Annotated in this window: 45 protein-coding genes (2 of these 45 cut by a window edge); 30 read left to right on the top strand and 15 right to left on the bottom strand. The window is 59.5% G+C overall.

Annotated features, from left to right (window positions below; genetic code table 11):
- Nucleotides 1-20: the 5' end (the start) of a thermonuclease family protein gene (locus G410_RS18310; RefSeq protein ID WP_022673625.1), read on the bottom strand. It extends 532 nt beyond the left edge of the window; the window shows 20 of its 552 coding nt (coding positions 1-20); its start codon is at nucleotides 18-20; the stop codon falls past the left edge of the window.
- A 64-nt stretch (nucleotides 21-84) separates the two neighbouring features.
- Nucleotides 85-669, bottom strand: a complete 585-nt coding sequence (locus G410_RS0110545; protein ID WP_022673624.1) for a lytic transglycosylase domain-containing protein — start codon at nucleotides 667-669, stop codon at nucleotides 85-87.
- Nucleotides 670-807: 138 nt separating this feature from the next.
- Between G410_RS0110545 and G410_RS0110540 the strand changes: the two genes are divergently transcribed.
- From G410_RS0110540 to G410_RS0110530, 3 genes are all read left to right on the top strand, one after another.
- Nucleotides 808-1716, top strand: a complete 909-nt coding sequence (locus G410_RS0110540; protein ID WP_022673623.1) for a DUF7146 domain-containing protein — start codon at nucleotides 808-810, stop codon at nucleotides 1714-1716.
- A gap of 75 nt (nucleotides 1717-1791) precedes the next feature.
- Complete coding sequence (locus tag G410_RS0110535) at nucleotides 1792-6039, top strand: strawberry notch family protein (RefSeq protein WP_022673622.1); 4248 nt, start codon at nucleotides 1792-1794, stop codon at nucleotides 6037-6039.
- Nucleotides 6040-6143: 104 nt separating this feature from the next.
- Nucleotides 6144-8117: a ParB/RepB/Spo0J family partition protein gene (locus G410_RS0110530; RefSeq protein WP_022673621.1), complete on the top strand. Its 1974-nt coding sequence runs from the start codon at nucleotides 6144-6146 to the stop codon at nucleotides 8115-8117.
- 375 nt (nucleotides 8118-8492) lie between these two features.
- On the opposite strand, the gene G410_RS0110525 is transcribed toward G410_RS0110530, so the two are convergent.
- On the bottom strand, nucleotides 8493-9377 hold the full coding sequence (locus G410_RS0110525) for a BrxR family helix-turn-helix transcriptional regulator (RefSeq protein ID WP_022673620.1): 885 nt from the start codon (nucleotides 9375-9377) through the stop codon (nucleotides 8493-8495).
- Between the two features lie 130 nt (nucleotides 9378-9507).
- Here G410_RS0110525 and G410_RS0110520 point away from each other — a divergent pair, with 130 nt between their 5' ends.
- The 10 genes from G410_RS0110520 to G410_RS0110475 all read left to right on the top strand — a co-directional run bounded on the left by G410_RS0110520 (nucleotide 9508) and on the right by G410_RS0110475 (nucleotide 17463).
- On the top strand, nucleotides 9508-10455 hold the full coding sequence (locus G410_RS0110520; protein ID WP_022673619.1) for a CBASS oligonucleotide cyclase: 948 nt from the start codon (nucleotides 9508-9510) through the stop codon (nucleotides 10453-10455).
- On the top strand, nucleotides 10455-10943 hold the full coding sequence (locus G410_RS0110515; protein ID WP_022673618.1) for an HORMA-1 domain-containing protein: 489 nt from the start codon (nucleotides 10455-10457) through the stop codon (nucleotides 10941-10943). The genes G410_RS0110520 and G410_RS0110515 overlap by 1 nt, the downstream gene beginning before the upstream one ends.
- Nucleotides 10943-11839 carry an AAA family ATPase gene (locus tag G410_RS0110510; protein WP_022673617.1) on the top strand — a complete coding sequence of 299 codons (897 nt, stop codon included), beginning with the start codon at nucleotides 10943-10945 and terminating at the stop codon, nucleotides 11837-11839. The genes G410_RS0110515 and G410_RS0110510 overlap by 1 nt, the downstream gene beginning before the upstream one ends.
- The gene (locus G410_RS0110505; RefSeq protein WP_022673616.1) at nucleotides 11839-13002 is read left to right on the top strand and encodes a hypothetical protein; all 1164 of its coding nucleotides are present in this window, start codon (nucleotides 11839-11841) and stop codon (nucleotides 13000-13002) included. Before G410_RS0110510 ends, G410_RS0110505 begins: the two co-directional genes overlap by 1 nt.
- Nucleotides 12999-13550, top strand: coding sequence for a 3'-5' exonuclease (locus G410_RS0110500; RefSeq protein ID WP_022673615.1), 552 nt, complete (start codon nucleotides 12999-13001; stop codon nucleotides 13548-13550). The genes G410_RS0110505 and G410_RS0110500 overlap by 4 nt, the downstream gene beginning before the upstream one ends.
- Before the next feature lie 365 nt (nucleotides 13551-13915).
- On the top strand, nucleotides 13916-14845 hold the full coding sequence (locus tag G410_RS0110495; RefSeq protein WP_022673614.1) for an ArdC family protein: 930 nt from the start codon (nucleotides 13916-13918) through the stop codon (nucleotides 14843-14845).
- 14 nt (nucleotides 14846-14859) lie between these two features.
- Entirely contained in the window at nucleotides 14860-15300 is a 441-nt protein-coding gene (locus G410_RS0110490; RefSeq protein ID WP_022673613.1) for a hypothetical protein, read from the top strand.
- Between the two features lie 219 nt (nucleotides 15301-15519).
- On the top strand, nucleotides 15520-16455 hold the full coding sequence (locus G410_RS0110485) for a DUF2493 domain-containing protein (RefSeq protein ID WP_022673612.1): 936 nt from the start codon (nucleotides 15520-15522) through the stop codon (nucleotides 16453-16455).
- Nucleotides 16456-16525: 70 nt separating this feature from the next.
- Nucleotides 16526-16795: a hypothetical protein gene (locus G410_RS0110480; RefSeq protein ID WP_022673611.1), complete on the top strand. Its 270-nt coding sequence runs from the start codon at nucleotides 16526-16528 to the stop codon at nucleotides 16793-16795.
- A gap of 269 nt (nucleotides 16796-17064) precedes the next feature.
- Entirely contained in the window at nucleotides 17065-17463 is a 399-nt protein-coding gene (locus G410_RS0110475) for a single-stranded DNA-binding protein (protein ID WP_022673610.1), read from the top strand.
- Nucleotides 17464-17529: 66 nt separating this feature from the next.
- Here G410_RS0110475 and G410_RS0110470 read toward each other — a convergent pair whose 3' ends face one another.
- Nucleotides 17530-17796, bottom strand: coding sequence for a DUF6437 family protein (locus tag G410_RS0110470; RefSeq protein ID WP_022673609.1), 267 nt, complete (start codon nucleotides 17794-17796; stop codon nucleotides 17530-17532).
- A gap of 343 nt (nucleotides 17797-18139) precedes the next feature.
- Here G410_RS0110470 and G410_RS0110465 point away from each other — a divergent pair, with 343 nt between their 5' ends.
- The 5 genes from G410_RS0110465 (at nucleotide 18140) to G410_RS0110445 (ending at nucleotide 25691) form a co-directional block, all read left to right on the top strand.
- Entirely contained in the window at nucleotides 18140-18361 is a 222-nt protein-coding gene (locus tag G410_RS0110465; RefSeq protein ID WP_028971350.1) for a hypothetical protein, read from the top strand.
- Nucleotides 18362-19091: 730 nt separating this feature from the next.
- Complete coding sequence (locus G410_RS17745) at nucleotides 19092-19424, top strand: hypothetical protein (protein ID WP_084489130.1); 333 nt, start codon at nucleotides 19092-19094, stop codon at nucleotides 19422-19424.
- Nucleotides 19414-21726 carry a type IV secretion system DNA-binding domain-containing protein gene (locus G410_RS0110455; RefSeq protein WP_022673607.1) on the top strand — a complete coding sequence of 771 codons (2313 nt, stop codon included), beginning with the start codon at nucleotides 19414-19416 and terminating at the stop codon, nucleotides 21724-21726. The genes G410_RS17745 and G410_RS0110455 overlap by 11 nt, the downstream gene beginning before the upstream one ends.
- 59 nt (nucleotides 21727-21785) lie before the next feature.
- On the top strand, nucleotides 21786-24710 hold the full coding sequence (mobF, locus tag G410_RS0110450) for a MobF family relaxase (RefSeq protein ID WP_022673606.1): 2925 nt from the start codon (nucleotides 21786-21788) through the stop codon (nucleotides 24708-24710).
- A 72-nt stretch (nucleotides 24711-24782) separates the two neighbouring features.
- Nucleotides 24783-25691 carry an HNH endonuclease gene (locus G410_RS0110445; RefSeq protein ID WP_028971349.1) on the top strand — a complete coding sequence of 303 codons (909 nt, stop codon included), beginning with the start codon at nucleotides 24783-24785 and terminating at the stop codon, nucleotides 25689-25691.
- Nucleotides 25692-25701: 10 nt separating this feature from the next.
- On the opposite strand, the gene G410_RS0110440 is transcribed toward G410_RS0110445, so the two are convergent.
- Complete coding sequence (locus G410_RS0110440; RefSeq protein ID WP_006832465.1) at nucleotides 25702-26337, bottom strand: S24 family peptidase; 636 nt, start codon at nucleotides 26335-26337, stop codon at nucleotides 25702-25704.
- A 112-nt stretch (nucleotides 26338-26449) separates the two neighbouring features.
- On the opposite strand from G410_RS0110440, the gene G410_RS18200 reads away from it, so the two are divergent.
- The 11 genes from G410_RS18200 to G410_RS0110390 all read left to right on the top strand — a co-directional run bounded on the left by G410_RS18200 (nucleotide 26450) and on the right by G410_RS0110390 (nucleotide 45805).
- Nucleotides 26450-26620 (top strand): hypothetical protein, encoded by a 171-nt coding sequence (locus G410_RS18200; protein ID WP_211215014.1) that lies wholly within the window; start codon nucleotides 26450-26452, stop codon nucleotides 26618-26620.
- A gap of 198 nt (nucleotides 26621-26818) precedes the next feature.
- Entirely contained in the window at nucleotides 26819-27688 is an 870-nt protein-coding gene (locus G410_RS0110435) for a BrxR family helix-turn-helix transcriptional regulator (protein WP_022673604.1), read from the top strand.
- Nucleotides 27688-28311 (top strand): DUF1819 family protein, encoded by a 624-nt coding sequence (locus tag G410_RS0110430; RefSeq protein WP_022673603.1) that lies wholly within the window; start codon nucleotides 27688-27690, stop codon nucleotides 28309-28311. The genes G410_RS0110435 and G410_RS0110430 overlap by 1 nt, the downstream gene beginning before the upstream one ends.
- Nucleotide 28312: 1 nt before the next feature.
- Nucleotides 28313-28924 carry a DUF1788 domain-containing protein gene (locus G410_RS0110425; protein ID WP_022673602.1) on the top strand — a complete coding sequence of 204 codons (612 nt, stop codon included), beginning with the start codon at nucleotides 28313-28315 and terminating at the stop codon, nucleotides 28922-28924.
- Nucleotides 28925-28932: 8 nt separating this feature from the next.
- Nucleotides 28933-32502 (top strand): BREX system P-loop protein BrxC, encoded by a 3570-nt coding sequence (gene brxC, locus G410_RS0110420; RefSeq protein ID WP_022673601.1) that lies wholly within the window; start codon nucleotides 28933-28935, stop codon nucleotides 32500-32502.
- On the top strand, nucleotides 32502-33674 hold the full coding sequence (locus G410_RS0110415) for an AAA family ATPase (protein ID WP_022673600.1): 1173 nt from the start codon (nucleotides 32502-32504) through the stop codon (nucleotides 33672-33674). Before brxC ends, G410_RS0110415 begins: the two co-directional genes overlap by 1 nt.
- Nucleotides 33671-34174: a hypothetical protein gene (locus G410_RS0110410; RefSeq protein ID WP_022673599.1), complete on the top strand. Its 504-nt coding sequence runs from the start codon at nucleotides 33671-33673 to the stop codon at nucleotides 34172-34174. Before G410_RS0110415 ends, G410_RS0110410 begins: the two co-directional genes overlap by 4 nt.
- Nucleotides 34174-37683, top strand: a complete 3510-nt coding sequence (gene pglX / locus G410_RS0110405) for a BREX-1 system adenine-specific DNA-methyltransferase PglX (RefSeq protein ID WP_022673598.1) — start codon at nucleotides 34174-34176, stop codon at nucleotides 37681-37683. The genes G410_RS0110410 and pglX overlap by 1 nt, the downstream gene beginning before the upstream one ends.
- Nucleotides 37684-37685: 2 nt before the next feature.
- Nucleotides 37686-40187 carry a BREX-1 system phosphatase PglZ type A gene (gene pglZ, locus G410_RS0110400; protein WP_022673597.1) on the top strand — a complete coding sequence of 834 codons (2502 nt, stop codon included), beginning with the start codon at nucleotides 37686-37688 and terminating at the stop codon, nucleotides 40185-40187.
- A gap of 11 nt (nucleotides 40188-40198) precedes the next feature.
- Nucleotides 40199-42280: a BREX system Lon protease-like protein BrxL gene (gene brxL, locus G410_RS0110395; protein WP_022673596.1), complete on the top strand. Its 2082-nt coding sequence runs from the start codon at nucleotides 40199-40201 to the stop codon at nucleotides 42278-42280.
- A 129-nt stretch (nucleotides 42281-42409) separates the two neighbouring features.
- On the top strand, nucleotides 42410-45805 hold the full coding sequence (locus G410_RS0110390; RefSeq protein WP_028971347.1) for a TM0106 family RecB-like putative nuclease: 3396 nt from the start codon (nucleotides 42410-42412) through the stop codon (nucleotides 45803-45805).
- A 5-nt stretch (nucleotides 45806-45810) separates the two neighbouring features.
- Here the strand turns inward: G410_RS0110390 and G410_RS17425 are convergent, their stop codons facing one another.
- From G410_RS17425 to G410_RS0110370, 3 genes are all read right to left on the bottom strand, one after another.
- The gene (locus G410_RS17425; RefSeq protein WP_211215013.1) at nucleotides 45811-46845 is read right to left on the bottom strand and encodes a hypothetical protein; all 1035 of its coding nucleotides are present in this window, start codon (nucleotides 46843-46845) and stop codon (nucleotides 45811-45813) included.
- Between the two features lie 156 nt (nucleotides 46846-47001).
- Nucleotides 47002-48297 (bottom strand): type II toxin-antitoxin system HipA family toxin, encoded by a 1296-nt coding sequence (locus tag G410_RS0110375; RefSeq protein ID WP_022673592.1) that lies wholly within the window; start codon nucleotides 48295-48297, stop codon nucleotides 47002-47004.
- Entirely contained in the window at nucleotides 48294-48653 is a 360-nt protein-coding gene (locus G410_RS0110370; protein WP_022673591.1) for a helix-turn-helix domain-containing protein, read from the bottom strand. The genes G410_RS0110375 and G410_RS0110370 overlap by 4 nt, the downstream gene beginning before the upstream one ends.
- Nucleotides 48654-48796: 143 nt before the next feature.
- Between G410_RS0110370 and G410_RS0110365 the strand changes: the two genes are divergently transcribed.
- On the top strand, nucleotides 48797-49006 hold the full coding sequence (locus G410_RS0110365) for a hypothetical protein (protein WP_051137264.1): 210 nt from the start codon (nucleotides 48797-48799) through the stop codon (nucleotides 49004-49006).
- A 3-nt stretch (nucleotides 49007-49009) separates the two neighbouring features.
- Here the strand turns inward: G410_RS0110365 and G410_RS0110360 are convergent, their stop codons facing one another.
- The 7 genes in view from G410_RS0110360 to traW are tightly spaced (at most 23 nt apart) and all read right to left on the bottom strand, a layout consistent with a single transcriptional unit that may run on beyond the window.
- Nucleotides 49010-51712 (bottom strand): conjugal transfer protein TraG N-terminal domain-containing protein, encoded by a 2703-nt coding sequence (locus G410_RS0110360; protein WP_022673589.1) that lies wholly within the window; start codon nucleotides 51710-51712, stop codon nucleotides 49010-49012.
- 12 nt (nucleotides 51713-51724) lie between these two features.
- Nucleotides 51725-53161: a conjugal transfer protein TraH gene (locus G410_RS0110355; protein ID WP_022673588.1), complete on the bottom strand. Its 1437-nt coding sequence runs from the start codon at nucleotides 53159-53161 to the stop codon at nucleotides 51725-51727.
- The gene (locus tag G410_RS0110350; protein ID WP_245559343.1) at nucleotides 53151-53981 is read right to left on the bottom strand and encodes a conjugal transfer protein TraF; all 831 of its coding nucleotides are present in this window, start codon (nucleotides 53979-53981) and stop codon (nucleotides 53151-53153) included. The genes G410_RS0110355 and G410_RS0110350 overlap by 11 nt, the downstream gene beginning before the upstream one ends.
- Entirely contained in the window at nucleotides 53978-55711 is a 1734-nt protein-coding gene (locus tag G410_RS0110345) for a conjugal transfer protein TraN (protein WP_022673586.1), read from the bottom strand. Before G410_RS0110345 ends, G410_RS0110350 begins: the two co-directional genes overlap by 4 nt.
- Complete coding sequence (gene trbC / locus G410_RS0110340) at nucleotides 55708-56439, bottom strand: type-F conjugative transfer system pilin assembly protein TrbC (RefSeq protein ID WP_028971345.1); 732 nt, start codon at nucleotides 56437-56439, stop codon at nucleotides 55708-55710. The genes G410_RS0110345 and trbC overlap by 4 nt, the downstream gene beginning before the upstream one ends.
- A 17-nt stretch (nucleotides 56440-56456) precedes the next feature.
- Entirely contained in the window at nucleotides 56457-57443 is a 987-nt protein-coding gene (gene traU, locus G410_RS0110335; RefSeq protein ID WP_245559342.1) for a conjugal transfer pilus assembly protein TraU, read from the bottom strand.
- Between the two features lie 23 nt (nucleotides 57444-57466).
- Nucleotides 57467-57671, bottom strand: the final stretch of a protein-coding gene (traW, locus tag G410_RS0110330; RefSeq protein WP_022673583.1) for a type-F conjugative transfer system protein TraW. Its footprint extends 434 nt past the window's final position; 205 of the gene's 639 nt are visible here — the last part of the coding sequence; the start codon falls outside the window, past its right edge; it ends in the stop codon at nucleotides 57467-57469.

Below are 57671 nucleotides of genomic sequence, written 5' to 3'. Positions count from 1 at the left end.
TCACCGGGCGTCTCATTCACTAGCGTTGTCCGTCTTCATTCCGGCACATGATCTCAGACAATAGCCAGAAATCAGGCAGTTTCGTCAATTGTACGTACCAATTGCTTGCCAACGTCCCAACACAGACCGGACATATTGCGGCGTTTCACCATTCTTCGGAATGCCGCGTGATCGGGAGACGGCACCTGGGCCCGCATTATAAGCAGCCAAGGCCAGGTGGACAGCGTCGAACCGGTCCAACATATCGCGAAGATACCGGGCACCACCGTCGATCGATGCAAGAGGGTCATGACGGTTACGGACGCCCAGTTCTCGCGCCGTGGCCGGCATAAGCTGAGCCAGCCCGGCAGCACCGGCTGGACTCACAGCCATCGGATTGAAGCGGGATTCAGCCCAGATGAGAGCCCGAAGCAGGTTGGTCGGAAGCCCGTACCGGCGCTCGGCCTCGGCTATTGCCGCCATATACAGACCCTCCCGGTAGGACACGTCCGCTGGCCCGGCTTGGTAGATTGCAGGAAGATATTGCCTTGCCGGCTGCTGGTCCGTCTTCGGTGGAACGATCGCGTGCTCGAACAAGGTGAAATCCTGGGCGCGGACTTGCTGAGAGGAGGTGGCGATCATTCCCAAACAGGCGACCGCTATCGCGGTCTGACGATTGAGGCAGGTCATCTCGAGTGGTGCTCCATTGATTCGAATCGAGATAGAACATAAAGAGAACATATACCTGTAGGAAAGCAGCGAATGCCTGCCTTTGGAAGAGGAGAGGAACGCTGATTAGGGGGGCACTTTGCATGCTGAGGAGCTCGCATGTCCCTGTCTGTCCAAGCTCATCCCAACCGGTCGCTTGCCGAGACCGCCCGTCTTATTTGCGAATCGCGAGGGGGCAAATGGTCCGGCACAAGGGGCATGGCCTGTTGCCCTGCGCATGATGACCGCACGCCGTCACTCGGTGTGTCGCTCGGCCGACAGGCCATCCTCTTCCACTGTTTCGCGGGATGCGATCAGCAGAGCGTGCTGGCTGCTTTGGCGCGTGAAGGCTTCGACGCGATCTCGCTTTTCTCTGGGTCTACGACTGCTGACCTTCCCGAGCCGGCCAGCACGCGCAAACCCTCGGCGGCGGCGCTACGGATCTGGCGCGATGCACAGCCACTGCGTGCCAGTCCGGCAAAGGCATACCTTGAGAGCCGCGGCATCCTCGCTGCATCGCAGGCGCTGCGCTTCCATCCACGAACGCCGCTTGGTCCGAAGGGACGGACCCGCTTTCTGCCTGCCATGATTGCGGCGGTCAGCCTCGACGAGGGGCCGATCGCCATCCATCGCACGTTCCTTTCGGGCAATGCCAAGGCCGATTTCGAAAAGCCGAAGCGCGCGCTAGGCGCGCTCGGTGAAGCCGCTGTCCGCCTCTTCGCTCCGGTTTCCGGCAAGCTTGGCCTTGCCGAAGGGATCGAGAGCGCGATGTCGGCCTATGCTCTCACCGGTATTCCCGTCTGGGCGACCCTGGGCAATGAGCGCTTCGGCCTCGTGAGCGTGCCCGAGAGCGTGACCGAACTCCATCTCTTCGTCGATCATGATGCTGGCGGCGAGCTGGCCGCGTCGCGTGGCCTGGCGGCTTATGCCCGCGATGGGCGGACGATCCAGGTCCGCAAGCCAGCCTCCCACGATACCGATTGGAACGACGAACTCACGGCATGGCTGCGCCGCAAGGCGGCGCCGTAGAGGAGAGAGGGCTTCTCGAATTCCTGATCCAGCAGCGGGCGTGTCCCGATGCCTTCATCAGGAGGACGAATTGCCATGTTTCAATCAGACCTGTTTCCCACCGGCGAGCAGTTGCCGTCCATGCCCTTGGCCTATGCCATTGGCACCCGAGTTTCCGCGCTTCTTGCTTCGGGACGTCATCTTACCCGTACCGACATTTCCGGGCTGTTCGCCGAAGAGACCGGTGTTCTGGACTGGGGAGGTGCCTGGACGATCGACGACTACAACAGCGCGGTCGAGATCGGGGCGCTGCTCTGGCTTCGCGAGTCTTCGCGCATAGATCTGGCGACCAGCGTGCACGAAGCCAAAGCGCGCTTGGACTGGCTCGAAGCAGCCTTGCCGCCGCGGCATGTGCGCAGCGAAGCACAGGTTGAGCTCCAGCAGTTCTCGACCCCGCCAATGCTGGCCTGGCTTATGGCGAAGGCCGCAGCTGTCTCTGCGCAAGACACGCTTCTCGAACCGTCCGCAGGCAATGGCGCCCTTGCGCTCTGGGGCAGCGTCCAGAACGCCTCGTTGGTCCTCAACGAGATCGATCCGGCAAGACGAGACGGGCTGGGCCATATCGTCCCCACAGCCACGATCACTGCGCAAGACGGGGAACTGATCGCCGACCTGCATCGCGGCCCTGTTCCGTCGGTCGTGTTGATGAACCCGCCATTCGCCCGAAGCCAGGAACGCGGCAAGGACGGCGAGACGGCGCAGCGCCACCTTCGTAGTGCAATCCGGGCCGCTGCCAATAGGGCGAGGATTGTTGCGATCATGCCCGAAGGATTCGATGCTTCCACGTTCGCCAAAGCACAGGACGAAGCGTCGCTCCTGCTCAATGTCCGCTTGGAGCAGATGTTTCGCCGGACAGGGACGGGGATTGCCGTTCGCCTGGTCGTGTTCGACAAGACGCAGACTGCGTCCGCGCCAGTTATCACCGGAGATACAGGCGACCTGATCGCGCTCCACGAGCTGCTCACCGCGCTTCCGCCGCGCGTACAGACCTCCACCAACATCCATCGCCTGCCAGTCGGTAGGCCAGTGTCCCTCGGGGCGAAGACCTCAATGTATCGAGCGCCAGTCCGCCCGGTAGCACCATTCGCGGGGACTCCTGCACTCAGAGCAACTGCGATCGAGCTGACCTATTCGGTCCTTGCCGAACCTGCGCCGGTGTCTGAACAAACAGGCATCTACCTGCCCTACCGGCCCAGCCGCATCGCGTTCGAGGATGCGCTGGTACATCCCACCCCGCTCGTGGAATCGGTCGCGATGGGCTCGGTCGCGGCGCCGCAGCCGGAAGTGCGGCCACGTCTCCCCACCAACTGGCAGGCCGATGGCCTTTTATCCGAGGCTCAGTGCGAGACACTGGTCTACGCTGCCCAGGCATTTGCGCGCGATCTTCCGGGTCAATTCAAGGTGAGCCAGGAAGGCACCTCGCTGGAACTCTCCGAGGACGGACACTCCTACCGCCAAGGCTTCTTCCTCGGCGACGGAACCGGAGCGGGCAAGGGACGGCAGATCGCAGCAGTCATTATGGATCGCTGGCTCTCAGGCGAGCGACGTCATGTTTGGATCACCAAGAACGAGGCGCTGCTCGAAGATGCACGCCGCGACTGGGAAGCGCTCGGTGGGTTGCCGCTCGACATCCAGCCACTCTCACGCTGGAAACTCGGCCAACTTGTAACGATGTTCGAAGGCATCCTCTTCGTCACCTACCCGACGCTGCGCTCGGGGCGCGCCGAGGATACGCGGCTCGACCAGATCCTTGCCTGGGCGGGCGAGGATTTCGACGGCGTGATCGCTTTCGACGAAGCCCACGCCATGGCTAATGCGCTTGGGGGCTCTTCAACCCGGGGCAAGGTCAAGGGCTCCGAACAAGGCATGGCGGGCCTCAGGCTGCAGAACCATCTCTCGCGCGCCCGCGTGCTCTATGCTTCGGCCACCGGCGCTTCGGATATTGCCAACCTCGGTTACACCTCACGGCTTGGCCTGTGGGGACCCGAGACCGCCTTTCCGACCCACGAGGCGTTCATGACCGAGATCCGCGCCGGGGGCGTCGCGGCGATGGAGCTCGTTGCCCGGGACCTCAAGGCCCAGGGTCTCTATCTCGCCCGTGCGCTGTCCTTCGCCGGGGTCGAGTACGAGATCCTCGAACACAAGCTGACCAAAGCGCAGGTCAAAATCTATGATGCCTATGCCGAGGCCTGGGCAATCATTCACCGCAACCTCGAGGCTGCGCTCGAAGCAACCCGCGTGGTCGACGAGGACAGCGGCGATACGCTCAATCGCAACGCCAAAGCGGCAGCGCTGTCGATCTTCGAAGGCACCAAGCAGCGCTTCTTTGCCCAGCTCCTGCTTTCGATGAAACTGCCGAGCCTGATCCCCGCGATGGAAGCGGCGCTTAGTGAAAACCATTCGGTTGTCGTGCAGCTGGTCTCGACCGCCGAGGCTATGCTCGACCGGCGTCTCGCCGACCTCTCCGACGAAGAACGCGAAGCGCTCGATATCGATCTGTCCCCGCGTGAATACGTCATCGACTACCTCGCCAAGAGCTTCCCGGTGCGATTGATGCAGGTCTTCGCCGACGAGGATGGCAATCTTCGCTCCGAGGCGATGAGCGACGAGGACGGCAATCCCGTTTTGTGTCCTCGCGCGGAGGCCGCGCGCGATGCGCTGATCGAACAGCTCTGCGCGTTACCGCCCATCGCAACAGCGCTCGATGCGATCATCGAGCACTTCGGAACCGAAGCCGTGGCCGAGGTCACAGGCCGAACCCGCAGGCTGGTCCTGGGGCGCGACGGTCAACAACGCCTCGAACGGCGAAGCCCCAGTGCCAATATCGCCGAAGCGCAAAGCTTTTTGGAAGGAACCAAGCGCATCCTGGTCTTTTCCGACGCAGGCGGCACGGGGCGTTCCTACCATGCCGACCTTCATGCGAAGAACCAGCAGCGCCGGGTCCATTTCCTGCTCGAGCCGGGCTGGCGCGCCGACAACGCCATCCAGGGTCTCGGTCGTACGAACCGCACCAACCAAGCCTCGGCCCCGCTGTTCCGCCCGGTAACCACCGACGTGAAGGGAGAACGCCGCTTCATATCGACCATCGCGAGAAGGCTCGACGCATTGGGCGCGCTGACGCGCGGCCAGCGCCAGACCGGCGGGCAGAACCTGTTCGACCCGGCAGATAATCTCGAAGGCGACTACGCACGCGATGCGCTCAGCCGCTGGTTCCAGCTGCTCTATGACGGCAATCTCGAGGCCACCACATTCGGTACCTTCGTCGAGCGCACAGGCCTCCGGCTCGAAAACCCCGACGGCGGATTGACCGACAATCTCCCCACGATCCAGCGCTGGCTCAACCGCATTCTCGCGCTGCCGATCGCGCTCCAGAATGCGATCTTCGATGAATACCTTGGTCTCGTCGAAGCGCGGATCGAAGCCGCGCGCGAAGCCGGAACGCTTGACCGGGGACTGGAAACCGTCAGGGTCGATCGCTTCAGGGTTCTCGCCGATGAACTCCTGCGCACCGACCCCGTGACCGGAGCGGAGACCCGCCTCGTCTCGCTCGAAGTGACCAGGCACCTTCGGCCTCTGCGATTGCAGCGCCTGGTGCGGATGCACGAGATCGGCAGCCCGCACGCGATCCCGATGCACAATGCGCGCTCGGGCAAGGTCGCGCTGTCGGTTCCGGCCCGGCGGCTCATTGCCGACGACGGGGCTGTGATCGAACGACGACGCCTGCTGCGCCCGCTCAAGTCCGCGAACTGGACGCTTGAGGCACTCGGTGAAAGCCATTGGGAAGAAATTGGCGTCAGCGCGTTCACCGGCGCCTGGCGGGCCGAGGAAGAGGAGGCTGCTGTTTCACCGGTGACCGAGCGCGTCCATCTCGCCACCGGGCTGCTGCTTCCGGTCTGGAAGCGCCTGCCCGGTGATCATGTCCGCGTCACCCGGCTCGTTGCCGAGGACGGCCAGTCGATCATCGGACGCGAAGTGCTCGATATCGATCTCGCCGCGATCGCCGATACCTTTTGCCTCTCCGGAGTTACTGCACCATCGGCTGAGCAGATCGGCGACCTGGTCCTCTCAAGCGGAAAGCCGCTGGTCCTCGCAAGCCACGATGCCTTGACCATCAAGCGATCGCTGGTCGGCGGCGAACAGCGCCTTGAACTGACCGGTTTCTCGCCGGATCGCCTCGACTGGTACAAGAACAAGGGCTGCTTCACCGAGATCATCCGCTACCGCACGCGGCTGTTCGTCCCGGTGTCGAAAGCCTCGTCGGTCCTCCCCGCGCTTGCCGCCTGATCCCTCGGGCAGACCCCAATCTCAGAATGAGAGTGGAGGGAGCCCTTTGGGCTTGTGCGCCTCGTGATCCTCACCTGCGCCTTCATTCCATCAGGAGAACACCCATGATCCAGTCGATTCCCTTGAAGAAGCTCGTCCCGAGCCCGCGCAACGTTCGCAAGTCGAGCGACGTGCTGGCCGACCTCCAGCTGCGGTCAGACATTGCTGCGCGCGGCCTGCTGCAGAACCTCGTCGTGCGCAAAGGAAAGCGCGGCAAGTTCGAGGTCGAGGCCGGCGGTCGCCGTCTCGCCGCGCTGCAGGCGCTGGCTGAAGAGGGCACATTGCCCGACAACCACGAGGTCACCTGCCTCGTCATCGAAGGCGAAGAAAGCGAAGTGCGCGAGGCCAGTCTTGCCGAGAACTTCCAGCGCCTCGCGATGAATCCGGCCGACGAGGCGCAGGCTTTCGCGGCGATCATCGAGGCAGGCGCTACCACCGAAGACGTGGCGCGCCGCTTCGGCCTCACTGTCCGGTTCGTCGAAGGGCGCCTGCGTTTGGCAAGTCTAGCACCCTGCGTCTTCGAAGCGCTCGCCGAAGGCACGATCACGCTCGACATGGCCAAGGCCTACGGCGCGATTTCCGACGTGGAGCGCCAGGCGCATGTCTATGCCGAACTGCAGGACGCCTGGTACCAGATCACGCCCGACACGATCCGCCGCATGGTGCTCGACGCCACGGTGCGTGGTTCCGATCCGCGTGCCGTGCTCATCGGACGCGATGCCTACCTCGCCGCAGGCGGCAGGATCGAGCGCGAACTGTTCGACGATGATGCCAGCGAGAGCTGGATCGATGTCGCGCTGCTCGAGGACCTCGCGCACAAGGCCATGGACGAAGCCGCAGAAAAGACCGCCCTCGAATATGGCCTTGCCTGGGTTCGGCTGACCCTTGGCAATTACGTCAGCCCCGACCTTGTTGAAGGTCTCGGTCGCTTGCCCTGCGAGCCTGCGCCAATGACCGAGCAGGAAGCGCAGGAGCTCGGCGAACTCGAGGCTGACTACGACCGCGTAGCTGCCGTGCTTGAAGATGAAGACAGCGAGGAGGATGAGGTCGCAAAGGCCGAGAAGGAACTGGTGGTGATCGACCGCGCCATGCGCGCGCTCAATGACCGGCCGCCGGTACTCGCTGACGAACTGAAACCGGAGGCCGGCGCCTTCCTCGTCCTCTCGCGCAATGGCGAGCCGACCTTGGTCCCACAGTTCTACACCGAGACCGAGGTCATCGCTGACGAAGGTGTGGTCGAGGCCATTGAAGAGAACGGTCCGGCGAAGCCCAAGGAAAGCTCTTTGTCGCAGCGCCTGCTTGACGAGCTCGCGATGCAACGCCGCGATATCCTGGCCATCCATCTGGCCAACGATCCGGCACTGGCGCTCGACTTCATGGTCTTCACCCTTGCCGATGCCGATGGGCACGACTGGCGCGCCAAGAAGGCGTCGACGCTGGTCGGCTCGGTGGCTTCCGGGCCGGTCACCGGGTTCGAAGCCAAGGACGCACCGGCGAGCGCTGCCCTGGCCGAGTTCGCCGGGTCGCTCGACGAAAGCTGGCTTGCTGGCGAAAGCGACGTGGAGCGGTTTGCCAGGTTTCGGGCGCTGTCCGACGAGGCGCGTTCGGCCTGGCTCGGCCATGTCGTCTCGCGCACGCTTATCGCGAGCCTTGCCTGCGAAGGCGCGCGCTCGGTGCCGCTGCACGAAGCACTCGGCTCACTGCTCGACATTGAGACCGCGCATTGGTGGCGTCCCACGGCGGCAAATTACTTTGACCGGGTGGCCAAGGCCCGCACGCTCGAAGCGCTCGATGCCGCCGGCGGTCCCGAACTGGTCAGTCGCTATGCCGCCTCGAAGAAGGCCGAGCTTGCGAGTGCAGCCGAGCGCATCTTCTCCGGCAACTTCATTGGCGAGCCCGAGGTCAAGGAACGGGCGCAGGCTTGGGTTCCGCGGATCATGCGTTTCGCCGGTTCTGAAGGAGCCGAACTGGCGGACCACGGAGGCAACGAGGCGGTCAACGCCGAAGCAACTGACGAAATTGCCGAGCAGGCTGCCTGACCCCTCCTGACAGGTCCAGGTCACTCGGCGGGCGGTCCGTCCCAATCGGGACGGGCCGCCCTTTCCATGCCAGATACTCGGCAGAAAACGATCAGTCCGCGTATGGATAAAAAGGCAAGAGCAGACCTTGCAATGCTGGTAATCGACTTAGGCTGACGGTGGATGGCTGATCGCTCCAAAGGGAGCGGTCAGGCGCGAGACGTCGTTGCTCTTCATACAGCCGCATAATTCTCCACAGCCCGCTGGGTGGATTCGCCTTCTAACGCCGAAGATGCCCGAGCAGCTGCAACGAAAGGCAGATCCAAAGCTGCCCAGCCGACCAAGGCTTGAAGCAAAGAAGAGTAGGCTGGTAGCTCGGCAAAAGCGCCGACTTGCTTAGAGCGAAAAGTCCGCTCTGCCGAGAGCTGCTTCGGTCGCCTCCCGATTGGCAACAATTATATGCTGACTACGAGCGGGCTTCTCTTCTGGAGAGTCCAGAAGACCGAGCCGCTTGAGTACATAGAAGAGCATCGCAAACCGGACCGGGAGCCGCGCAATGCCATCGACCATGCCATAGTCCCTTTCGACGATCGCACGCTGCGCAGCAGCGAGATTAGGATGGGGAGCGATTTCAACCTCGAACCTCTCCTGCCAGAGGTGATCGTACTCTCCGGTAACTCCGCCTTTCCCCGGATCCCGAGCCTTGAGAATGCGGGGGAGCAGGAAGTCCTTGAACTTGTCGGTTAGGTGACAATAGGCTCGGACGTGCCATCGGAAGCCGTCATAACCGAAGGCGTGCGGAGTGATCCGGCGCCATATCGGCTTTGGGCGCTCCGCGCTCATCGACTGGTACAACACCTCCAAAGAGCCACCTACACGATGTGTATCGAGAACGGCCTTCAGGCAGCCTTCGTCGACCTGTCGTGCTGGCGTGAGCACGATATCAACTTCCGGGTGACTTCCGATCCAAGATTCACCTGGAGCAGTAAGTCCTTCGGCCAAGGACCGTAGGCGCAGTAGATATTCGTCAGGCCCATCCTGCATGAAGACCGGCTCGAAGGACGGCGAAGCCACATACCGCTTCGCGCTCGCATCGTAGATCGCGTTATTTGGCGCGCGCTTCTGGTATTCTGTCAGATCCTTCGAAGCCTGTGGCTCCGACACACCGAAGAGAGATCGGATGTCGCCGCGCCTCACACCTCCTTCCCAGCCTAGCCGAAACTCGATGAATTCCAGTCGCCTCTCCTCGCCCCAACGGAGACTGCGTTCTTCCTTCTGCATGACGATCCTCACATGGGAATAGAAAGTATATGGACAAAGTTAGTATGCTCGTATAGTTACTATCCCCATAACCGAATCATGTCAAACAGACCGGGCATTGGGGTGGCTCGGTTCAGGGAAGGAATGGGTGATGGCTCTTAATGATGCCCAGCTGCGGCGATATGACAGCAACGTGCTGCGTCTGCCGGCTGACACGCGAAAGGAATACCACGAACAGGTCGACCGACTGATCGACAACCTGTGTAAGAACGTGCGCAACAAGACCGAGATCAAGATTACGAAGGTGGTGAAGGCTGGGTCCTTCGCCAAGTTCACCATTCTCCGCCGTACGAGCGAAGACCCGGTTGATGTCGATGTGGTATTCTACATCGAGGGCAAGGATGCAGATGCCGAGAGCCTTGAGAGCCTCAGCTCGCAGATTCACGATCTTCTGGTCGACCAGTATCCAAACAAGTCGGTCGAGGACTTCAAGATCCAGCGCAAGGCGGCGACCGTCCAGTTCGTCGGGAGTGGTCTGGCCGTCGATATCGTGCCCGTCATAGAGGACGATACCCGTGACGGCTATGGCTGGCAGTTCGACCTTTCCGATGGTTCGAAGATGGAGACCTGCGCTCCATGCCAGATCAAGTTTGCCCGCGACCGTAAGAACGCCGACAAAGATTTCCGCACTCTGGTACGGATGGGCAAGCGGTGGCGCAATCGAGCCGAGATCAAGCTCAAGTCCTTCATGATCGAGCTGATCTTTGCATACCTGCTTGATCGCGACGGGCCGGAGGGAGGCATCGAACAGAAGTTCCGCGATTTCCTGCTCTACATTGCACAGAGCGGCTTGAAGGAGACCATTTCCTTTCCCGAGAACAGCGCGTTCTTCAGGCCGCAGTTCGATGATCCCGTGGTGATCCTGGACCCGGTCTGCAGCTCCAACAACGTCGCAAGCCGCGTCACCGAGGACGAGCGGCTCGAGATCGTCGCGGCTGCGCAGGAGGCCTGGGAAGCGGCCTACTTCGCCTCGACCGAAGATGATGATGAAGTCTGGAAGGAGATCTTCGGTCCCAAGTTCAACACGGAGGATGCGTGATGAACACCATCACCAAGACCGCCACCTATACCAAGGTGGACGTCGCGAGCGTTGTGCGCCGCTTCAAGACCGACCTGTTTATGATCGCCGACAGCACCGGTGCGATCACGCAGGACGAAGCTGCCGCCTACGCGCACGACGTCGAGGAACTCGCCCAGAATGGCTACCTTCATAAGGTCGATCTGACCCTCCTCTCCTACGGCGTTGAGCAGCGGGCGCTGTGCTATACAGTCGATACCGATGCGGGTTCTCTGACCTCCAGTCGCCCCGGGGGTGTCCTGTGGCCACGGCTCCCCTCTCCTTACCTCAGGATCGTGCTCTTCTATACGGCCGAGTACGACGATGATGCCCGCGAAGCGATGCGTAGCCGGCTGCATAACAGCTGGAGCCCGACCAGCGCCGACACCAGCCACTCCACGCTCAACAGCTCGGGTGGACGCGACTACAGCAGCAATGCCTACGGATTCCAGCGCAAGGATTGGACCTAGTGACCAAGACGACGATCTTCGATGCCGAGACCCTCGCTCCCGATCCCGGCCTTACCGAACGGGAAACAACTCTGCTCGGCTTTAACTTGCGCTACGAGAGGGTCAGCGACCAGCTGAATCTCCTTCTCAACAAGGGCGAGGTCGACAGTTGGAGCCGAGGAAAGCACGGCGGCGTCCTCCCCATCGCCAAGCTCGTGGCAGACCAGTATCCGTTGGTCGTCTTCCATGGCGACGTCGGGACCGGCAAGACCGCAATCGCGGAATGCATCGCCAATCGTCTTCTCAAGGAATCCCGCACCGAGGACGCTCTCATCTTCCGGCTTTCGAATCGGGTGCGCGGAAGTGGTCTTGTAGGGGAGATGGGCAGTTTGCTGGCGGAGGCCTTCGAGCGTGTTACCAAGGCTGTCGGAAGGAACCGCCGAGCAGTGCTGATCATCGACGAAGGGGACAGTATCGCTGCTTCGCGCTCGCAGGACCAAAGCCATCACGAGGACAAGGTCGCGGTTAACACGCTGATCCAGGGTATCGACGACATGAGGCGGCTGCAGGGCCGTGTGGCGGTCATCCTCTGCACCAATCGCCTTTCGGCTCTCGATCCCGCACTGCTTCGGCGCGCCGCGATCGTCGAAAAGTTCGAGCGACCATCCGAAGAGGCACGCCGCGAACTGCTGGAGATGGATCTCGCAGGTCTTAATCTCGGGGCTTCCGAGATCGAGGAACTCGTCAGTCTGAGCGGCCCGACCGATGATCGCCCCGGCTGGACCTTCTCCGACTTCCGGACGAGGTTCTATCCCAAGGCCGTCGCCAAGGCCTTTCCGAATTCGGCCCTTACGTTCGAGGGACTCAAGGCCGCCGCGCTGGAAACGAGCGCATCGCGAGTGATGGAGGACTGCTAATGCCACGCTCTCCTCTTTTCGGGCGCCGTATTCATATCGCTGGCAGCATCTCCGGAGACCCCGCGATCGCTGCGCCGGACAACGTCGCCGCGGCACAGGATCTGGTGCGCGGCCTGGTACTCTCGCTCATGCGGAAAGGTGCGAATTTCGTCGTCCCCGTTGACGCTGAACCCAAGCGAGATGACGGGCTTCCGCTCTGCTTCGACTGGATCATTTGGCAGGCAATCCTGGATGGGATGGCCAGTCGACCTGCAAACGTGCCGACACCGCTCGCTGTCGGTGTGCTGCACAACAAGACCGAAGAGCAGATCCCGGAAGAGAGGCTCGAACTGTGGGATGAACTGCGCGACGGCCCCAGAGTCCTCATCGAGAGCGCCGCCAAATGGAACATGGCCGCCAAGCGCATGGAAGCGCAGGCCCGGCATGGCGACATTCTGATCACTCTCGGCGGTGGAGAGGGTGTCCTCTATTTAGCTGAACTCTACCATGACAACGGAAGACCGGTGATCCCGCTCAACCTTCCCCTCGTAAAGGCAGATGAAGGGAGCCGGAGGCTCCATGATATCGCCCTGTCGAGCATCAGGAGCTCGGACTTCTTCCAGGTCGCAGAGGGCGGCAGCGCGCATGACTGGATGAACAGGATTCGCTTTCCTGCCCGCGCTCCGACCGATAGGCGGGTCGCGACCCTCGTCGATCTGCTGGAATCGCTCGAGAGGCCACGGGCCTTCGCGGTCAGGCTGCTCAATCCTGATCACGATGATTTCGGCGACGTAGACAGCTTCTTCGAAACAGTGGTTCAGCCCGTGGTTGAAGACGAACTGGGATTTCGGCTCACGGTGATCGATGGGCAGCAGGCCTATGAGCATGCGCGCATTGACCAGGAGATCTTCGAGAAGCTCCACCGGTCCGCACTAACGATCGCGGACCTCACCGGCAGCCGGCCCAATTGCTTCCTGGAACTCGGCTATTCGATGGGGCGCAATCTTCCTACGATCGTTACAGCGAGGGAAGGTTTCAATACGCCGTTCGACATCCAGACCTTCGCCGGACATCACTGGAAAGCGTCCGGGTCGGTAAAGGAGCGAAGGAAGGCTCTGCTCGACCATATTCAGGCCGTGAGGAACCGCCCACCTATGGTTTCGACGGCAGGGTTGATCACATGAGCGCGAACGAGATCTTCATATCGGTCGACATCGAGACCGCCGGACCAGTCCCCGGTGAGTTCAGCATGCTTACCATCGGCGCATGTGAAGCCTATCGCCCAGATCGAACCTTCGAATGCGCGCTCAAGCCTACGAGCCGGAACTTCGACGAAGACGCACTCCGGGTGACAGGACTTTCGCTCGAACGACTGGGGCGCGAAGGGCACGAATCCACAGAGGCGATGTCGATGTTCGCGGAGTGGGTCCACGGCCTCTGCAAAGAGGGCGGCACCCCGGTCTTCGTGGGGTTCAATGCGCCGTTCGACTGGTCGTTCGTGAACTACTATTTCCACCGCTACTGCGGAAGCAATCCGTTCGGTTTCGCCGCGCTCGACATCAAAGCGCTGTATATGGGAGCGACTGGATGCCGCTGGTCCGAAACTAGCTCCAGACAGATCGCGAAGAAGTTGAAGCCGCGATCATCCGGAGACCATAACGCCTTGCACGATGCGCTCTACCAAGCGGAGCTGTTTCGAGCCGTGCGCTCGATCGCGGCAGCCGCAAGATAAGACTAGGCGCCTTCTGGATGATCTAAAGCGGAAAAGTACCTGCAACAGGATCGACCAGCATTTACGTTCTATTGTCGGCGGTCTTGGACCGGCCTGCAAACGGGCCCACGCAGTGGGGTGATTGGCTTCATAAAGGACCCCGCGTTCTGATGTTCTGACGGACTGCCAGTGTGGCAGTAGGTCAATGGTGAATGCCTTCACGCCTGAATCGCAGGACAGCCACCACGACTTCCGCTTTCAAAAGATCGGAAATGAACGTTGATGACCAAGTTTGGGGCGCATGGCCTCGCCCCTAAAGGAGAGAGGAGGGAGCTTTGATCTTCCTGAGCCGGGGCATCTCCGTCCCGGCGATCAGGAGACCTCCCATGACCAAGTCCCGCCGCACTGCATCGACTTCGCCAGCCCAGCGCATCACTGCCGCAATTATTGAGAAGCTCGAGCAGGGAACAAAGCCCTGGGTAAAGCCGTGGCGCGGCGGGCCAGTCTTGCGGCCCTTGCGCTCCTGCGGGACGCCCTATCGCGGCATGAACACGTTCTGGTTGTGGATGGTGGCCGACGGCTGTGGCTACGGCTCGCCCTACTGGATGACCTATCGCCAGTGCCAGAAGCTCGGCGGACAGGTCCGCAAGGGTGAGAAGTCGACCATCGCGATTTTTTACAAGAGCTATACCAAGGAGGTCGAGACCGCCGGCGGCGAAGCTGACACCGAGAACCGGCGCGTGCTCAAGGCCTATTCCGTGTTCAACGCGGATCAGTGCGACGGCCTCCCCGAGTTCTATCATCCCAAGCCACTCATTGCCGCGCTTGAGCCCGAAGGACGCGAAGACCGCCTTGATGCCTTCTTTGCCCATATCGGCGCAGACCTACGTCACCACGGTGCGCAGGCATATTACGAACCGCTGCGCGACCGGGTCACCATGCCGCCAGCCGAACTCTTCGACGCCTACGACCAATACTATGCGACGCTCGCACACGAGCTGTCGCACTGGACGGGGCATTCCTCGCGGCTCGATCGCGATCTCAAGAACCGATTTGGCAGCGATGCCTATGCTGCCGAAGAACTGATCGCCGAGCTTTCCTCGGCCATTCTTGGAGCAGAACTGGGCCTTCCGGTCACCCATCTCGACCATCACGCCAGCTACATCGCATCCTGGCTCAAGATCCTCAAATCGGACGAGCGCGCGATCCTCACCGCTGCGGCCAAGGCCGAGGAAGCGGCCTGCCTGTTACTTGACCTTGGGGGTCACGAATCCCGTGAAAGCGAGAGCGATTTCGATCTCGCTGATGCGGCATGAACAGGGGACCGGATATGGGACGATCTGTCAGCTATCCGACCGGCTCCGTGGTGGCCTTTCGCTCGCTTGATGACGGCGAAGAGGACGATGTCGACTGGGCCTACGAGTGCCTCGTTGACGAGATCATCGATACCACGAAGGCAGCCTTCCCTTCCTTCGAGCGCTTCGATGGATGGCGCGGCCGCGAGGACCGTATCCTCCTGCGAAACGCCTTCGCCGATTGCGGCATATCGATCTATTGCGGCCTTGCCGCGATCTGGCTCGCTGAACGCGCCGATGCCCGGTACTGGGAGCACGACTTCTACAACCCACGAACGGCTAGGGCAGGGCACTGGCTTGGCCAGGTGTCGGGACGGTTCATCGACCTGTTCGGTGAACTGTGCATGGTCGGTCGGTTCTCGAATGGCGAAGCGATCTTCGAGCGCTCCCGATCCGCTTGCGCCACCGGGTCCTGATTCTGCCTCATCCCTGTCCGCCGGGAGAGGCCCTTGGGCCGGTCGGGGCGCGCCGCAACCTGCGGCCCGTCGGCCCGTGTTGCCCGCGCCTGCCTAGGGCCGCAGGTTTCCCGCTGCGCGGTGCGTCTTGCCCCATTTACCGGCCCTGATCGGGCTCCGGCGGACGGGACCGAGGCAATGGTGCCTCCTCTCTTTGTCCCCGCGATCAGGAGACACCCCATGTACGACAGCTTCATCGACCAATTGAACGGCCTCGACCTTTCAGGTCTCAGCATCAGGCCAGCCCCCTTCAACGAGACCGACTTTCCCTGCCAGGACGCGATCGACCAGACGCTTGGCGCCGTATGGTCCGACCTTTTCGCGATGTTTTCCGACACGGCCCTGGAGGCCGATGCTGAGGACATTGCCTGGGGCGTGGTCAATCTCTTTCACCGTGCTGCCAGCCGGAAGTCGGCTCAGCTTGACCGGGCCAGCGACGAGATCCGGGCCCTGCTCGCATCCGCCGATGGATCCGAAGTGCATTCGAGCAATCTCGAAGAGCAGGTCGAACGCGCGCAGGCCGCCGAAGCCAGCATGCTGGCCTTCGAGCAGATGCGCGAGGCTGCGGCAGCATTATACCGCGACGAGACCGGTTCCTCTTGGAAGCCCGTTTCGGGCTCGCGCACGAGTCATTCGCGGAACCTTACCTCGGCGGTGATCGATGCCCGCGATTTCCTTCGTGCACGCGCCGAGAACCGGCGTCACGCCTTTATCCCGGAAGGCACTCCAATCGTCTTTGCCGGTGGTCGCCAGAGCTTCGAGAGCGCCGAGAATGCGCGTGTCTATGCCGACAATATCTGGGCGACGCTCGACAAGGTTCGCGATGTAGTCCCCGATCTCTTCCTGGTCCACGGCGGTGACGGCAAGGGTGCCGACCGCCTGGCCGCGAGCTGGGCCGAACGCCGCGAAGTCCAGCAGCTGACTTACTCGCTCGATCGTCGGCTTGGTGCGCGCGCCGGGTTCAAGCGCAACGAGCAGATGCTTTCGCTCAATCCGCGTTACGTTGTCGCCTTTCCGGGCAATGGCGTGACCGAACGGCTGGTGATCGATGCCAAGGTACGACGGATCACCGTGGTCGATCGTCGCGGCCCCTTGGGCACCTCTCCCGGGTCCTGAGGGACCCTTCGTCATCCATATCCGAAATGCCTGGATGTGCATTCGGCACCGACCCGACTATGGACCGGTCATGCAACTTGACGATCTGCTGCAGCGCTACTTTGCCACCACCGACCTCTCCGGGGTTGCTCCCGACACCTTTGCGGCCGGCATCGAGCACTGCCGGGTCGATCTCGGTCTTGAGGAGGACCGGGGTAAGCGCTTTGCACTGTGGTCGTTCTTGCAGATGTTCGGGTCCGCCCCCGATCTCGATGTGGCGTTCGAGAACGAAGAAGATCGGGAAGCAGCCCGCAACTTCATGGATCTGCTGGCGGCATCGGAAGGCGAAGGCGAAGCCTGATTGGAAGTGCCGGTCACGGCACCTTCAGAACCGCACCCGATACCCATCCGGCTTTCTTCGCGAACAGTCCTGAACCAGGTCAGCTGAGGACAGCAACCCGTTCCTTTCCGGCCGTGTTGGCAGCTGCGCTGCCTGCCCGCACCACCCGTCATGAACAGGTTTCCCTTCGGCCTTTCAGGCCTCCGGTGCAGTCCTCCCATGCCCTGCTTCTTCTGGATGTTCGCAAGCCGGAGATGGTCTCCGGTTTGAGGAACTGAAGGACTTACATCATGACCAATATCGCAATCCTCACTGGCCGCATCGCCCGCGATCCCGACACCCGCGAAACCAAGGGCGGCACCAATGTCACCGGGATCACCGTCGTCACCGATCGCCCCGCACGCGACAAGGACGGCAAGACCTACAAGGACGAGAACGGCTACACCGCCAAGGAAAGCGAGTTCCACCGGGTGACCTGCTTCAATGGCCTTGCCAAGACCGTCGGCCAGTACTGCTCCAAAGGCCAGCTGGTATCGGTCCAGGGCCGCATCCACTACACCCAGTGGGAAGACAAGGACGGGGTCACGCGCTACGGCACCGAGATCCTCGCAGACAAGGTCGACTTCCTCTCGCGCGGCAACGGCTCGGGCGAGAACGACGACAACAAGGATGCTCCCGAGATCGACTGACATCGATCCCGAACGTCCCCTTACGAAGAGGCCCTGCCGCAAGCGGTAGGGCCTCTTCTTCTGTGGTTACTGGGTTCCCGGCGCTGCATTCGAAGCACGGGTTGAACCGCGCGCCGTCAGTTTCTCGATCGCGGCATCCTCGCCGAGTTTCCCGAGTTCTTCGGCAACCTTCCTCAGGCCCTTCTTCGAGAAGCTTTCGAGGCCGCTTCCCAGGATGATTTCGCCGAGTTCTCTGGCCGCTTGCACTTCAAGTTCGCGTTGTTTGGCGTCGAGCGCCTCGCGGTCCGCTTCGAGCTTTTGCAGGGCTGCAATCGCGCTCCTGTTTCGGGGCATGTTTCTTGTCCATTTATCCCCCTCGGATCTGCTCCCCGGTTGTTTCTATGCCCGCGTCTCCGGGGTGTAGGAAAGGCAATTCGCACGCAGCAGATGTTTGATATTGGGCGGAGGTGGTGGGTTCTTGCTCACGGTTCTCCCAGCATGATGGCCTTGCGCCTCCCGCCTCAAGGACGGCGGGGCCCCACCATTTTGCCCGCCACCGAATTGCATCCGGCAGCGAACAAAATCGTTACCCCCACCGCCGCTATCGCGGTCGCCCATTCGGGCGATCCCTGACCCGGGATGCACAAGACCATCGCGCACCTCCTGTCGTCTCACGACAGAAATCAGGAGGATTATCATGGCTTATTCAATGCATTGCGCCGTTGCGTCCCGGAGCTATTTCGAGGCTCTGGAAACAGCCGAGAAGAGAGCACTGCACAGCTTCTTCGATCAGCACGTTATCGAGGATGACGAACTCGGGTACTTCGCCCTCGACGAGGGTGACTACAACATCTTGCCAGCACATCTCGCAGCGCGGGTGGTCCACACGATTCACGGCGGCATGCTCGACGAGTTCTGAGACTATCGACAGGGCGGGAACCGGGAACGGTTCCGGCCCTTTTTTCTTGTTCGCCGGGTAGTCCAATCAAGCACAAGAATCCGGTTCGGTCGCTTGCTCTGACGGTCGCCCACCGCAATGCGGCGGCGCCCGACAAATGGAGCGGGGCTGTGGACGCACTCTGTCCCGCGCATCTTGCGATGCGCTCCTGAGGGTGCGGCGTAATGTGTTCTTGGGCCCCGCGCGCACTTGCGAACCGGCAACGGGTCGGGCGGCGGGAAGCTGGGCACGCGACATGCCCCGTTTGCCTTGCTTCCCACGCGCCCTTGGCCGCTGCCTTTTTCGCAGGTGCTGTCTTTGGCGGGAGGCGTCGAACTGCTTTCTATCTGCACGCGATCAGCTGCCAGGCCTGGTTGCTCGCGCTCCAACGTGGAGGTCGGGAAAGGTCGTCCTTGATCAATCCCCCTCACTGCCTGGACCACCTCGCGCACTTGGGAACAAGGGAGCACACCCTACCCCGCGATTTCGGGATTTATCTCTCTGTTATTGCTGAAGAATGTGGTTTTGGGCGGAATCAACCCGTCTGCGAGTTGAGCGGCTTTGCGCTGATCCGCAGACAACTCACATCTCCCTATCACTCTGAAACATCGTCTGAATCTTTCGATTGACTGCGAGTTGTTCACGATTTATTCTCATCAGCACCTTCCGCAAGGTGAGCCAGGTTCCGTCGGCCCGACAAGGAACCTGTTTCATGACCCGACAAGATCGGCTTCAGACATTCGTATCTCTCTCCGTTGGTAACTGGGTTCGCCAGTGTGCCGCGGACCATGGCGTCAGTGTCAGCGTCTTTATTCGTGACCTCATTGTTGCAGCGTGGCAGCGCGATAACGAGGCGAAAGAACGCCCCGCAGGGCTCGATCCCGCGCGCCAGGCAATCTTCATTTCGGTGGCGCTCGATGCGCTTCTGGCCAGCCATTCTGACGCGAGTTTGCGCGACCGTACTCACGAGGCGTACCGGCGACGCCTCGAGCGTCTTGGCCTCCCCGTCACCGCAAACATGGGAGGCCATTCCCATGAAGCATAATCTCCTAAACTTCACCCGCGGGAGCCAACTGCTCGGCCACTTCGGTTTCATGTTTGCAGCGGGGCTGAAGGGTCCTTTGATTGTCACAGGTCTTGTTGCGGTCGGCACCTGCTATTGGGAAGTGCGGTCGGCTCTGAGTGATCACCAGATCTACCTGGTCTGGATGCACATCTACGCCAGTCTCTATGCCTTCATGGAGTTCGATCCGGCCAAACTGGTCAACCTTGAATTGCTTGACGGCGAAAGGGTCGGCCTGCCGTTTGGCATCGTTCGCGAGTTCCCGCCGATGCGCGAGGCAGTCGAGGCGTTTCGTACGGCAGTTAAGCAGGGATTGCTGGTCTCAGCCGTACTGCTCATCCCGGCCTTCGTGTTCTTCTGGTGGTTCGCCGAGCGCTTTGGCGGGCGGTCGAAAGAGCGCAAGCATGAGCGCGGCGCAATGCTTGTTTCGCTCGACGAACTCGAAGAAGAAATCGAGCGTCACAACAAGGTATTCCGGGCCGAGGAATTGGGACGCAAGTTCGGCTGGAAGTGGCGGCTTGCGAGCTCGTCGGCGCTCGCCGAAGCGGGCCATTATCAACCTGCACATCTCGCTGGCGTGAGCTGGCCGTGGCGGCTCGAGCAAAGCCACACCATGCTCATTGGCACGACCGGAACCGGCAAGACCGTGGCGCTTACCGAACTTGTTGCAGAAGCACGTGAACGCGGCCAGCGCGCGGTCATTTTCGACCTGACAGGGGCCTTTATCGAAGCCTTCTACGATCCCGCGCGCGACATCATTCTCAATCCTGTCGATGTTCGGTGTCCGCTGTGGAGCGTGTTCAACGACTGTACGACGGAAGCTGAGTTTCATGCCGCCGCTGAAGCACTCGTGCCCCATGACGGGGGTGGTTCCGAACAGTTCTGGGTGCTCGCGGCGCGCATGCTGTTCGTCGAGATGTGTCTTCATCTTGCCCGTACCGGCACGGCAACCAACGAGGCCTTGGCACGGCGGCTGATGACCGCTGACCTGTCCGAAGTGCACAAGCTGATGCGCGGCACCATGGCCGATCCGCTGACCGCTCCGGAAGCGGCCCGCATGGCGGAATCGATTCGCGCTGTGTTCAATGCAAATGCGAAAGTGCTCAAGCTTTTGCCCTCATCCGGACCGCGCTTTTCGGTCCGCGACTGGGTCAAAGGCGACTGCCAGGCGGGCTCGATCCTGTTCCTCTCTGCCCGCTATGTCGACATGAGCATCTCCTCGCAATTGCTGACGCTGTGGCTCGACACGGCGATGAATACGCTGATGACGCTCGAGCGCACACAGGACCTGCGGATGTGGTTTCTGATCGACGAACTCGGCGCCCTTCACCGACTACCGGCCCTCGAAAAGGGGCTGCAAACCGCGCGCAACTTCGGCGGTGCGATCGTCACCGGGGTGCATGCGTTTGCCAAGCTCAAAGAAGTCTACGGCGAGAACATGGCTATGACATTGTCCTCGCTTGCGCGCACCAAGCTCATCCTGGCGACGGCCGATCGCGAAACGGCGACCTGGTGCTCCGATTTCATCGGTCACCGGCAGGTGCGCGACATGGAAGAGGGCTACAGCTACGGGTACAACAATGCGCGCGATGCAGTCAGCCTGACGCCCAGGCGGCAGATCGAGCCGTTGCTCCTGCCCGACCAGTTCATGAACCTTCCGCGACTGTCGGCCTACATCAAGTTTCCCGACGGATTCCCCGCTGCGCCGGTATCGCTCATTCCGCGCACGCGTGGTCGTATCACCGAGGGTTTCATCGCCCGCGATAAGCCGCTCACACAGCCTGGCCAGGGTCCTGCGGCGACGACGCTCCAGGCAAAACCGGGTTCGAAACCGAGTGATGGGCATCCTGCGTCGAACGACGACGGTGCCGGTAAGCCTGTCGATTCAAAGCAGCTCAAACTCGACCTGGAAGGACAGCGCCGTGTCGCCGATGAACGGCAGGATCGGCAGGAGCCTGTCCAGCATGAGAAGCTGGACGCAGGGCGCGCTGCTGGTGATTTAGGGGCAATAGCCCGCTCAGATGCTCATCTGGATGCGGGTCCAACGCTACCTCTCGCCGCCGTGCGAACCGGTGAGGATGCACCAGCAACGGGCGCGGAACAGCTTCCGTGCGAACCAGGAACCGCCGGCGATAAGGCAGGTGGAAAGGGCGGTTCGACCCCACGAGGCCGTGCGGCGGATAACGGTCGCCAGCCTCTCACACCGGTCGAAAAAGACCTGCGTGAAGGTGCGGTCGCAGATCCTCCGGAAAAGGATTTCGGCGAGTTCGAGCCCGACATGTGAAAGGCAAATGGGGAGGGATTACCTGGCCGCGAGGGGAGCCGTGACGAGGACCAGACAGGATGCTTTCCGTCGCCAATGTGCGCTCCCCTTCGGCTGCTGCGAGCTATTTCGCGGCAGACAATTACTACACCGGCGCCGATGCCGATCGTTCCGGAACCTGGGTCGGGAAGGGAGCGGAACGACTTGGCCTTGAGGGCCGCATCAGCGCCGAGCAGTTCGATGCCTTGCTGCGGGGAGAACTCCCCGGCGGTATCCAGGTCGGCAATGCGGGCCAGGCCAACAGGCCTGGAACCGACCTCACATTCTCACTCCCGAAGAGCTGGTCTCTTCTCGCGCTGGTGGGCGGCGACCACCGGATTATCGATGCCTATCGCGAGGCCGTCACCGAGACCTTGCGCTGGGCAGAAAAGAACGCGGCGCAGACCCGGATGGGCAGTCTGGCTGGCTACGGGAAGGTCGCGACAGATAATCTGACGATTGGTCTTTTCCAGCACGACACCAACCGCAACCAGGAGCCGAACCTGCATTTTCATGCGGTCGTGGCAAATGTCACGCAAGGCAGCGACGGGAAGTGGCGCGCGCTTCGCAATGACAAGCTTTGGTCGTTCAACACCCTGCTCAACTCGATGACCATGGCGCGCTTTCGTCTGGCGGTCGAGAAGATGGGCTACGAGGCCGGGCCGGTTGGAAAGCATGGCAACTTCGAAGCAGCGGGCATTGCCCGCGAGCAGGTCATGGCCTTTTCAACGCGGCGCGAAGAAGTCCTCGAGACGGTACGCCAGCTGGGTGAGAACACCCCGAAAACCCGCGACATTGCTGTGCTCGATACGAGGAAAAGCAAGGCGCTCGTCAGGGACCGGGAAGGCCTTCTCGATGCTTGGCGGCAGAAAGCCCAGGAAGTCGGGATTGACCTTGCCGGTTTGATCGATGCGTCGCAGATGCGGGCTGCAACGAAGGACATTCCCAGCTCCAAAGAAGGGAGCCTTCTGCAGCGTGGAATTGCGAAGCTGAGAGAGTTCGCGCGGCGGATCAAGGGCGATCCGGCGGATCCCCTGATCCCTGCCCATGTCCTCAAGCAAGATGCACCGACCATTGCGGCAGCGCAGGCCGTTGCTTCCGCGGTGCGTCATCTCTCGCAGCGCGAGGCAGCCTTCCCCCGTGAGGGATTGCTGAAAGCGGCGCTCGATTTTGGGCTTCCGACGACGGTGGACCACGTCGAAACCCGCGTAAACGCACTGGTCAGAAACGGTGCACTCGAGCCCGGTAATGGCGAACACAAAGGCTGGCTCGCGAGCCGGGAGGCGCTGGACCTTGAAAGCACCATTCTCGCGAATGTCGACCAGGGACGTGGCGCGGTGTCGCCCATCCTGGATCGATCGGTCGCCGCAGAACGGGTTCAGGCTGTTGCCGCGCTCAACCACGGAATTTCGCTCAACGAAGGACAGGAGAATGCGGCGAGCCTTGTGCTCTCATCGCGTGACCGGATCGTAGCGATCCAGGGCATAGCCGGGGCGGGCAAGAGCAGCGTAATGACGCCGGTCGCCCAGCTGTTCCGCGAGGAAGGCAAGCAGGTGCTGGGGCTCGCGGTGCAGAACACGCTCGTCCAGATGCTCGAGCGCGACACCGGCATCCGTTCGATGACCATCGCCCGCTTTCTCGCGCAATGGGGCAGGCTTCTGCACGAGCCGGGAAATGCCACGTTGCTGAGTGAGGCTCGGAGCGCGCTCGGAGACCATGTCCTGGTGCTCGACGAGACCTCGATGGTGTCTAACGAGGACAAGGCCAAGCTGGTACGGCTGGCAAACCTAGCCGAAGTCCATCGTCTGGTTCTCGTCGGCGACAAGCGACAGCTGGGCGCCGTCGACGCCGGTAAGCCCTTCGACCTCGTCCAACAGGCCGGGATCGAGCGCGCCAACATGGATGTGAATTTGCGCGGCCGCGATCCCGTCCTGCGGCGAGCCCAGGCCGCCGCGCAGGAGGGACGCATCGACGATGCGCTCCAGGCTCTTGCGCCTTCAACCATCGAGGCTCGCGGGGACAGTGCGATTGTTGCTGCCGAGCAATGGCTTTCGCTCAGCCCGGCGGATCGAGATCGCACGTCGATCTACGCGTCGGGACGGGCCTTACGGTCTGCGGTTAACGAGGCTGTCCAGCGCGGACTCAAGGCCAACGGCGAGCTCGGCCCACGATCGGGCCGGCTGAGCGTTCATTCGCGGGTAAATGTGACACGCGAGGAGTTGCGATACCTTCGCGCATATCAGCCGGGCATGGTCCTCAACTTTCGCTCGCGCGACAGCACTCAGAAGTTCTCCAAGGGCGACTACATCGTCAAAACCATCGACCATGCGCGCAAACAGCTCGTGCTTGAGGACAGGAAGGGGGCGCTTCGCAGGTTCAATCCCGCGCGCTTGCGGCCAGGCGCAGACGATAGTCGGCTGTCGCTCTTCGAACGCAAATCGCTGTCCATCATTGAGGGTGACAAGATCCGTTGGACCGACAACGACCACAAGCGTGGGCTGTTCAACGCCGACCGCGCGAGGATCGTGGCCATCGACACAAAGGGCGTCTTGGTGGAGACATCAGCGGGGAAGGAGCTCCGCATGAGCCGCGGCGACCCCATGCTCAAACGCATGGACCTCGCCTATGCCCTCAATGCGCATATGGCGCAGGGACTGACCTCGGATCGCGGGATCGCAGTGATGGACAGCCGCGAACGCAATCTCGCCAATCGGCAGACCTTCCTGGTCACGGTCACCCGGCTTCGCGACGGCCTTACGCTGATTGCAGATAATGCCGAGAAACTCGGCCGGGCTATCAAGTCCAACAGCGGCGAGAAAGCATCGGCCCTCGAAGTAACGCAAAGGCTCAAAGCCGCAGCTGCCAAAGGCCTTTCGCAAGACAAGGATGTCGGCAGCGCTTCGCCTGCAAGTGACAAACCCGAACTCACAAAGGAAAGGGTAAAGCCTTTCGAAATCGGCATTTGATCACCGACAGCCTGGACGATTTCAGCGTTACCAGGCACGATACGTTTTCGAGAGAAGTGCGGAGCGTTGCCGGTGAAGGGTGTTTTCGAGATCAGCGGCAATTCGCGCTACGACGACCTCATCACCGAGCGGTATCATTTCCCCTCGCAATATCTTCCTCAGGCTCGCCAGCTCGAGAACGACTGGATCCTTTACCGCGAAACCCGCGTATCGGGCGGCCGGATGGCCTACATCGCGACGGCTTTCGTTGAGCGGATCGATCCCGATGAGGCTGATCCAACCCATTACTATGCGCGCGTCAGGGACTATCTACCCTTCGATGATGCGGTCTCCTACCGCGACAACGACGGACGCTTCGCCGAACGCTTCCTGCGCGAGATGGCCCGTCCTGGCGATGCCGGAAGGACGCTGCGCGGCAAATCGGTACGCACACTCGATGGTGATGATTTCGTTGCCATCGTCAATCAGGGCTTGAGCGAGACGCTCGACCCTGACAACCGGATCAGGCTCGAGCTCGACGAGCGGTACATCGACGATGCAACCGCCGCGCTCCTTGCCGATGATTTTGGCGAACGCCGGATCGAGCAGATCCTGGTGAACAAGAAAATCCGGGCCGCCAGTTTCCGCAATCAGGTTCTTGACGCTTATGACAGCACCTGCGCCGTCACGGGATTGCGGATCATCAATGGTGGCGGGAAAGCCGAAGCACAGGCGGCCCATATCTGGTCCGTCGCCGATGGCGGACCCGACGTCGTACCCAACGGCGTGGCACTCTCGGCTACGGCCCATTGGCTGTTCGACCGACATCTCATCACATTCGACGACAACCTGTGCCTGCTCGTATCGCACAACAAGGTGCCGTCCGACCTGTTGAAGCTCTTCCCGCCCTCAGGACAGAAGATCAGGCTTCCGGTCGATCCGAGGGATCACCCACGGCCGGACTTTGTCGCCAAGCATCGCGCGCGCTTCGCCGGTTTCTGAACCGGTGGGATCAGACCGCGCGCCCGAACCAGATGACGCGGCCGACCACCTGGATCTCGGACCGGTCGACATCGTCCCAGCTGGGATAGGCCGAATTATCGCTGCTGATGGTGATCTTGCGGCCACCGGGCTTGAGCGTCACGCGTTTGACCACCAGCGCATCGTCGGCGCGCAGGACGTAGATACCGTCGCGTAGCCGCGAACCCTGGTCCGACGCATCGACGAGCACCTCGTCGCCATCGCTGAGTGTTGGCTCCATGGAGTCGCCCAAGACGTGGATGATCGAGAGACTGGCGCTCTTTGCCCGGGTCAGCCGGGCAAGCCAGCGTTCGTCGAAACCGAAGCGAGTGTGGGCAGTCTCGCTTTCGGCAATCGCTCCAAAGCCTGCCGATGCATCGACATTGAGCACGGGTATTTCGATCAACCCATCACGCATAGGTGCAGGCGGTCCGCCAAGCACTTGCTCGTCGACCCCGAAGAAGCTGGCAAGCGTGCGCCGGTCATCATCGTCCAGCTTGCGCGGCGAGCCGCGCTTGATGAACTGCTGAATGTAGGACGAGTTTCGTCCGATCATCCGCGAGATCGAGGAATATCCGAGTCGTCGCTGCTGGATCAAGCGATCAAGCTCCTCTCTGACATGTTCCATCGTGTCGTTCCTTCTAACGGCCTCAGGAGAGAAGGAAATCTCCTAGACTCGATGGAACCTTCCTAATAAGAACAAAGCAGGAACACAAGTGCTGAGTGAGTCGAGGAAGGCCATGAAATTGCTGGATCGCATTGAGCGTCATTTGAAGGAATCGCACATGTCGGCGACACGGTTCGGTCGTCGCGCGGTTGGCGATCCGCGCTTCGTGCTTGACCTACGCGCTGGTCGCAGGCCGCGTAGAAGGACTATCGAGAAGGTGGAGAACTACTTGAATTTACAATGAGTTTAGGAGGGCCGCGACGGTTCAGAGCTGTTGTGGGGTTATCGCAATCAACCTTTGGGATGCTGCGCAGCTTGCGATAGGGTCACCGAACTGCCTGAGATCGTCACCGCGAATCCCGGCATTGCAACTTCCGCGTACGCCCAGTAGGTGTGCCCATACAGAAACTAGTCATTCTAGAGTCTGTTGGGGATTCCAAGCATGGACAGTGATTTGGGATTACGTCGAGGCGTCGAGAGCAGGCTGGAATTCATTGAATTCCGGTTGTTCTGGGATGGTCACGTAAACCGAAGCGATATCATTGAGACATTCGGTGTTTCGATCAATCAGGCTTCAGCCGATCTCAACAGATATCTGGGTCTGGCCGAGACCAATATGGTCTATGACAAAAGCGCCCGGACCTATGTCCGAAGTTCTTCCTTCAAGCCCATCTTCCACAAGCCTGATGCCACGCGGTATCTTTCCCAGATCCGATCGATAGCTGACGGGATCATTATGCCAAACGAGGCTTGGATCGGCAGCGTGCCAGGTTTTTCTTGCGCGCCAACACCCGCGCGCGGGGTGTCTGCATCGATTCTCAGAGGAGTTGTGACGGCGATCAAGCGCAAAGAGGCTCTCGAGGTCCTATATCAATCTATGTCTTCTCCCGATCCGTCCTGGCGCTGGATCGCGCCGCATGCCCTGGCGTTCGACGGGTTCAGATGGCACGCCAGAGCACATTGCGCCAAAAGCGATAAGTTCAAAGACTTTGTCTTGTCGCGCATCGGAGAAGCGCGCGGCAGTAGGCCTTCCGATACGGAAGCTTCGTTAGATACGGATTGGCATTGTAAAGTTGATCTTATCATCGCACCGCATCCCGACCTGAGCGCTGGTCAACGCAAAGCGATCGAACTCGATTATGCGATGGACCGGGGCAGGACGACGATCTCCGTCAAGCGAGCGCTTCTTTACTACGCTCTCAAACGACTGGGGCTAGATACAGACCCTTCCGCTCGGCGGCCCCAAGATCAACAAATTGTACTTTTGAATGTCGACCACATGGCAGCTCAGAACGCGATAGGCGCCAAGTGATGATTCGAAAGACGAGCGGCACAAAATATCGTATGTCTTTTGGCACTGGCGGTCTCTTCCTTAACGAGAGTATTGCCATCGCGCGCCTCTATCAGGAGCTCGGCGATTGGACAGCGGTCAAGAAAGCTGCGGGCGAGCAAGGCGTCATACCGTTCCGCAAAAAATCCTCGGTAACCCGCTCTGTCCGGGAGATCGCCAACCGCCTCGAGGTCCTCAAGGCAGATGAAATCGATCTGCTTTGTCATGGCGACCATGCGGATCAACTTTCGGTTCTATGGCTAGCATTGTGTAGGGGCTATCGGTTCATCGGGGAATTCGCCGTCGAACTTCTGTCCGAGCGTTTCCTGAGTTTCCGCACCCATATCACCTATGATGATTTCGACGCCTTCTACGCGGCCAAGGCAGAGTGGGAGCCAGAGCTTGAAGCCATCAGCACCTCGACCCGAGAAAAACTCCGCCAGATCCTGTTTAGGCTCATGAGGGAAGCCGGGATCCTCAACCAAGACGATCACATCTGCCGCGTTCTGCTCTCACCGAGCTTCTCAGGCCTCGTCACACAATCTGATCCGTATGAACTGCGATATTTTCCGGGCACCGAGCTCGACAGGCCAAGGGAGGCCTGAAATGACAAGAGACACTAACACCATGACGCCTCGGGAGCGTCAGGATCATTTGCTGGGAGTAGTTTCGAGCCAGCGCTTTCTTAGGAAGCTCGGCTTGGGGAACGAAGTAGCCTTCTTCATTTGTCCATTCCCGGCCAGCGACGCGGTGGACATGGAGCAAGTTCGGGCTCAGCTCGTAAGGCAGCTCGCTAATCGCGGTGTCACGGTGCTGGACGTCAATCTCTATGATCTAGCAGTGGAAATGTTGCGCGCGCGCGGGATTTGGGATGAGCTGATCGCTGCAGAACAAAGTGTCACGAAAGATGAGCTCAAGGAGCTCCTGCAAAACGTCTTGGATCCAGAGACTCACCTCATTCCTGAGATCGGCAAAAAGCTGGCTAGCCAATCGTTTGATGTTCTCTTTCTATCCGGTGTCGGCGAGGTTTTCCCTTATATCCGCTCGCACAACGTGCTGAACAATCTTCAAAGTACGGCGAAGGAAAAACCAACAGTTATTTTCTTTCCTGGCAGCTACACCCATGCTTTATCAAGCGGAGCTTCGCTGGACCTTTTCGGAATACTGCGCGATGATAAATATTATCGTGCTTTCAACATCTTCAACTACGAGGTCTGAGGGGCAATATGACCATTCTGCGCGACATATTCGAGAAGCCCGTCGATCGTCCGATTGAGGGTGTCATCAAGGCAGACGACGACGCAAGCCTGCGGATTGAGCTCGAAGAGTACGTTCTTACCAACGAGATCGAGAAACAGATCGAAAAGTTTCTTGATGCATACAAGAATTACACGACAGCCAACGGCGTCTGGATTTCCGGCTTTTTTGGTTCGGGCAAGTCGCATCTCCTCAAAATGCTGGCGATGGTGCTCGAGAACCGTCAGGTCGATGGCACAACATCCTACGAGCTGTTCAAGGACAAATGCGTCCAAAACGAAATTCTTTCGGCCGACCTCAAGCGTGCCGTCGGGATCCCTTCTAAGAGCATCCTCTTCAACATCGACCAAAAGGCCGATGTCATTTCCAAGAACCAGGTCGACGCACTGTTGTCGGTCTTCCAAAAAGTCTTTGATGAGGCTTGCGGCTACTACGGCAAACAGCCCCACATCGCCCAATTCGAACGCGATCTTGAAAGCCGTAACGTCTACAGCGCTTTTCGCGAGGCTTACGAGACTATTGCGGGCAAACCATGGGAACGGGGGCGGGAGCAAGCCCTCCTTGAAGGCACTAACATTGCAAATGCTTATGCCAAGGCAACCGGTGCCGATGCGTCAGAGGCCGCTGGAATTCTGAGCAAGTATCGCTCGGACTATAAGGTTTCGATCGAGGATTTCGCCGACAAGGTGAAGGCTTACATCGATGCCCAAGACAAGGATTTTCGCCTCAATTTCTTCGTTGACGAGGTCGGTCAGTACATTGCTGACAACGTCAAGCTGATGACCAACCTCCAGACGATCGCCGAGAGTCTGAACACCAAATGCCGTGGGCGTGCCTGGATTATCGTGACTGCGCAGCAGGACATGAATGCAGTCATTGGCGACATGAATGAGCGCCAAGAAAATGATTTCTCAAAGATCCAGGCGCGTTTTGCAAATCGCATGCCGCTTAACAGCGCGGATGTGGCCGAGGTGATCCAGAAGCGTCTGCTCAAAAAAACGGAGATGGGGGTTGAAAGCCTTTCGGATATGTACCGCCGCGAAAGCAACAACATGCGAACGTTGTTCGACTTTGCGGACGGTTCAATTCATCTGAAGAACTTCGAAGACCGCGACCACTTCATTCACAGCTACCCATTCATCCCATATCAGTACCCCCTGTTTCAGATGGCGATACAGGGGCTGTCGCAGCACAATGCGTTTGAAGGCAGGCACAGTTCGGTCGGCGAGCGTTCGATGCTTGGCGTGTTCCAAGAGGTCGCCAACCATCTGGCTGAATTGGAGCTCGGCCAGATTGCGACCTTTGATCTCATGTTTGAGGGGATCCGCACGGCACTCAAATCCGGTGTTCAGCAATCCATCCAGATTGCCGAACGCAACCTCGGTGACGAGTTCGCCACGCGCATTTTGAAGGCCCTGTTTCTCGTCAAATATGTGAAGCCCTTCAAACCGACAGCTCGCAACATCGCTATCCTCATGCGCGAAAAGTTCGACGAGGATGAAACCGAGCTTAAGCGCCGGGTCGAAGCGGCGCTGAGCCTGCTAGAGCAAAACACCTACATCCAGCGCAACGGCGATCTCTTCGAATTCCTGACCGACGAGGAAAAGGATGTCGAGCAGGAGATCAAGAATGTCGATGTCGACGCCACCGAGGTTGCGCGGGAGATGGAGGCTCTGGTCTTTGATGGGGTCATCAAGGACCGTAAGATTCGCCACGACGGAGCGTCCCACGACTACTCGTTTGCACGTAAGCTCGACGATCGTCTTCAAGGGCGGGATTACGAGCTTTCGATCAATGTAATTACGCCTTTCCACGAGCATAGCGGCAATACTGAGGCGCTGCGGATGGCCAGCATGTCAAGCGACGAACTGGTGATTCTGGTCAAGGCAGACGACCGCTTCGCCCGTGACCTGGTGATGTACAAGCAGACTGAGAAATATGTCCGTCAGACTAGGGCGACCGCCCCTCAGGCCTCTATCGAACGGATCATTAGTGAGAAGGGGCAGCAGAACGCGAACCGCTACAGGGATCTTTCAACTCGGGCGAGAACTCTGATCGCGGAAGCGCAGTTGTACGTTCGCGGAGAAGAGCTGGATTTGCGCGGCGAAGATCCGCAAGCCAGGGTCCGGCGCGCATTCCAGACGCTGATCGACAAGGTCTACACCAATTTACCGATGCTACGCGGCGCGACCTATGCCGAGACTGATATCGGACGCTTCCTGAGGCAGACAAATGAGGGTGCCCTGATTTCGGGAGGCAGTAACCTGACCGAGGCCGAGCAGGAAGTTCTCAACTTTGCGCAAGGCAATGTTCGCACCGGTGTTCGCACTTCGGTCAAGGCGATCGTCGAGAAGTTCGAGGTCAAGCCCTATGGCTGGCCCAACGCTGCGATACTCTGCACGGTCGCCAGCCTCTTCGCCCATGGCAAATTAGAAGCCCGATCAGATGGTGCTCCGCTGGAAGGCGATGCGCTGGAGAACGCGCTCAAGAACGCGCATGCTCTGGCGAACATAGTGCTCGATCTGCAGGTTGAGTTCACGGCCAATCAGGTCCGGGCCCTTCGGGAATTCTATGCCGAGATGTTCGATAGCCAGCCTGTCGCGTCCGAGGCGAAGGGTTTGGGTAAGGAAACCGGAGACGCTATCACCAAGCTGTCGGCGGAACTTGTAGTGTTTGAGGCGCAACTCCAGGATTATCCTTTCGTTGTGGCGATCACGCCAGTCATCGCGCAACTGCGCGAAGTGGAGAACAAGGCCTATGGCTGGTACTTCACTGACCTTCCGCGGAATGAAGACGCGTTGCTCGATGCGAAAGAGCAGGTGGTTGACCCTATCCGACGCTTTATGGGCGGGGCCCAGCGCAAGATCTATGACGAGGCCCGCGATTTCCTTGCCGAGCAGGCGACCAACCTGTCCTACACCGGAAGCAATCAGGCCGAGGCGATCCGCGAAGTTCTGGCTGATCCGCTCTGCTACAAGGGTAACGCCATACAGCAGGTCAAAGCAGATCTCGATAATCTGCGTGCCCATGTTGATGCTTTTATCGTGCAGGAGCGGGACAGCGCTCTTGAGGGTCTAGCCGAGCTCAAGGCCAAGATTGAGGCGGTACCAGAATTCGCGCTATCGGATGCCGCAGCCAAGGCTGAGATTCTCAGCGAGTGCGAGGCCGCTGAAGCCAGCGTTCGCAATGCCAAACTTGTGGCTATGATCCGCGAGCGTACCGCCAATTTCCGTTCGGAAACCTATCCGGCATTGCTTGGGAAGATCGCCCGGTTAGCCACACCGCCAGCGCCACCCGAACCTTCTGCCACTAATCCTACCCCATCTGGGGAAGGCAAGGGGATTGAGGAACCAGCTGGAGGGACTACGCCGCAGCCGGCCCCCGCTCCCTCGCCGGTAGAATACGTCTCGACCGCCAATCTCAAGGTCAGTTTCACGAGCCCGTATCTCGCCAGTGAGGCGGACGTTGAAACATACCTTCAATCCTATCGCGAAACGCTGCTCGCTGAAATTCGGAGCGGCAAGAGGATCACGGTCTGATGATCGCGGGTATTGAAATTGAGAATTTCACGGCGTTCGGGAAACTGGATATCCCTCTCTCGCCGCGCCTCAACGTGATCATTGGTTCGAACGGAACCGGCAAAACACATCTGCTCAAGGCGATCTACACGTTGGCGATCGCAAGCCAACCGGCATCGGAGGTAGAGGGTTCGGAAAGGGGCACCGACACGCAGCTGACGAACAAGCTATTGCGAGTTTTCTCTCCGGGCGAGAGCAAGATTGGCGAATTGTGGGCCCGGGGAGCATCTGGTGGAGCCAGGATGTGCATTAAGGGAAGCGATGACACCAAGGCCGCCATTTCATTCAAAAGAAGGTCCACGGAGGTCCAATTAGAGACGGACGCTCGCTCTGAAGCGCAGTCCCGCCCCGTGTTCATCCCGACGAAGGAAGTCCTGTCGCTCGTTCGCGCCATGCAGGATGAAAATCATGATCGGGCGACTGTCGAGATGATTTTCGATGACACCTACCTCGACTTGGCTGCACTCCTCACCACGCCCAGTTTTGAAGATGAGGCCGCCAATCTGGAAGAGGATCCGAGGCTCTCAAACATCGTTCGTGAATTGGTCTCACTTGTCGGCGGACGCTACCGGTGGACAAACGGCGGCGGGTTTCAGTTTGAACCCGGAGAATACGAGGAACGGCCAGATCCGGATCGGTCGCGCGCCAAGACCGCACAAATGTATCAGGACTCTACGGTCCTCCGGTTCGTCGCTAGAAGTAGGGAATCATTTTCGAGCGGCATGACGGCCGAAGGCTATCGGAAAATTGGCGTCCTGCACCGCTTGCTCTGCAATGGATCAATCAACCCAGGAAACACTGGCGTCCTTTTATGGGATGAGCCCGAGGCAAACCTGAATCCGGCGCTCATGAACGAGGTTGTCCAGGTGCTTCTCGAGCTATCGCGCAACGGCCAGCAGATCATTCTGGCTACGCACGATTATGTCCTTTTGAAATGGTTCGATTTGCTCATGGACAAGGGCAAGGAGGATCACATCCTCTATCACGTCATAGCTAATGCGGCGGACGATGGATCTATATCCGTTCAATCAATTGATGATTATTCCCGCATTTCCGAGACTGGAATATCTCAGACATTTAGTGACTTGTACGATGCGGAGGTTGATCGCTCGCTGGAAGGCGTCAAACTATGACGACCGTTCGAGAGTTCGATCTGGAGTTGACGTTCTCGGAGGCGAAGTCTGTCTTTCATTTTGACGACGCTGCGTATCATGGAGCAAGCACCGCTAAGCGGGTCGATTTTATCGCGGAGTACGAGGACCGTGATATCTTCGTTGAAATAAAGGACCCGGACGACCCTGCGGCTAAGGACCCTGAAGCGTTTGAGAAGAAGCTGAAATCCGGAGAGCTGGTGCAAAGCCTCTCAGGCAAATTCCGAGACACGCTTTTCTTTCGGTCAATCCAGGGAAAAGGTGAGCGAGCGATTGTCTACATCGCTCTCATTTCTATGAAAAAACTGGATAGCGCGCTGCTTTTAGCGAAGCAGGACGAACTCAAAAGATCAATTCCACTGTCTCATGCTGATTGGGAGCGCGACTGCGCGACCAGCTGCATCGTTCTGAACGTTGCACAGTGGAAAAAGCAATTCGGGGATCATTCCCTCCGGCGCATAAATGAAGGGGCAGCTGCTTGATGGATATCTCGAAGCTCAAAAAATTCGCGCAGTTTGCCCGCCGCGCACTGATTGCGCAGGTCAGCGCCAAGCTTGAATCTGTGATTGCCGAGAACTCGGCAGCCCGCCGCGAGCATCCCGATGCGATGAGGAAACTTGAGGCGGCTATCGCCAAGGACGGGCAGGATCAGGTAGTCGAGCGTGTTGCCTACACTTGGTTTAATCGCTTCTCAGCTCTTCGTTTCATGGATATGAATGAGTTGAATAAGGTTCGCGTTGTTTCGCCTGTCTCCGGTCAGTTTCAGCCAGAGATCTTGGCCGAGGCCAAAGCTGGGCACATGGACGAGGACCATGTGCCTGAGAGGATCCGTGAACAGGTTCGCGGCTTACTGGATGGCCGCACCCCGAGTTCCGATGCCCAGACCGAGGCCTATCGGCTTCTTATCGTCACCATTTGCAACGACCTACACAGGGCTATACCGTTCCTGTTCGAGCGGATCGACGACTACACAGAGCTACTTCTACCCGACGATCTTTTGTCGAACGCCTCGATCCTGGCCTATGTGCGCGAAGCCATGACCCCCGACGTTTGCGAGGATGTCGAGGTTATCGGCTGGCTCTACCAGTTCTATATATCGGAGAGAAAGGATGAGGTCTTCGCGGGCCTCAAGAAGAACAAGAAGATCACGGCCGAGAACATTCCGGCGGCGACCCAGCTTTTCACCCCGCACTGGATCGTGCGCTATCTGGTGGAGAATTCGCTGGGACGGCTCTGGCTGCTGAACCGCCCGACCTCGAAGCTCGCGGCGAAGATGGACTATTACATCGCGCCTGAAGAGCCAGAAACCGATTTCCTGCGCATTTCCCGGCCACAGGATATCCGCCTTTGTGATCCGGCCTGCGGGTCAGGGCACATGCTGACCTATTCCTTCGATCTGCTTTACGCGATCTATGAGGAAGAGGGGTATGAGGCGACCGAGATTCCTGGGTTGATCCTGACCCACAACCTATACGGGATCGAGATCGATGAACGAGCGGGTGCGCTGGCTGCATTCGCGTTAGCGATGAAGGCGGCAACCATGCTCGGGCGCCGCAGGTTCTTCCGTCAAGCGGTGCAGCCGAATATCTGCGTGCTGCAAGATGTACGCTTCACGCCATCTGAGATGCAGGACGTCGCTACCGTGGTGGGCAGCGATTTGTTCACCGCCGATTTTCGCGCAACGATGGGGCAGTTCGAGCAGGCAAAGAACTTCGGCTCGCTAATTGTGCCGAAGCTGCGCGACCCTGCCGAGGTGGCCCGGGTCGTGAGGCTGAAGGATTTCGGCGGCGACCTGCTGCTGCGCGAAGTGCAGGAGCGGGTGCTGAAGGTTCTGGAGATGGCGGAGGCGCTCTCGCCTAAATACCATGTGGTCGTGGCTAACCCGCCCTACATGGGTTCTAAGGGGATGAACGGGAAGTTATCTGACTATGCAAAGGCCAGATACCCAGGCAGTAAATCTGACCTGTTCGCCATGTTCATGGAACGCTCGCTGGCACTGACGCTCGGGCATGGGCTGATGGCAATGATTAACATGCAGTCTTGGATGTTTCTCTCCTCATTCGAAAAGCTCCGCGATAAGATTCTCAAAAGTACGACTATTATCTCAATGGCCCATTTGGGCGAGCGCGCTTTTGATACCATTGGTGGAGCAGTAGTATCTACAACGGCATTTGTAATATCCAACGCATACTGGCCCGACATATACGGCGATTATGTCCGCCTCGTTGATGGTGCCAATGAAGCCGAGAAAGCAAGCATGCTGTCGTCGGCGATCTCTAATCGTAGAGCGGGACTCTATTTTAAAGTCCCTTCAGCGATATTTGCCGAGATCCCAGGTAGTTTGATCACTTACTGGCTGAGTGCGGACTTGGTAAAGGTGTTCTCAAAAGCTTCTCCGCTGTCTAAAGGTGTGCGTGGGATCCAGGGAATGATTACGGGTGATAACAACTCATTCCTGCGCTTCTGGCCTGAAGTCTCACGAAATACTTCCCTAGTACCTCCACAAATATACGACAGAGAGTATCGCAAAACGCAATACTGGGTTCCTTACACAAAAGGGGGGGATTATAGGCGTTGGTATGGCAACGGCGAATTCCTGCTCAATTGGCGAGATGAAGGGCGTGGCTTGACGAGGAGAAGATCGGAAAATTCCGACTTGTATTTTCGTGAATGCGTATCCTGGAACAAGATTAGCACTAGAAATTTTGCGGCGAGATATTTGCCTCAAGGCTATGTTTGGGACGTCGCCGGATCTAGTATATTCCCCAAACTTGAAAGTGACGCGAAACAATACGCGGCGTTATTAGGATCAACGGTTGCCCAGCACATATTGTCATCCATAAGTCCTACGCTTAATTTTGAAATGGAGACAGTCCTTGGTTTTCCACTGATGGCTGGTGCATTCAAAGATCGTGATAAGATCATCGAAATTGCCGATGCGATTATTGCAATCTCCCGCTCCGACTGGGACGCTTACGAGACTTCTTGGGATTTCGCCTCGCTGCCGCTTCTCGCCTCCGAGCATCGGTCTGAGACGCTGGCAGGCAGCTACGCGAGCCTGCGCGCCCATTGGCACGGCATGACCCAAGAAATGCAGCGGCTGGAGGAAGAGAATAATCGCATCTTCATCGACGCCTATGACCTGCAAGATGAACTGACTTCCGAGGTGCCGCTGGAGGAAATTACCCTCACCTGCAACCCCGCCTATTCGATCAAGGGCGACAAGGCGGACGAGCAACGTGAGGCAGATCTACTTGCGCGCACAATGGAAGAATTCCTGCACTATGCCGTAGGTTGCATGTTTGGCCGCTTCAGCTTGGATGCGCCCGGACTGATCCTGGCCAATCAGGGCGAAGGTTTCGCCGAATACCTTGCACGTGTGCCGGAGCCCAGCTTTGACGTGGATTCCGACAATGTCATCCCGGTGCTGCAGGGTGACTGGTTCTCCGACGACATCGCCGAACGTTTCCGCAAGTTCCTGCGGGTGACCTTCGGCGAGGCGAAGTTCCAGGAAAATCTGGCCTTAATTGAAGGCGCGCTGGGCAAGGATATCCGCAAGTGGTTCACTCGTGATTTCTATGACTACCATGTGCGTCGCTACAAGAAGCGTCCGATCTACTGGATGTTCGCCAGCCCCAAAGGCAGCTTCCAAGCCTTGATCTACATGCACCGCTATCGGTCGGACACGGTCAGCGTGGTACTGAACGATTACCTTCGCGAATACCGCAACAAACTGGAGGCCCACCGCAAGGCTCAGGAGGCGCAGAGCATGAACCCCGAAGCTACGCCTGCCCAGCGCACCAAGGCGCTCAAAGAGGTAGGCGAGGCGACCAAGGTGATCGAGGAGCTCGATGGATACGAACGCGACGTGCTCTACCCGCTGGCCACGCAGAAGATCGAAATCGATCTCGATGATGGGGTGAAGTCCAACTACCCGAAGTTTGGTCTGGCGCTCAAACCCATCAAGGGCCTGTCGGATGCGGATAACTGAGCATGAATGATCGCATCGCCAAAGGCCTGGGAGCGGCTTTTGACCGTCACCGAATCGTGTTCTGGACAGATACGGCACGCGAGCTGCGCGAGACGTTCGAGGCTCTTGAGCTGCCCGGCGTCGAGAAGATTGCGCTCGCCAACAACGAGTTCGCGGTAAAGCACCGGATCCTGCGGGAGATGCCACAGGGGCGCTTCCTGATCTACCGCGAAGGGCCTGAGCCTGCGCTGATCGGCAACTGGCTGCTTGACGTGCAGCTGGCCCACGGCACGTTTAAGGCGGACCAAGCAGCCCTCTGGTTGTCCGAACTGGGCCTTGGGCTTGGTCTTGAAGATGTGGTGCGCGCGCATGCGGAGTTCTTCCGCTCCGCCCGCAGGCTCGAATTACTCAAGCGGCTTGCCCACAATGACGACACGGCAAACGCCTTGCGCCTGAAGATGCTGAGCGTGTGCGCCGGTGGCGAAGGTGGGTTTGACTCCGTTGTCGAGCGGCTGCTGGCCGATCTTGCAGAGGGAACTGACGAAGCCATGCGCTTAGTGGAGCGGGCCGGTCTTGGGGAATTCCTGTGGGATCAGATGGGCCGACATTATGGCTATACGGCCGTACATCCCAGCATTGAGGATTTCGCGGTGTCATTGTTTAAGGCCTGCTATGCCATGGGACTGGGAGAAGCCGGGGGGCTTTCGCCAGAGGCGCTGGTCTTTTTCCGCCGCTGGAAAAACAACCGCCACGCAGCTCAAGCCTTCGAGGCACTATCCTCCAATTACGCTAAAGTGCTGGGCGTGCGTGCCGATCTTGAAACGCGCAATTTTCGCGGCCTTATCGATCTCGACCATTTTGAAGATATTGATCGGGCGATTATCGTCGCACTCGTGCGTGGTGTCTCGGCGCGAACACTCGCGGCTGGAGACGTAGCAAGCTGGATCCGCCAGCGCCGCCAGAGCTACTGGTACGACCGCTTCCGCGATCTCTATGAGGCCATTGGCTTCGCAGCTGAATTTCAAGCAGCGATGGCGCAGGTAAACCTCGGCATGACAAGCATGGCGGAAGGCGTCAACCGCTATGCCGGGAGCTGGTTCCGCATCGATCAGCTCTATCGCAAGTTCATCTACCACATGCAGAAGTCGGGACAGGCTAGCCTGATGGCCGAGCTTTATGAGCAGGTGGAGAACCATTATGTGAACACCTACCTGCTGCGCCTCAATGATAGCTGGCAGGTCCATGTCGATGCAGCACCTAAGTGGCATGCGTCGCCTGTGCCGGCCCAACGGACATTCTATGCCACCCACGTCGCCCCTTATCGGCAGAGGGACCAGAAGATCTGCGTCATCATTTCGGACGCCATGCGCTATGAAGTGGCGGATGAGTTATTGGGTCGAGTGCGTGGGCTCGACCGTTACGACGCAGAAATCGAAACAATGCTGGGATCGCTGCCGACTTATACCCAGCTTGGCATGGCCTCTCTGCTTCCGAACCGTGACCTGCAGATCGCGGACAATGACACCAGCGCTGTGATCGTTGATGGTCAGAGCTCGCAGGGAACCGAAAACCGAAAGAAGATTCTCGGCCGCGGGCGCGAGGGAGACCGAACGACGGCCTTGCTGGCAGATGACCTCCTCAAGATGCAGCGAGACGACTACCGGTCGCTGTTTCGCGACCACGACGTCATCTATGTCTATCACAATCTAATCGATGCGACTGGCGATAAAGCTGCCACAGAAGATCGGGTGTTTGACGCTGCGGAGAAGGCGCTCGATGAGCTGGTTCAGCTTGTTAAGAAGCTGACCGCAGCCAATGCCAACAATTTGCTGATCACCGCAGATCATGGATTCATCTACCAGCACCGACCCATCGACGAGAGTGACTTTTCAGGTTCGGAGGTGGTGGGCGAGACCATCCTCTTTCGCAATCGCCGCTTCGTGCTCGGCCATGGTCTTAAACCCCAACGGGGGCTCAGGCTCTACAAGCCGGATGAGGCAGGGTTGCAAGGTGACGTCGAAATCTTGGTGCCGAAGTCGATTAACCGCCTGCGCCTCAAGGGTTCTGGTAGCCGCTTCGTGCATGGTGGCGCCACGTTGCAAGAGGCGGTGGTTCCCGTCGTCCGCGTTAACAAGAAGCGGCAGAGCGACACCTCTATTGTCGATGTCGAGATCATTGGCAGCACAAATCAGGTAATTACGGCCAGCCAGATCTCGGTCAGGTTCTACCAAACCGTTCCAGTCACCGAGAAGACCCAGGCACGACGCCTGCGCGCAGGGATTTTCTCGCAATCGGGTGACCTGATTTCAGACAGCCACGAACTGTTATTCGATTTTAGGTCCGAAAATCCCCGGGAACGCGAGCATCCAGTCCGCTTCCTGCTGTCACGCAAGGCCGATGATTACAATGGCAAGGAGGTGGTGTTGCGCCTCGAAGAACAGCACGGAGAAACCTCGCATTACAGCGAATATCGAAGCGCGCGCTACATTCTGCGCCGCAGCTTCACCAACGACTTTGATTTCTGAGAGGCAGGGATATGAGCGCGCTAGATAACAAGATCAACGAACGCTTCCCCGGGCTTGTGGTGCGCAAGGATCTTGTAAAGGCGGTTAAGGGCAACGCCATCGTTCCAACATACGTGCTGGAGTATCTGCTGGGTCAGTACTGCGCCACCAATGATGAGGAATCGATCCAGTCTGGGATTGAAACCGTGCGTGAGATCCTGCGCAAGCATTACGTGCACCGTAATGAAGCGGGCCTGATCAAATCCAACATTCGAGAAAAAGGACGCTGGAAGATCATTGATCGCATCAGTGTGGCTCTTAACGACAAGACTGATGCGTACGAAGCCAGTTTTGCCAACCTTGGAATCTCGAAAGTCCTGATCGACTCAGGGACCGTGAAAGCGCACCCCAAGCTGCTCGTTGGAGGCGTGTGGTGCATTGCTGATATCGAATACGACTACACCGAGGACAAGAACGTCACACCATGGATCCTGGGCTCCATGAAGCCGATCCAGCTTTCACAATTCGATTACGAAGCATACCTGGAAGCGCGCAAGACCTTCGATACCGATGAGTGGATCGACCTTCTCTTCCAGACTGTCGGCTTTGACCCGGAGATGTTTGGCCGCCGCTCGAAACTCATCCAGTTGATGCGGCTCATCCCGTTCGTAGAGCGCAATTACAACCTGATCGAGTTGGGCCCAAAGGGCACTGGCAAGTCGCACATCTTCTCCGAGTTCTCTCCGCACGGTATTTTAGTTTCAGGGGGGGAAGTGACGGTGCCAAAGCTGTTCGTCAACAACAGCTCAGGCAAAATCGGTCTGGTGGGATACTGGGACGTCGTGGCACTCGACGAGTTTGCCGGAAAGCAGAAGAAGGTCGATAAAGCACTTGTCGACATCCTCAAAAACTACATGGCCAACAAGAGCTTCTCGCGCGGTGTCGAGCCGCTAGGGGCAGAAGCTTCGATGGTGTTCGTAGGCAACACCAAACACACCGTGCCCTACATGCTCAAAAACACGGACCTGTTTGATGAGCTGCCTGACAAGTACTATGATTCCGCCTTCATTGATCGCCTTCACACCTACATTCCCGGTTGGGAAGTGGGGGTCATCCGCGGAGAAATGTTCTCTGGAGGGTACGGGTTCGTCGTTGACTACCTCGCAGAGATTCTGCGGCATTTGCGTAACGACGATTTCTCGGATCGTTACCGGGATCACTTTGATCTCTCGCCCGATATCTCCACACGCGACCGCGATGGTGTCCACAAGACCTTTTCCGGTCTGATGAAATTGCTCTTCCCTCATGGTGACGCAACAGCAGACGAGATTGAAGAGATTTTGAAGCTAGCCCTTGAGGGGCGCAAACGCGTGAAGGATCAGTTGATGCGTATCGACACGACGTATCCCGATGTCGATTTTTCGTTCACAAAGAAGAGCGGCGAAAAGGTTGTCGTTACGACCTTGGAAGAAGCCGAGTATCCCGCGTTTTATCACAGGCGAGCTCAAGATACCGATGGTTCCTCAGGGAACGGAGCGGAAGGGGAAGGTGCTGTTGCTGAGAGGCAAGTGGACCATCAACAGGCAGAAGCGACAGACCGAGCGGCTCCTGCAGACGCTGGTCCAAGTGAAGGCCACTTTTCTTTCGCAGAAAATCAGAGGGGAGTGACGTTCGATAAGCTTTTTGGCTCTTACCTTACCGGAGCTTCGAAGATCACGATCACTGATCCCTACATCCGTGCGTTTTATCAAGTGCGCAATCTAATGGAGCTCATCGAGACGATCGCCAAAAGCCACTCGCCCGCAGATGAAGTCGATGTGCATCTGATTACCTGCATTGATGGAATTCGGCCGGAGAAGCAGGAAGAAAACCTCTCTGCGATCGCATCTTCGTGCGAGGGGACTGGCATCAACTTCACCTGGGAATTCGACGATACGAATACGATCCATGCAAGGCACATCGTGACCGATACGGGCTGGAAAATTGCGCTGGATCGCGGTCTCGATATTTTTCAGCAGTATGAGATGAATGACGCCTTCAGCTTCGCCAACAGGCTTCAACAATATCGAGCTGTCAAAGCTTTTGAGGTCATTTATCTCAGGTCGAAGACCTGACGAATTCCTCTGGCTTATGCCCGAGTGGCCATTCGCCCCGCCTTGGTTTGGGTGTGACCATCGGCACTATGTCAAGAGCTCAAGGATCTCATCTCCCGGCTGATGTCGCTATTGGAGGAAGCACCCGCCGTGAAAATCCAGAATGATCAGCTTCGTTTCAGCGCGACCGATTTGGTCGGCTACCTCAATTGTCGGCACCTGAGTGGTCTTGAGCACGCTGTTGCCAAGGGTGAGCTCTCGAAACCCAAGTACTACGATCCGCTGCTCGAAGCTTTATGGGAACGCGGGGCCAAACACGAGCAGGACTATGTCGAGCACCTGTCCACCCTCGGGCTGCACGTCGTGCGTATCGACGGTGTTGAAATTACGGATGAAGCTGTTGCGGCGACACACGAGGCCATGCGCAAAGGCGTTGACGTCATCGTGCAGGGCGCTCTGCGTTCTGGCGCATGGGTCGGCCGCGCCGACATCCTCCGGAAGGTCGATACGCCGAGCGATCTCGGTGGTTGGTCTTATGAAGCTGTAGACACCAAGCTGGCCCGCGAAACCAAAGGCGGGACGGTCCTCCAGCTTTGCCTCTATTCCGAGCTCATCGGCGAGGTTCAGGGCCGTATGCCGGAGTTTGCGCACGTCGTTCCACCCTGGACCGATTTTGTGCCCGAGCGCTATCGCGTTTCCGATTTCGGGGCATACTACCGCCAGGTAAAGGGAGGAATGGCGACCTATCTCGGCGGGGATCCGCAGGAGTCATATCCGGAACCGGCCGCGCATTGCGATATCTGCGTTTGGAGCACCCGCTGCGACAAGCAACGGCGCGAAGACGACCATCTTTGTCTCGTGGCAGGGATTTCGAGCCTTCAGATCGCCGAACTCAAGGAGCACGGGGTCACGACGGGTGCGCAGCTTGCCGAACTCGCCATGCTCTTGCCCTGGAAGCCAGAACGCGGCTCGCTCAAGAGCTTCACCCGCGTTCGCGAGCAGGCCCGCGTTCAGCTTGAAAGCCGTCTTGCCGGCGAACTCAAATTCGAGCTCCTTGTACCAGTACCCGGATTTGGACTGGCTTGCCTGCCCGAGCCCGATGAAGGCGATATCTACCTCGATTTCGAGGGTGACCCCTTCGTCGGAGAGCACGGTCTCGAATACCTCCACGGTTTTCATTACATCGACGGCGGAGAGACGCGCTATCAGGGGCTCTGGGCGCTCGATCGCGAGGCAGAAAAGGCAGCATTCGAAACCTTCGTCGATTTCGTTATCGCGCGGCTGGAAACCTATCCCAACCTGCATGTCTATCACTACGGGGGATACGAGCCGGGAGCGCTCAAGCGGCTCATGGGCCGCTATGCCACGCGCGAAGATGAACTCGATCGGCTGCTTCGCGGCAAGGTTCTTGTCGACCTTCTCAGCGTCGTGCGACACGCAATTCGCGCTGGCGTCGAAAGCTATTCGATCAAGAAGCTCGAGCCGCTCTTCGGCTACGAACGCGATGCCAAGCTGCCCGACGCGAACCAAGCTCTGACGCGGCTTCAGCTGTGCCTCGAAGCGAATGATCCCGCAGGGATCGAGGCCGAGGATCGCGCTACCGTCGAGGCTTACAACCGCGATGACTGCGTTGCGACGCGATACTTGCGCGATTGGCTGGAAGCGCAGCGGCAGAAATTGCTCGAACAGGGAGCCGACATTGCGCGTCCGGAGATCGCCGATGGCGCACCAAGCGAAAACCTCTCCGAATGGCTCGAGCTGATCACGCCGTTGATCGAGCAACTTACCGATGGAGTGCCGGTCGATCCGGCCGATCGGTCGGCCGAGGAGCATGGTCGCTGGCTGTTGGCGAACCTGCTCGAATGGCATCGCCGCGAGGAGAAGGCAGGCTGGTGGGAATACTTCCGCCTATGCGACCTTACTGCCGAAGATCTACTGGATGAGCGCGCGGGCCTCTCGGGTCTGCAGTACATCGAGACAGTGGGTGGAACAGCAAAATGTCCGATCGACCGTTACAGCTTTCCAGCTCAGGAAGCCGACATTCGCCCGGGCAAGGCAATTAAGGTCCAGGGCGGCCAATCGGTCGGTTCGGTAGAGGACATTTCCCGCAGCCACCGGACTGTCGACATCAAGAAGACCTCGGCCATGGCGAGCGAGCATCCCGAAGCGATCTTCGTCCACGAGCATGTTTCATCGAAACCCATGCAGGAATCGCTTGTTCGACTGGCGCGCTATGTCTGTGAGCACGGCATGTTCGACGGCGATGCCTACCGGCCCGCTCGAGACATGCTCATGCGCGTAGCTCCGCAAGTTGGAGGCGATGCGGCAATCAGGTTGGATGGCGAAACGCCACTGGCCGCCGGCGTGCGGATTGCGCCGCTAGTCGCGTCGGGAGTGCTGCCGATCCAGGGGCCGCCCGGAACCGGGAAGACGCATACTGGCGGGCACATGATCTGCGAGCTGGCGAAGCAAGGCAAAAAGGTAGGGATCGTGGCCAATGGCCACGATGTGATCCGCAACCTACTCGACAAGGTTATTGAGGTTGCCGAGGAAACCTCAACGCCGCTTGTGTGCATTCAAAAGCCGAAAGGGGGTTCAAAGGAAGAGGCCACCGATCGCCTTCGCTTTGCTAAGAAGAGCAATGGTGAGGTCTTCGCCGCCTTGCATGGCGATTGCCAGGTTGCGGGCGGGACGGCCTGGCTGTGGTCGACCGAGGACGCGTTTGAATGTCTTGACGTTCTGTTCGTCGACGAGGCAGCGCAGATGTCCCTCGCAAATGTGCTCGCGGTCTCGCAGGCAGCCAAAACTCTGGTCTTGCTTGGTGATCCTCAGCAACTCGACCAACCCATGCAGGGTAGCCATCCGGACGGCACTGGGTGCTCGGCTCTCGACCATCTCTTGTCGGGGAAACAGACGATAGCATCTGACGAAGGACTGTTCCTCGACGTTACCTGGCGGCTGCATCCCGATATCTCCGGATTCACTTCAGAACTCTTCTATGAGGGCAAGCTTGAATCAAAGGAGGAGACGGCTGGACAACGCGTCAATGCCAGCGGCATCGCCGAGGGCACGGGGCTCCGCTTCTTGCCCGTCGAGCACAAAGGCAATCAGAACTGCTCTACCGAGGAAGCCGATGTTATCGCAGCCGTGGTAGACGACATCCTGCAGCAAGGAGCGACCTGGGTTGACCGCAATGGAGAAGAGCATCCCGTCGGAAGCGATGACATCCTGATCATCGCGCCGTACAATGCCCAGGTCTTCGAAATTCAGCAGCGCCTGCCGCATGCACGGGTTGGGACCGTCGACAAGTTTCAGGGGCAGGAAGCGCCGATTTCGATCTACTCGCTCGCCAGCTCTTCGCATGCGGACGCTCCACGAGGGATGGAGTTTCTTTACAGTCTCAATCGCCTGAACGTTGCGACATCCCGCGCGAAGTGCGTGACGATCCTGGTTGGCTCTCCGAAAGTCTTCGAAGCCGAGTGCCGCACGCCGAGACAAATGCAACTAGCAAATGCATACTGTCGATATCGCGAGTTTTCTCAATAGCTAGATCAATGCTCTTCACCGCGCACGAGCATCAGCAGCCTTCTGAATTCATCGTTCTCGGAGTCGCTCTTCCAAAAGTTTATGAAACGGCAAACAACCTGGAGATTCCCGGTTTCGTAGTGACCGTTGCTGTCGATCCGATCGACAGATGGCAATAGGTTCGGATCTGCCCCGTCACCGTGGAACTGCAACGGGATTCCGGTCAAAGCACATTTGTTGTCCTGCAGGTCTAGCAAGGCTGCAATGTACTCTTCTAGCTGAGATGAAGTCATACGCAGGTCCTTGTTCTTAACCACGCGCTCGACTCTCTGGCCGTTTGAGTTCTTTGCAGTGTCCTCAACGGAATATCTCATAGCGATAATCGACTTCTGTCTGCCGCCAATGATGTGACCGGTACCCGAAGCGCCTGGTTTCGGTAGGAGCGACCCTTCCAGCTCCTGTTTCAAAAGCGTCGAATAGATCCAGCAAAAGGAATGGGCGTCAACCAAGCGGACGTTTGAAAGGTTGGCAGCTTTGGCGATGCTGGGACGTAAACCCTGCAGAATGGCATTGTAGGTCTCGTAATTGCTCCAGTTGCACTGTCTCAAAGTCTGAAAATCGATCCCGAGAGCGTCGAACGCTCGATCGAAACCGGTTGGCTGGATCGGCATGTACTTTGCTGAGTCCCGCAGAAAAAATAGATAAGCGGTCAAAGGGTATTTTCTGCCGATTAGCTCGGCGATTTGTTCAAACGACTCACCTTCAGCACGATCCGCACGGAAGTGGTCGAACAAGGCTTGTTCCAGTGCATTTCGAAGCGACGGATTCGACTGGGCTTCGAGGAGGGCGCGATGATCGCGGTTCGCATGTCCATATCGATTCTGCCAAAAGACGAGGTTGTTCGTCAGGTTTTTGCCAGCATCCTGTATCTCAATTGCTTCGACTGTTTGATCGAGAATTCTTCCAGTACCAATGTCTGCTGATTGCCAGGAATCAGAAGACAATTTGGATAAGGCATGTTCCCGCAAGCGTGGTTTGTAGCTTTCCCAGACTGCTGCCATGCCGTCATCAAACTCGAGAATGGTTTGCCGGATTTCGCCGTCACCAGCTCTTGGAAGCGCGCGAATGCCGCATCGAAATTCTTCGCAATTATCAAATCTCTCTCCAACCCCTTCGATGCTCGAGCGCTCGGTTTCGGTCAGCGGAAGCAGTCGTGCTCACAGTTTTCTGAAGCCGTTTTGCGCCTTGATGGACATGTCGGACGGTACGCCCGCCTGCGATGAGAGCTCTTGCCACCTGGATATCGCAGACCGGATATCTCCTATGATCGCGTTGGTTTCATGCGCCTTTAGGTCCGCAAACTTTCCGAAAGTCACCAAGTCTTCAAGTAGGAAATTGTCAGTTTTGCCAGCCAGCGACATCTGGTGCTCGTTGGTCCAATCCCCCTTGGGATTGTAGGCGTAGACGACATCGAATGCGGGCGAGAGGCTCCAGCGACCCGAGCTATCCATCAGGAAGGCGATGTTCTTGGTGTGGTCGTCCTGGTTGCGAATGAAGACATTGAGCAGCGCGCGGCGCACCTGCTCCTTAATCGCTTCGCGCCCGAGACCGAGCATGCGGATGGTCTCGATCGCCTGCTCATAGCTGTATGCGCGGGCCAGATTGAAATCGAAATGGCGCATCGCGCAAAGCGACTGCATGTGGAGCTTCTTGCCGTCAGGCGTGCGGTCGAAGCGCTGGGTCATGAAATGTGCTCGTCCACCTTCTTCGTGCAGGCGAGAGCGAGCCATGTCGATGCCAGCCTCCCGGGCCAGCAGATAGCAGGCGTATTCAAGCCGACCGAAGCCCATCGGGTCGGCAAGTTCCTTGTCAGCATTGCCCGACACGCCGTCGAACTTGACCAGCCATTGCGTATAGCCGGGCCCTGCAGTCAGCTGCCCTGAATGGAATTCTCCGGTTTCCTCGTTCCAGGCGAGGACGGCCTTGGCCCGGGCACCACCAGCAGATGTTCCGACGCGCAGGATCTCCTGGAGTGCGCGGTGATCATCCTCACCCTTGAGCACACCGGCCAGTTCTTCACGCGCGGCAATGACCCTGTTGGCGAGCTCGACAAGCGGAGCGATATCGACCGTTCGGCCCTGTTCACGGCGCTCGCCGGTGGCAGGCTCGAATTCGAGCGCTCCCATGCCTCGGCGACCGGTATAGCAAAGGCGCTCGACCGGATCGAAGCTGTCGGCTGTGCGGCCCTGCTCGGCAAGCCAACGATTGATGAGGGCGTTGCCAAACTTGTCGGGCAGGCTGTCGGCCAGCATGCCCGGCAGCCCTTTGAAGGTCTCGTAGTTGAGCGCGGGAAAATCGTAGACGCCGCTTCGTAATGGCATTGTGAGCGGGGCGACTTCAATACCGCTGCGACTGAATTCCGGAGTGTATTCGAAAACCCCGACATCGCGATCCTCATCCCACAGGACGGCGCCGATCTGACGACCCCAGAGATTGACTACGGCACGCGTCATGGGGCCTCGTCACCCCAGCTCCATTCCTCGCCAGCCTCGCCTTCAGAAGACTTGCGCACCCTTTGCCGCGCCTTGCCGGTGTCGGATCGGGGATCGAGCGGGCTCAGCTTGGCGTCCGGCATGACATCCAAGAGGCGGTCTTCAATTTCAAGCGCGCGCATTATCCTGGCAAGGCTATCGATGGTCCCGCCATTGCCAGCTTCCAGGCGGGCGAGCGTTGAACGCGAGATGCCAGCCATTTCCGCAAGCTCGGCCTGCTTGAGATTGCGTGATATGCGATACGCTTCGATCTGCTTCCCGAGGTCGGATAGCAGCACCGAGAGAGGGCGCAGATCTGGTGAATTATAATGCGTCATTATCGAGACATTATCTTCAATATGGAGCTTTGTGTAGCGATTTTGCGCCTTTACATGACGATATTTAATGTGTCAATATCGAGGCGTAAATTGGCTTATCACCGTTAATGCATCAAATTTGCTGCTTTATGTAGGTCGGAGTGATGGAAATGGATGACGAGAAGGGTCAAAACGACCATACGGACTGGAAGGGCCTACGAGAGATCGACCGTGCCATCTCCGAAAATCGCCTCACGTCATACTCTTGGAAGAAGGCTTGGGCCGACCCCTGGGGACGGACGAAGATCATCACGGTGCTCACGCTGCTCGTAGCATTCGTGATCTTCGTCATCGTCTACGACCTGGTCCTCTGAACCTTACCACTCCTTCACATCATCTGCTGCTTCCTCGCTTGCGCCCGTGGCGCCCTGCGTCTGGCGGTCCAGGTAACCTCGAACGGTGCCAATCCTTCCACGACCCTGCTGGCGAACCCGCTCGACCTCATCCGTAATGTCAGACCGATCAGGAGCATCGGGCATTGAGCGACCACCCGCAGAGCCCACAGCTCCTCTTGCGCGCACCTGTCCAGCACCTCCGATCCCGGGGCGGCTGACAGGAGCGAAGTCTGGCAGCCAAAGGTCGGCTTCGACGTCGTCTTGCAAGCGGTCAGCATAGCTTTCGACAAACCGCGATTGCAGTTGTTGGCCGCGCGCACTCATCTGGAACTCGATGTCGTCGAAGCGCACCGGCCCGTAATAGTCGCGATTGGCTTCGATCTCGGCCATGCCCCATTCGCGATAAGCCTGGCTCAGGTTCAGCGTGCCTGCGGCGCTGTTGCTCTCGTACCAGCTGGCCTGGTTCTCGAGGCGGCTGGCCATCTCTTCGGCCCGACGCGCCTCTCGCGTGTAGCTTTCGGCTTCGGTCAGCGATCGGCTGAGACCCGACGAGCTGGTCGACACTTGCGATACCGAGCTCGAGCTCGTCTCGCGCAGGAAGCCTTCACGCGTGTTCGACCAGTTGCGACTGTCGGAAAGCTGACGCAGCGTTCCCATGATCCTGCCACGGTCTTCCGAAGCGATTCCGATATCGCTGTCCGTCCACGACTGATTGCGACCGCCAGTCGCCTTGGCTCCAAGAGTTGCTGGCCCCAAATTGCCTCCTACGCCTGCGGAAGCTTCTCCATTTAGGAACCAGGATACAGTAATGTCGTCGGACGCGCGCCGCGACAGGCCGAACTGCTGCTGGAGCGTCCTTGAGGCATTGTCGACTTCGCTGAATGCCGTGCCGATGCTGTCGTTGGTGCCAACGCCGCTGACCGTGTCGGAGCTTTGACCCTGGCTGTAGGCGTTGCGGATCTCGCTGAACCGGGTGAGCGCAGAGCTCGTCGATTGCTGGGCGAGGTTGGCATAGGTCTCGCTCTGCGTCCGGCTCTGGCTCGCCATCGTTCCGAGGCGGCCGGTGAAGTCCTGCCCCAGTGTCGGCGTGAACGGATAGCTTGAATTCGGGACAGCAGCGAACTCTCCATCGGGGAAGCTGGTCGTCTGCGTGCCGCTGTCGCTGAAACCGCGCGTCTGCGTGGCGCCATAGGCAATGTTGGGGGCAAGATTGCCCTGGGAGAATTGCCGGGAAAACACTGTCGAATTGTCGATGTTCGAATTGCCGAGCGAGACATTGCCCGTGCTCGCTTCGCGCGCGGCTTCCTCGGCCGCGTTCTGGCTCGGGTTAAGATAGCTCGTTGCCTGGCCCGAGATCGCCAGCGCACCGCGCGCCACCCCGCCGGCAAGGAACGGGATCGAGGCGACAAGATAACCCGCCAAGATGCCGATATCGCTGTTGACGTCGCTCATGCCGGCAAAGGTCGCGAGGCTGAGACCCGTGCTGCCGCCAGCGGCGGCGACATCGCCCGCGCCCTTGAACATCAGGATCATGTGCAGGATGACGAAGAGCGGTCCCCACGCCGCAAGATAGAAGAAGCCGGTGACATAGCCACGCAGCGCAATGGGTCCTGTCCGCGGCATCAGGAACAGCGGAAACAGGACAGGGAACAGCGCGTAGAACACCACCGTCAGCACGACATTGAGGATGGGGACCCATTTCATCGCGTTGTGCGCGATCGAGGAATAGGTCCGCTCGGTCTGAATATCGGCCCGGGTCTGCGCGAACACGTCGATGCTGCCCATGCCGCTCGCCCCGGCAAAGCCGTGCATGGCCTGGTTCATGGCATTGATCGTCAGCACTTGGCGGAAGATGTCGCTCGCACTGCGCGAGATGCCGGTGAGATACTGGTAGGCAATCGGCAGGTCGGCCATGAGCTTGGCCTTCGCAAGTGCTTCGGTCTGGCGCGGATAGAGCTGGCGCCCCGCGACAAGAGTCATCTCGTCGATAAGGCTCGCCCATTGCCCCGACAGCGCGGTGTAGGCCTCGCGGCAGGTGATGATCGAGGCCGTCACGCTGTCGTCGGCCTGCCGGGTCAGGAATTTCTGCGCGCGCGCCGCGCTGCCCGGTGCGATCGTCGCCCAGATATCGTCGCTCTCCGAAAGCTCCTTCATCGAGTAGCGTCCGAGCAGCAGATCGTAGAACACGCATTGCCGGACATGCTCGTCGAAGTTCGCGGCAAACTCCGGATCGGAAATGCGCAAGCTGCGCGTCGACTCAAGCAGCCGCGCGCCATAGATCATGCCGTTCTTCGAGTAGTTGAGGTCGTCCGGCAGGCCGAATACCAGCTCGGCAGAGCGGGTCAGATAGTCTCCCGCCTGGCTGGTGAAGCTCGCCATCAGGGCGAGCCCGAGCGGAACGTTGGCCACTGTTGCCGGTGCAAGGCTGGGATTAACCCGGTCGGTCACATGGACGTCCATGCGCGGCACCATCAGGCACATGTAGATGAGCGTCGCACCGAGGAACCAGTTGAGCCAGGCACGCCAGTCCTGGTTGAACGCGACCACGATGACCGCGAGCACCATGCCCATCACCAGCGCGACCTGGATCAAGCTCTTGTAGCCGCCCGCACCGGTCCAGGCGGCTACGGCGTTGAGGACGTTGACGATATACTCGCCGCCGCCGACCGTGAAAATCTCGACCATGCTGCCTGCCCCTTATGGAACGATGGAGCGGGACTGCATCCCGCGCGACCAGTCGAGCGCGGCGGCCATCGACGGCGACATCGAAGCAGCGAGCATATTCTCGATCATCGCCGTCTTCTCGATGATCTGCATGATCGCCGAGACCCGTGCTTGCCCGGTCGCATGCCGCTGGGCGAGGCTTGACCGGACATCGGCGACCTGAGCGCGCCAGATCGCGAGCTTGGCTTCATCGGCCGCGATGAAGCTCGCCATCGAGCGTCCGGCCTCGGCGGTGATGCGTTCGAGAATGGCATAGAGGAGATCGATGCTGGCGATCTCGGCCAGCGTGTCGCGGTCGTCGGTTGCCATCCCGCGACCATAGGCCGCCTGCACGGTGAGGATCTTGTAGAGCGGCACCGATGCCACCTGGAGCAATTCCTTCTCCTCGTCGCCGATCGCGGTATCGCTGCGGATGGCCTCGACCATGCTGCCGATGAGCCCGGCAACGCGCGGCCGGATGGCCTTCGCGCTCGTGAGGCTCATCTGCTGGAAGGTGGGGTTGAGGCACTGGTCGGGCTCATCGCATTGGAACACCCGCACCGACTGGCCCTGCGTCCCGTCGAGCAGCGCGGTGACGAGCGTCGAAGAGGCATCGCCTGCGAAAGGCACGAACTTGCCTGGTTCGTCATCGCGGGGCGGCACGTAGATCACCGTGCCGATGAGCGTCATCGCATACTCGGCGAGGTCGCGGTCGAAGGTGCCACCAGGGTTGAAGAAGGCGCTCTGCTTGAGGACATGCCAGGTGTAATTGCGCGGTACACCGGGATTGACGTCGGCATAGTCGGCGCCGGCGCTCTCATTGGTCGAGGCGCGCTGACCCCTGGTGCCGCAACCGTGTTTGGCGGCAGCATAGTCGGTGAAGATACCTTCGGAATTGCCGATCGCTTCGCAGATCGCCTTGTCGGCGAGATCGCCCTTGGGCCAGACGCCGCCGACCAGCCCCTGCGCCATCTCGCAGGAGTTGATCGAGAGATTGTTCATGAGCTGCGCCTTCTGGCTGAACTCCTGCATGATCTTCGAGCATTCAGGGCAGACGGTATCGATCGCGAGGCTGAAGGCGAACCCCACCGCATTGTTCGCGACGGCCTTGAGCAGAGCGACCATTTCGCTCGCGTTGATGAAGGAGAAGGACCCCGCGAAGATATCGATACCGCCGCAGCCCGCACGTGCGCGCGGCAGCTGGAGATTGGCAATGTTGGTCGTCTTCTGCGGGAAGCGCGTCCAGACATTGCCAAGGCTGTAATAGCCCGCCGACTGGCCTTCGAACGCGCTCGGCCCGGTGACATTGGCCGCAGCGCCCATGTCGTCCATGAAGCGGTCCATGCTGTCGCCGACGTTTGCGGCGACGGGGGACGCGACCATGCTGGCGGCAGCTATGCTGAGCGCCGCATTGCGGATGCTAGTAATCATGTCCGGCTTCCTTCGAGGTGAGGAGGTAGATTCGGTCCTGCAGCTCGTCGGCCGACAGCACGCCGTATCCGATCGGGATCGGGCGCTTTGCCACGTTGTCCCACAGCACGAGCGCCGGGGTGATGCCGGGCTCGAGCCCCATGCGCGGCCGCTGGCCGCTTTCGACTTTGTAGTCGGGGAAGTGCCGGGACCGCCCGCCATCGGTCGAGATCGCCCGGACCGTGATATGCCAGCGGTCTGCTACCGAGCGCACGATCGGGCTCATCACTTCGCACGCGCCGCAGGTCTGGGCGAAGAAGTAGAACAGTCCATAGCGCTCGGAGAGCCTGGCCATCACCGCATCGCGGTCGGCAGCGCGCGCGTCCTGCCATTGCTTCTTGGCAAGCGCGCCGACCGGTCGTTCGAGCGTGTAGTCGAGCTCGGGATCCTGCCAAATCGCGCGCTGCCAGACATCGGAGAACAGCGAAGCCCGGTCGAGCTGGGCACGCTGGAAGCGGATATAGGCGGTGACGTTTTCCGACGTCGGATAGAGAATCGCGCGCGCTTTGAGTTCGCGCAGTTCCCCCGTGACCGCGTCGAGTTCTTGCGTGGCGGTTACCTGGGCCGGTGGCTGCTCCATCTGCGGCTCGTCTGCCGGCACCGGCTTTAAGCAATAGAACCAGTAGCCGAGCCTGCGCTGCTCGCAGTAGAGGCTGTCTGCCGAGGCAGCTGGCTCTGCCTGCCGCGCTTCCTGGGCAACTGCCCGAACGGGAAGCAGTTGAGCGAGACACATTGCCAATGCTGGGAGGGCCAGCATCGGCAGTGATCGGCGGCGCGTCATTGGCCACTCCTTGCGTAATAGTCTTCGATTTTTTGCTGGATGAGGATGCTGGCCTCGAGCTCGTCGGGGAGCCGTGCGGCCTCCGTGAACTCGGCGTAGACTTCGCTGAAATCCATCTGGCCGAGGTCGAGCCGGGCGAACTCGTCGAGAGTGAACCCCTCGCACTGCTCTTCCTTGGGCTTGTCCCACGGCTTGGGCAGCTGGCGGCGGCCCTGTTCCTGCAGGATCCGCGAGAGCTTGCTCTCGAAGCAGCAGTAGACCTTCTTCTTGGTCAGGCAGATGCCGAGGAACTTGTCCGAACAATAGGTCCCCACATAAGCGCACAGCCCCTGCGCATCGCGTTCGTGGAGCAGCACTTCTTCGCGGTTGCAGCCGAGTGCGACCAAGAGGCTGATGCCGGGGATGAGCGGGAAGCCCTTACCCTTGCAGCAATTGAGCACGCCGAAGACCTTGGAGGAGCAGGTGTTACGCGTGCCGCGGAACAGCGTCAGCGTATCAGGATCAAACTGGCCGCGGGCCTCGTCCATCGCATGGAGCGCGGTAACCGCATCCTTGAACTCGTCGTTCGCAGTGCGCTCGATCGTCTCGCAGCTTCCATCGATGCAATAGACATCACCATCGCAGACATACTGGGTGGAGCTGTCGGTGCCGGAGAGCGGGCACTCGTAGATGCGCTCCCAGGTCTCGCACGGGGTTTCGTCGGTTAGGCATTCCTCGCGGACAAAGCGGCAGGTTCCCTGGCTTTCGATGTCGGAGCAGTCGGTCGCCGCTTCACGCGCGATGCAAGTGTAATTGCGTTGCCATTCCCAACAGGGCCGCGTGACAGAGACGCCGTCGCTCACGCGGGTCTGCGGATCGGCATCGGTGCAGATCTCGGCGTCCAGCGTGCAATCGCTATTGCCCGCAAGACCTGTGCATTGGCTTTCGTCCGGGGTCGTCGTGACGGTGGTCGCGTTGGTAACGCGGTAGGGCGTCTGTCCTGTGACCTGTTCGTCGCAGGTCAGCTCGGTCAGCGGATCGCCCGGCTCGGTGCACCACTTGCGACCGCCGGACCAACCCCACTGCAGGCAAGGACCGTCCCGGTGTCCGGTCACCCGGCAAAGAGCGCCCGAGAACTCTTCGCAATCCGGCTCACCTGACATGGTGAAGCTGCCCAATGGGCTGCAAAGGTAATGGTACTGCGGTTGCTGGCTGACCCTGGCGACAAGCGGCACCGTGCATTGGCCTACCGACTGATCGATCCGGGTGCCCGTATTGCAGGTCGCGGTATACGTGCCCGCCGACCCCGAACCGGGCGGCAGCGGAACGCAGGATCCCTGGCTGCCAGAAATTGCCATGCCGCTGGTGTAGTCGAGCGGCGTCTCGTTGATGGCGAGGCTGCGCGCGATCACGTCCTCGATCTCGTTCGGTTCGAACCGTGCGCGATTGGCCATGCTGTCGCGGATCGTCCGCATCGGCGTGCTGGTCGTGGCGGCGCTGCGGGCGCGGGCCTCGATCTGGTCGGGATCGCGCGCAAGATCCTGCAGATCGCGCGTCGCCTGCGGATCGAAATTGGGAACGCGCGCCGCGTCGGGATTGGTCGTTGCGGCATCGCGCGCCTCGCCCAGCAGCTCGGTGGCAAAGTCCTTCCCGTCAGCCCTTGCCGCATCGCGGGTTTGAGCCTGCATGGAAGCCGCGCTTGTGAGGACGACGAGTGCAGTAAGGAGATTGGCGAGGGTTCTGCCGGTCATGGCCGTTCCTCGCTGAAGAGCTGGCGCAGGTGGAGGCGGGCAAGCTCGGCGCCCGGACCCTTGCCCGAGGCAAAGGTCTCGAGGACTTCGCTGACGCTGATGTTGCCGGCGATGCGGTCGTGCGGCGGCACCTCGCTGGTGCAATCGAACCCGTCGCAGGGGCTGAACTCGGTGCTGAGCATGACGAAGCTCGGCGCGGCCTCGATGTTGAAAGCGCGGAAGAGCCGCGGATCGATGCCAAGCGAACCGGTCGCGTCGCGGTTGCTCCAAATTGCGGCGAGCCGCTTCTTGAACGCCTCGCTGTTTCCTTGCGGGAAGCCGCGCAGCACGGTGACGCCTCCCGCCCTGGTCATGTCGTGGACCAGTGCTTTCAGGGCTTCTGGCGGCATCGACAGGCTGGCAAAGGCAATGAAGCGCGGGGCTGTCCCAAGCGATGCCTTCTCTGCGGCGGCTTGCCCTGCGATCATCGCGTCGAAGTCGAGGATGGCGTCGGTCTCGATTGCCTTGAGGCTGTCCGCATAGGCCGCGCGATTGGCCTGCGCTTGCGCCTCGATAGCCTGTGCGTCCTCGGTCAGCGCCTCGGCGCGTTGGCGGACATTGGTGCTGAGCGCCTGCGCATCATCGGCATGTTCGGCCGCACGCTCGCGGATCGCTTCGAGGTCGATTCCTTCGGGCGCGCTTTGGGCGAGAGCGAGGCCCCCGAGGGTGACGGCAAGGCCGACGGGCAAAAGAAGGAGGTGTTTGTTCATAGCGCGCAGCAGTTCCGCTTGCGCCAGACGAGGTATCCCATGTCTTCGCCGATGGCGGGGATGACCTGTCCGGTCGATTGAAAGGTGGTGGAGGCGCCGACGGGCGGGCAGGCGTAACGGCCAGAGGTCGCCGGGTTGGGGTTGGTGGCCTGGAAGCGGTATTGCTGCTTGCGCATCACCGGCATCAAATATTTGCCGCACAGGCCCTTGGACCCCATCGTTCCCCACGAGACGAGTTCGCGGTGGAGCTTGTAGGCAAAGCGCGAGAGCACAAGCCGCGAGGCCTGGACGTGGCCTATGCTGGCCGAGACATTGCCGTTCATCGGGTACATCGATCCCTGGCAGCCCGCGCACCAGAACATCTCGTCGATCGGCAGCTTCGCGGTCGAGGCGGCGCAGTCGGCCGCACAGGCGGCGAGCGCCAACGGGTTGGCGAAGAGCACGGCCTCGGGGTTGATTATCGCGGTGAGCTCGGAATCCTGCCACAGCGGATCGATCTCGGAGATGTAGAGAATGTCGATCGAGCCCGATTCCAGGCACAGGAAATCGGCGACGATCTCCATCCAGTAGATCAGCGGATAGGCATACCAGTGGACATGCCAGCTCGAATAATACTGGCTCGCACCACCCACCGCCGAAGGACCCGAGATCGAGCGAAAACCGATATCGAAGCCCGGGTCGAGTTTCATGCCGCCGAGGTTCACGAAGCACCACGGCTTCATGCTGACATCGGCAAGGCGCACCGGTTCCCAGAAGCCCATCGCGATCCCGGGCCTCAGACCGCACAGGCACACCGGCAGATCGGGGTTGTCGGGATCGGGCCGGCTCGACGGCCAGATGTCCAGCCCGCCGATCGAGATCGGGAACAGGCACGACCAGCATATATCGGTGATCGGGTTGACGAAGCTGCCGGTGCAGCGACCAGGACCGGCATCGGCCATCGCAGGCGTCGCGGTCGCGAGACCAAGAATGGCGGCGAGCATGAGCGCCAGCTTTCTTGAGTGCGTCATTGGGCTGTCCTCCTTCTCGGTGGCAGCGCGATTTCGCTGATCTCGAGCATGCGGCCTTGCTGGCGCACGCGCGCGGGCACCGACCGGATCCCGAACCTTTCCGTAAGCTTGCCGCCCTGGTCGAAATAGAAGCGGCGCTGGCGAGCCTTCATCAGCTCGAGCGGCGCGCCCTTCACCAGGATCAGCTTGGCATTGCTGCCC

Source organism: Novosphingopyxis baekryungensis DSM 16222 (genome assembly GCF_000420305.1).
GTDB lineage: Bacteria > Pseudomonadota > Alphaproteobacteria > Sphingomonadales > Sphingomonadaceae > Novosphingopyxis > Novosphingopyxis baekryungensis.
The sequence above is the reverse complement of the archived record's forward strand: the minus strand, read 5'-3'. Positions and strand labels throughout refer to the sequence as shown.

What these genes read in the sequence shown, in the direction of transcription:
- G410_RS18200 (WP_211215014.1), top strand. Translation starts at nt 26,450, where the DNA reads ATGAAATTGCTGGATCGCATTGAGCGTCATTTGAAGGAATCGCACATG.
- G410_RS0110470 (WP_022673609.1), bottom strand. Translation starts at nt 17,796, where the DNA reads ATGCCCCGAAACAGGAGCGCGATTGCAGCCCTGCAAAAGCTCGAAGCG.
- G410_RS0110475 (WP_022673610.1), top strand. Translation starts at nt 17,065, where the DNA reads ATGACCAATATCGCAATCCTCACTGGCCGCATCGCCCGCGATCCCGAC.
- G410_RS0110370 (WP_022673591.1), bottom strand. Translation starts at nt 48,653, where the DNA reads ATGACGCATTATAATTCACCAGATCTGCGCCCTCTCTCGGTGCTGCTA.
- G410_RS0110480 (WP_022673611.1), top strand. Translation starts at nt 16,526, where the DNA reads ATGCAACTTGACGATCTGCTGCAGCGCTACTTTGCCACCACCGACCTC.
- G410_RS0110425 (WP_022673602.1), top strand. Translation starts at nt 28,313, where the DNA reads ATGACAAGAGACACTAACACCATGACGCCTCGGGAGCGTCAGGATCAT.
- brxC (WP_022673601.1), top strand. Translation starts at nt 28,933, where the DNA reads ATGACCATTCTGCGCGACATATTCGAGAAGCCCGTCGATCGTCCGATT.
- G410_RS0110515 (WP_022673618.1), top strand. Translation starts at nt 10,455, where the DNA reads ATGAACACCATCACCAAGACCGCCACCTATACCAAGGTGGACGTCGCG.
- brxL (WP_022673596.1), top strand. Translation starts at nt 40,199, where the DNA reads ATGAGCGCGCTAGATAACAAGATCAACGAACGCTTCCCCGGGCTTGTG.
- traU (WP_245559342.1), bottom strand. Translation starts at nt 57,443, where the DNA reads ATGCTCGCCGCCATTCTTGGTCTCGCGACCGCGACGCCTGCGATGGCC.
- G410_RS0110350 (WP_245559343.1), bottom strand. Translation starts at nt 53,981, where the DNA reads ATGACGCGCCGCCGATCACTGCCGATGCTGGCCCTCCCAGCATTGGCA.
- G410_RS0110365 (WP_051137264.1), top strand. Translation starts at nt 48,797, where the DNA reads ATGGAAATGGATGACGAGAAGGGTCAAAACGACCATACGGACTGGAAG.
- G410_RS0110540 (WP_022673623.1), top strand. Translation starts at nt 808, where the DNA reads ATGTCCCTGTCTGTCCAAGCTCATCCCAACCGGTCGCTTGCCGAGACC.
- G410_RS17425 (WP_211215013.1), bottom strand. Translation starts at nt 46,845, where the DNA reads ATGGCAGCAGTCTGGGAAAGCTACAAACCACGCTTGCGGGAACATGCC.
- G410_RS0110430 (WP_022673603.1), top strand. Translation starts at nt 27,688, where the DNA reads ATGATTCGAAAGACGAGCGGCACAAAATATCGTATGTCTTTTGGCACT.
- G410_RS0110525 (WP_022673620.1), bottom strand. Translation starts at nt 9,377, where the DNA reads ATGCAGAAGGAAGAACGCAGTCTCCGTTGGGGCGAGGAGAGGCGACTG.
- G410_RS0110500 (WP_022673615.1), top strand. Translation starts at nt 12,999, where the DNA reads ATGAGCGCGAACGAGATCTTCATATCGGTCGACATCGAGACCGCCGGA.
- G410_RS0110545 (WP_022673624.1), bottom strand. Translation starts at nt 669, where the DNA reads ATGACCTGCCTCAATCGTCAGACCGCGATAGCGGTCGCCTGTTTGGGA.
- G410_RS0110375 (WP_022673592.1), bottom strand. Translation starts at nt 48,297, where the DNA reads ATGACGCGTGCCGTAGTCAATCTCTGGGGTCGTCAGATCGGCGCCGTC.
- G410_RS0110410 (WP_022673599.1), top strand. Translation starts at nt 33,671, where the DNA reads ATGACGACCGTTCGAGAGTTCGATCTGGAGTTGACGTTCTCGGAGGCG.
- G410_RS0110520 (WP_022673619.1), top strand. Translation starts at nt 9,508, where the DNA reads ATGGCTCTTAATGATGCCCAGCTGCGGCGATATGACAGCAACGTGCTG.
- G410_RS0110435 (WP_022673604.1), top strand. Translation starts at nt 26,819, where the DNA reads ATGGACAGTGATTTGGGATTACGTCGAGGCGTCGAGAGCAGGCTGGAA.
- G410_RS0110495 (WP_022673614.1), top strand. Translation starts at nt 13,916, where the DNA reads ATGACCAAGTCCCGCCGCACTGCATCGACTTCGCCAGCCCAGCGCATC.
- G410_RS0110440 (WP_006832465.1), bottom strand. Translation starts at nt 26,337, where the DNA reads ATGGAACATGTCAGAGAGGAGCTTGATCGCTTGATCCAGCAGCGACGA.
- G410_RS0110505 (WP_022673616.1), top strand. Translation starts at nt 11,839, where the DNA reads ATGCCACGCTCTCCTCTTTTCGGGCGCCGTATTCATATCGCTGGCAGC.
- G410_RS0110355 (WP_022673588.1), bottom strand. Translation starts at nt 53,161, where the DNA reads ATGATTACTAGCATCCGCAATGCGGCGCTCAGCATAGCTGCCGCCAGC.
- G410_RS0110455 (WP_022673607.1), top strand. Translation starts at nt 19,414, where the DNA reads ATGAAGCATAATCTCCTAAACTTCACCCGCGGGAGCCAACTGCTCGGC.
- G410_RS0110415 (WP_022673600.1), top strand. Translation starts at nt 32,502, where the DNA reads ATGATCGCGGGTATTGAAATTGAGAATTTCACGGCGTTCGGGAAACTG.
- G410_RS17745 (WP_084489130.1), top strand. Translation starts at nt 19,092, where the DNA reads ATGACCCGACAAGATCGGCTTCAGACATTCGTATCTCTCTCCGTTGGT.
- G410_RS0110345 (WP_022673586.1), bottom strand. Translation starts at nt 55,711, where the DNA reads ATGACCGGCAGAACCCTCGCCAATCTCCTTACTGCACTCGTCGTCCTC.
- G410_RS0110465 (WP_028971350.1), top strand. Translation starts at nt 18,140, where the DNA reads ATGGCTTATTCAATGCATTGCGCCGTTGCGTCCCGGAGCTATTTCGAG.
- pglX (WP_022673598.1), top strand. Translation starts at nt 34,174, where the DNA reads ATGGATATCTCGAAGCTCAAAAAATTCGCGCAGTTTGCCCGCCGCGCA.
- G410_RS0110490 (WP_022673613.1), top strand. Translation starts at nt 14,860, where the DNA reads ATGGGACGATCTGTCAGCTATCCGACCGGCTCCGTGGTGGCCTTTCGC.
- G410_RS0110360 (WP_022673589.1), bottom strand. Translation starts at nt 51,712, where the DNA reads ATGGTCGAGATTTTCACGGTCGGCGGCGGCGAGTATATCGTCAACGTC.
- G410_RS0110485 (WP_022673612.1), top strand. Translation starts at nt 15,520, where the DNA reads ATGTACGACAGCTTCATCGACCAATTGAACGGCCTCGACCTTTCAGGT.
- G410_RS0110530 (WP_022673621.1), top strand. Translation starts at nt 6,144, where the DNA reads ATGATCCAGTCGATTCCCTTGAAGAAGCTCGTCCCGAGCCCGCGCAAC.
- mobF (WP_022673606.1), top strand. Translation starts at nt 21,786, where the DNA reads ATGCTTTCCGTCGCCAATGTGCGCTCCCCTTCGGCTGCTGCGAGCTAT.
- G410_RS0110535 (WP_022673622.1), top strand. Translation starts at nt 1,792, where the DNA reads ATGTTTCAATCAGACCTGTTTCCCACCGGCGAGCAGTTGCCGTCCATG.
- pglZ (WP_022673597.1), top strand. Translation starts at nt 37,686, where the DNA reads ATGAATGATCGCATCGCCAAAGGCCTGGGAGCGGCTTTTGACCGTCAC.